Source organism: Comamonas faecalis (genome assembly GCF_039538025.1).
In the GTDB taxonomy this organism is placed as follows: domain Bacteria; phylum Pseudomonadota; class Gammaproteobacteria; order Burkholderiales; family Burkholderiaceae_C; genus Comamonas_C; species Comamonas_C faecalis.
The window spans coordinates 56,634-111,393 of the sequence record NZ_BAABBP010000010.1 but is presented as its reverse complement, the minus strand read 5'-3'; the positions used below and the strand labels follow the sequence as shown (position 1 = coordinate 111,393).

The following is a 54,760-nucleotide window of genomic DNA, read 5'->3' as shown; positions in this document are numbered from 1 at the left end:
GCGAGGAGACCGAGCGTTTGCTGGAGCAGGTGCGCCTGGCCGCGCGGCGTGACGCGATTGCCGGAGAGCTGTCGTACTCCGAGCAGCGCTCGATGGAAATCGCCATGGCGCTGGCCTCCGACCCCCAGGTCATCCTGCTGGACGAGCCCATGGCCGGCATGTCGCACGAGGAGACCGATTATGCGGTCGAGCTCATCAAGCAGGTGACCCAGGGCCGCTCGCTGCTCATCGTGGAGCACGACATGGACGTGGTGTTCTCGCTGTGCGACCGCATCAGCGTGCTGGTCTATGGCCAGGTGATCGCCACCGGCACGCCCGACGAGATCCGCAACAACCAAAAGGTCAAGGAAGCCTATCTGGGCGAGGAGGTGGCGGCATGAGCATCAACACACAAGCCTTGCTGCAGCTCAAGGGTGTGCATGCCCACTATGGCAAGAGCCACATCCTGCACGGGGTGGACTTTCACGTCGCACCGGGTGAGGTGGTGAGCCTGCTGGGGCGCAACGGCTCTGGCCGTTCCACCACCATGAAGACCATCATGGGGCTGGTCGAGCCCTCGGATGGCCAGATCACGTTGCAGGGCAAAAAGATAGCCGGTGCGCGCTCGTTCGAGATCTGCCGCGCCGGCGTGGCCTTCGTGCCCGAGGAGCGCGAGGTGTTCCACAACCTCACCGTGGACGAGAACCTGCGCATGGGCGAGCAAAAAGCGCCCGCCGGGCGCACGCGCTGGAGCGTGGAGCAGATGTTCGACTACTTCCCGCGCCTCAAGGAGCGGCGCAACACCCGGGCCGGCAGCCTGTCGGGCGGCGAGCAGCAGATGCTGACCATGTGCCGCTCGCTGCTGGGCAATCCGCTGGTGATGCTGATCGACGAGCCCACCGAGGGCCTGGCGCCCAAGATCGTGCAGGTGGTGGGCGAGGTCATCAAGGACATCCACAGCAAGGGCGTGTCGGTGGTGCTGGTCGAGCAGAAGCTGGCCATCGCGCTCAAGGTCTCCAGCCGCGTGTGCGTGATGGGCCATGGCCGCATCGTGTTCGAAGGCACGCCGCAAGAGCTCACCTCCAACCCACAACTCATGACCGATTGGCTTGCCGTATGACGACTCCTACCCCTATCCCCCTTGGCTACCCCGGCGCCCAGCCCTTTGCCACGGCCAGCTATCCTGGCCTGGCGGGCAGGGTGGTGCTCAACACCGGCGCGGGCAGCGGCATAGGCCGCGCCATGGCCCATGCCTTCGCCCGCCACGGCGCACGCCTGATGTTGCTCGACATTGACCAGGCGGCGCTGGAGCAGACGTGCGCGCAGCTGCAGCAAGCCTTTCCCGGCGTCGAGGTGGACATCGTGCAGGCCTCGATCGCCGACGACGAGGCGGTGGAGCGCGCCTGCGCCGCGACCGAGGCGCGCTTCGGCCGCATCGACATCCTGCTGAACAACGCTGGCATCTCGATGAACAAGCCCTCGCTGGAGCTCACGCCCGCCGAATGGCGCCGTGCCATCGACATCGACCTGTCCGGCGTCTTTTACTGCGCGCAGGCCGCCGGCCGGCGCATGGCAAGCCAGGGCGGCGGCGTGATCCTGAGCACGGCCTCGATCTGGGGGCTGTCCAGCTCGGCCAATCGCCTGGCCTATTGCGCGGCCAAGGCCGGCGTGGTCTCGCTCACCAAATGCCTGGCAGCCGAATGGGCGCAGCACCGCATCCGCGTCAACGCCATCTGCCCCGGCTACACGCACACGGCCCTGATGGACGACCTGATGGCGCGCGGCGTCATCAATGGTGCCGAGCTGTGCGGCAAGACGCCCATGAACCGCCTCGGGCGCCCCGAGGAAATGGCCGAGGCCGCGCTGTACCTGGCCTCGGACGCCGCCGCCTTCATCACCGGCCATGCCCTCGTCTCCGACGGCGGCTGGCTGGCGCAAGGCTATTGAATCCGCTCACGCAAAACAGACAGGAACACGATATGACGATACGTACACCGCTGACCCCCGCAAGCGACTGGGTCGAGATTGCCACCACCGCCGAGGACTGGGCGCAGGCCGATCCCGTCCTCCTGGGCACGCTGCTGACGCACATGCATGTCATCCGCGGCTTCGAGGAATGCGTGTTGGACCTGGCGGGCGAGGGCCTGGTGCACGGCCCCGCGCACTCCAGTATTGGTCAGGAGGGTGGCGCGGCTGGCTCCATCGTCGGCCTGACCACGGCCGACCAGATCAACGGCTCGCATCGTGGCCATCACCAGTTCCTCTCCAAGGCGCTGGGCCATATTGCACCGCAGGGGCTCGATCCCAAGGCAGGGTTTAGCGGCGAGGTGCAGAACCTGCTGCAGCGCACGCTGGCCGAGATCCTGGGGCTGGATCAGGGCTTCTGCCATGGCCGCGGCGGCTCCATGCACCTGCAGTGGGTGGAGGCCGGCGCCCTGGGCACCAACGCCATCGTGGGTGGAGGCGTGCCGCTGGCGGCCGGCGCGGCCTGGGCGCATAGGCATGCGGGCACGGATGCCGTGGCCGTGACCTATTTTGGCGACGGCGCGGTCAACATTGGGTCGGTGCTGGAGACCATGAACCTGGCGGCCGCCTGGAAGCTGCCGCTGTGCTTCTTCATCGAAAACAACCGCTACGCCGTCTCTACCAAGGTGGAGGAGTCCACGGCCGAGACGCGCCTGTCGGCACGCGGCCTGGCCTTCAACATCCAAAGCTGGAAGGTTGACGGCATGGACCCGCTGGCCGTGCACCTGGCCATGCAGGAGGCCCTGGCGCACATGCGCGCGGGCAAGGGTCCGACGGTGATCGAGGCCGATGTCTACCGCTTCTTCCACCAGAACGGCCCCTTCCCCGGCAGCGCCTTTGGCTACCGCAGCAAGGATGAGGAGCAGCAGTGGCGTGCGCGCGACCCGATCGCGCTGCTCGAAGCCCGGATGCAGGAGCGCGGCCTGCTCACCGAGGACGATGCCCAGGCGCTGCGCCAGCGCATCAAGGACGCCATGGCCCAGGCCAGCGCTGAGCTGCTGGAGATGGATCCCACGGGCAAGCCGGGCAAGCGCCGCATCCGCCCCGAACTCTGGCCCAGCCCGGACTTCCGCGACGTGGGCGTGCGTGGCGACCTGAGCGAGCTGCAGGGCCTGCGCGCCGAGGAAGCCGGCAGCTTTGCCGGCAAGACCGAGCAGCGCAAGTTCGTGGACGTGGTGGCCGACGTGATGAACCGCCGCATGGAGACCGACGCCTCCATCGTCGTCATGGGCGAGGACGTGCACCGCCTCAAGGGTGGCACCAACGGCGCCACGCGGGGCCTGCGCGACCGCTTCCCGGATCGTGTGCTGGGCACCCCCATCAGCGAGAACGCCTTCGCCGGTCTGGGCGGGGGCCTCGCCATGGACGGGCGCTACAAGCCGGTGATCGAATTCATGTACCCCGACTTCATGTGGGTGGCGGCCGACCAGGTGTTCAACCAGATCGGCAAGGCGCGCCACATGTTCGGCGGCGGCTTCGAGGTGCCTCTGGTGCTGCGCACCAAGGTGGCCATGGGCACGGGCTATGGCTCGCAGCATTCCATGGACCCGGCCGGCATCTTCGCCACCGCACCGGGCTGGCGCATCGTGGCCGCGTCCACGCCGTTCGACTATGTGGGGCTGATGAACGCTGCGCTGGCCTGCAAGGATCCGGTGCTGGTGATCGAGCATGTGGATCTGTACAACAGCCAGGGCGCGGCGCCGGTGGAGGACCTGGACTACATCATTCCCGTAGGCAAGGCCGCGGTGCGCCGTGGCGGCCAGGCCGTCACGGTGCTGACCTATTTGTCCATGGTGCAGCACACGCTGGAGGCCGTGGAGCAGACCGGCATAGATGCCGAGGTGGTGGATCTGCGCTGGCTCGATCGTGCCAGCCTGGACTGGGACACCATCGAGGCCAGCATCCGAAAGACCAACAACGTGCTCATCGTGGAGCAGGGCGCGCGTGGCACATCGTATGGCGGCTGGCTGGCCGACGAGATCCAGCGCCGCTGCTTCGACTGGCTGGACCAGCCGGTGCAGCGCGTGACCGGCGCCGAGGCCTCGCCCAGCATCTCCAAGGTGCTGGAGCGCGCCGCCGCGGCGCGCACCGAGGAGGTCGTCGCCGGGCTGCGGCTGGTCATGCGTGAGCAGGGCCGCGCCTGAGGGCAGGGGAGTACAGCATGAGCATGAACATGATGGCCCCCCTGGAAGTGGGCCTGGGCGTGCGGGATCTGCCGCGCATGCGGGCGTTTTATGAAAACGCGCTGGGTTGCCGCTTTGTCAGCGAGGTCTTCGTGCCCGCCGACAAGGCGCGCCAGGCGGCGCTGGCCGATGGCGGCTACACCGTGGTGCGCCTGCAGACCAGCCATGGCGAGCGCATCAAGCTGCTGGCCCCGGTGGATTCCGCGCCGGCTGCCCAGCAAGTGGGCCCCATCCTGGCCCAACCCAATGCCAGCTACCTGACGTTCATCGTCGAGGACATCAACGCCGCCATGGCGCGGCTGCGGGCCGAGGGGGTGGAGTTTTTGACCGGCCCCGAGCGCGTCGAGGTGCGCCCCGGCACCTACCTGGCGTTTTGCCGCGACCCCGAGGGCCATGTGCTGGAGCTCGTGCAGTACGCCGACATCGCCAGCTACCGCAATGATTTGAAGAACAGGAGCGTTTGACATGGCTACCTTGCTGCGCATGCCCGAAGTGGCAGCCAATTCCACTCATGCCACCTTGTCCGCCTGGACGCGGCAGGAGGGCGACACCGTGGCCGCGGGCGACTGCCTGGCCGAGATCGAAACCGACAAGGCCGTGGTCGAGTTCAACGCCGAAGCCGCCGGCGTGCTGGGGCGCCTGCTGGTGCAGGCGGGCCAGGAGGTCGAGGTGGGCGCGCCCATCGCCGTGCTGCTGGCCCAGGGGGAGACGGTTGCGGATGTGGACGCATTGCTGCAGGCCGCCGGCGCCGCAGCGCCTACGGCCGCACCGACCCAGCAGCAGTCCGCGGCACCCGCGCCTGCCGCCGTGACTGCCCCCGTGACCGCGGCCTCAAGCGATGCAGGCCAGCGCCTGCGCGCCAGCCCGCTGGCGCGGCGCCTGGCGGCGCAGCGCGGCATAGCGCTGGCGGGCCTGGCCGGCAGTGGCCCGAATGGCCGCATCGTGAAGATCGACATCGAGCGCGCAGCCAGCCAGCCTGCGGCCGCGGCCGCAGTGTCTGCGCCTGCGCCCGCCAGCGGCGCCGGCTATACCGAGGTGCCGCACAGCACTATGCGCCGCACCATCGCCCGGCGCCTGGCCGAGAGCAAGTCCACCATCCCGCATTTCTACCTCTCGGTCGATTGCCGCATGGAGCGCCTGCTGGCGCTGCGCGCCGAGATCAATGCCGGCGCGAGCCGCAAGATCTCGGTCAACGACTTCATCGTGCGCGCGGTGGCCGTGGCGCTGCGCGAGGTGCCGCAGGCCAACGTGGGCTGGACCGACGCAGCCATGCGCCAGTACCAGCAGGCCGACATCGCCGTGGCCGTGTCCACCGACGCCGGCCTGATCACCCCCATCGTGCGCGCGGCCGACGGCAAGACGCTGTCGCAGATCAGCGCCGAGATCGCCGACCTGGCCGCGCGCGCCCGTGCCGGCCAGCTGCGCCCCGACGAATACCAGGGCGGCAGCATGAGCGTGAGCAACCTGGGCATGTACGGCGTGGGCGAGTTCGCCGCCATCATCAACCCGCCGCAGGCCGCCATCCTGGCTGTGGGCGCGTCGCGGCAGCAGCCCGTGGTGGAGGGCGGGGAGCTCAAGGTGGGCACGGTGATGCGCTGCACGCTGTCGGTGGACCACCGCGCCATCGATGGCGCGCTGGCAGCGCAGTGGCTGGCGGCGTTCCAGCGCGCCATCGAGTCGCCGCTGTCCATGCTGGTCTGAGGAGGCGCGTCATGGCACAGGAAACATTCGATCTGCTGGTCATCGGCGGTGGCCCGGGCGGCTACGTGGCCGCCATCCGCGCCGCGCAGCTGGGCATGAAGACCGCGCTGGTGGAAAAGGCGCAGCTCGGCGGCATCTGCCTGAACTGGGGCTGCATACCGACCAAGGCGCTGCTGCGCTCGGCCGACGTGCTGCGCCTGGTGCGCAATGCCGCGCAGTTCGGCGTGCAGGCCGCCGCGCCCCAGGCCGATCTGGCGGCCATGGTGGCGCGCTCGCGCGCCGTCGCGGTGCAGCTCAACAAGGGCGTCGCGCACCTGATGAAGAAGAACGGCGTCAAGGTGTTTACCGGCCATGCCCGCCTGCAGGGCGCGGGCGCGGTGTCCGTCTCAGGCGCGGATGGCGTGTCCCCGGCACTCAGGGCCAAGCACATCGTGCTGGCCACGGGCGCCAGGGCGCGCCAGCTGCCGCAGCTGCCCAGCGACGGCCAGAGCGTGTGGACCTACCGCGAGGCGCTGACCCCGCCCGCCCTGCCCAAGCGCCTGCTGATCGTGGGCGCGGGGGCCATAGGCATAGAGTTCGCGAGCTTTTACCGCACGCTGGGCGCTGAGGTCACGGTGGTGGAAATGGCGGGGCGCATCCTGCCGGTGGAGGACGAGGAAGTCTCCGCCCAGGTGGCCGCCAGTCTGCAGCGCGAGGGCATCGCCATTCACACCGGCATGGCCGTGGCCCAGGCGCAGCGCGGCAAAAATGGCTGGGAGGTGACGCTGCAGGCCCAGGACGCCGCCAAGGCCCGGTTGCAGCTGCAGGCCGACGTGGTGCTGGTAGCCGCGGGCATCGTCGGCAACGTGGAAGACCTGGGCCTGGAAAAGACCCGCGTGCAGGTGGAGAAGACCCATATCGTCACCGATGCGCAATGCCGCACCGCCGAGCCGGGCGTGTACGCCATAGGCGATGTGGCGGGGCCGCCCTGGCTGGCGCACAAGGCCAGCCATGAGGGGGTGATGTGCGTGGAGCATATTGCCGGCCTGGCACCGCACGCGCTCGACCCCAGGCGCGTGCCCGCCTGCACCTACAGCCACCCGCAGGTGGCCAGTGTGGGCCTGACCGAGGCCCAGGCCAGGGCCGCGGGCCACAAGGTCAAGGTGGGCAAGTTCCCCTTTGGCGCCAACGGCAAGGCGATTGCCATGGGCGCCACCGCTGGCTTTGCCAAGGTGGTGTTCGACGCGGGCAGCGGCGAGCTGTTGGGCGCGCACATGGTGGGCGAGGAGGTCACCGAGATGATCCAGGGCTTTGCCATCGCGCAGACGCTGGAGACCACCGAGGCCGACCTGATGGCCACCATCATTCCTCACCCCACGATGTCCGAATCCATGCACGAGGCAGTGTTGGCTGCCTACGGCCGGGCCCTGCATATCTGACCAGGAGATTTTCTTATGTACGACTTTCAGGACAAGACGTTGCTGCTGACCGGTGCCAACGGCGGCATTGGCCGCGAGGTGGCCAGGCTGTTTTATGCCCATGGCGCCAACCTGGTGCTGACCGATATCGACCTGGCCGGGCTGGAGGGCTTTGCCCAGACCCTGGGCGGCGATGTAGCGCGGCGCGTGGCCTGCCTGCGCATGGATGCGGCCGACCCCGAGGATTCGCAGAAGGCCGTGGATGTGGCGCGTGAGCGCTTTGGCGGCATCGACTACCTCGTGCCCTCGGCCGGCCTGTACCTGGCGCAGCCGGTCAGGGAGATGACCGACGCGCAGTGGCGCCAGACCCTGTCCATCAACCTCGACGGCGTGTTCTATCTGTGCCAGCGCGCCATTGCCGTGCTGCGCGACGGCAGCTCCATCGTGCACCTGAGTTCGCTGGCCGCGCATCGGGGCGCCTATTACAACGCGCACTACAGCGCGTCCAAGGGGGCGATCCTGAGCCTGACCCGCTCGCTGGCGCGCGAGCTGGGCCCGAAGACGCGCGTGAACGCCGTCTCGCCCGGCGTCATCGCCACGCCAATGACCAATGAGCTGATCGCCAGGCGCGGCCAGGAGTCGATAGAGCAAACACCGCTCAAGCGCCTGGGACAACCCGAGGAAATCGCCAGCGTGATCGGCTTCCTGTGCAGCAGCGCCGCCAGCTTCATCACCGGCGAAGTCATCCATGTCAACGGCGGCCTGTACATGGCCGGCTGACGCATTCAAGGAGCAACACCATGTGGAATTTGAAAGACCCATCGCTGCTGCGCGAGCAGTGCTTCATCGACGGCCAGTGGCTGGGCGCGCAGCAGACCATTGCCGTGACGAATCCCGCCACGGGCGCGCATATCGCCAGCGTGCCCAAGCTCGGTGCCGCCCACGCGCGCCAGGCCATAGAGGCCGCGAACCGCGCCTGGCCCGCCTGGCGCGCGCGCACGGCCAAGGAGCGCGCGGCCCTGCTCAAGCGCTGGTTCGAGCTGATCATGGCGCACCAGGATGATCTGGCGACCATCATGACCCTGGAGCAGGGCAAGCCCCTGGCCGAGGCCAAGGGCGAGATCGCCTACGCCGCATCCTTCATCGAATGGTTTGCCGAGGAGGGCAAGCGTGTCTATGGCGACACCATTCCGGCGCCGGTGGCCAGCCAGCGCATCGTCGTCACCAAGGAGCCGATCGGCGTGTGCGCCGCCATCACGCCGTGGAACTTCCCAGCCGCGATGATCACGCGCAAGGCAGGGCCGGCACTGGCCGCAGGCTGCACCATGGTGGTCAAGCCGGCCTCGCAGACGCCGCTTACCGCCCTGGCGCTGGCCGTGCTGGCCGAGCGCGCCGGCATTCCGGCTGGCGTGCTGTCGGTGGTGACCGGCGCGGCGGGCGACATCGGCACCGAGCTGGCCACCAACCCGCTGGTGCGCAAGCTCACCTTCACGGGATCGACCGAGGTGGGGCGCACGCTGATGCAGCAGACGGCCGCGACCATCAAGAAGGTGTCGATGGAGCTGGGCGGCAACGCGCCCTTCATCGTTTTCGAGGACGCCGACCTGGACGCCGCCGTGGAGGGGGCTCTCGTCTCCAAGTACCGCAATGCCGGCCAGACCTGCGTATGCGCCAACCGCCTGTACGTGCACGCCAAGGTGTACGACGCGTTCGCGCAAAAGCTGGTCGCCGCCGTGCAGGCTATGCAGGTGGGCGATGGCCTGCAGGACGGCGTACGCATAGGTCCGCTGATCGATGCCAAGGCCGTGGCCAAGGTCGAGGAGCATATTGCCGACGCAACCGCCAAGGGCGCGCGCGTGCTCACGGGCGGCAAGCGCCACGCGTTGGGCCAGTCGTTCTTCGAGCCCACGGTGCTGGCCGATGTCACGCAGGGCATGGCGGTGGCCAAGGAGGAAACCTTTGGCCCGCTGGCGCCGCTGTTCCGCTTCGAGACCGAGGACGAGGTTGTGGCTCTGGCCAATGACACCGAGTTCGGCCTGGCGAGCTACTTCTACGCGCGCGACCTGGGCCGCGTCTGGCGCGTGGCCGAGCGTCTGGAGTACGGCATGGTGGGTGTGAACACCGGCCTGATCTCGAACGAGGTGGCGCCGTTTGGCGGCGTGAAGCAGTCGGGCATAGGCCGCGAGGGCTCGCGCTACGGCATCGAGGACTACCTCGTTGTCAAGTACATCAACATGGCCGGTATCTGAGCCATGGAGATCGACGGCAAGACCCGGGTGGTCGGCATCGTCGCCGACCCTATCGCCCATGTGCGCACGCCGCAGCTCTTCAACGCGGCCATGGCGCGCCAGGGCCACAACGCCGTGTGCGTGCCGCTGCATGTGGCGCCGCCGCAGCTGCCGGCGCTGCTGGCGGGACTGGCGGGCTGCCAGAACCTGGCCGGGCTGGTGGTCACCATCCCGCACAAGGAGGCGGTGGTCGCGCATTGCGGCGAGCTGACCCCGGCGGCACGCCTGGTCGGCGCCGCCAACGTGTTGCGCTGGGATGGCGCGCGCGGCCATTGGCTGGGCGGCAACCTCGATGGTGACGGCTTCGTCGCGGGCCTGAGGCAGCAGGGCCACGGCCTGGCCGGCAAGCGCGTGCTGCTGCTGGGCGCGGGCGGGGCGGGCAAGGCCATCGCCTACGCCGTGGGGCGCGAGCGCCCGGCCGAGCTGGTGCTCTACAACCGCTCCATGGCGCGGGCCGAGGAGGCGCTGGCGCGCATCGCCCCGGCGCTGCCGGGCGTCGCCATGCGCGGCGGGGCGGCCGATGCGAGGGGCTTTGACGTGGTCATCAACGCAACGGCCCTCGGGCTGCACGACGATGATCCCGCGCCGCTGCCGCTCGAGACACTGCGGCCGGGCATGCTGGTGTGCGAGGCCGTGATGCGCGACACCGCGCTGCTGGCCGCCGCGTGCGCATGCGGCGCCCAGGCCCATGCGGGGCAGCACATGCTGGATGGTCAATTAATGGCCATGGCGGATTTTTTCAACCTATCCTTGGGCGCGTAGCGTATGGCGGCTTCTTGGAGCGTGAGCGCGCTGTCGTGAAGCTGTATTCGTCAGGACTGCTGCGCCAGCCGTGCTTCGTCACGTTGGATCAGCCGCCAGGTGGCGTTTGCCAGCCAAGTGAGGCCCACAAAAGCGGCCAACGAGATCAGCCACTGGCCCAGCCGCTGCTGGTCGTCGAGCAGGTAGGCGTTGCACAGGCGCAGGGGCGAGTCGATGTAGAGCTGGCCGACGACGACCATCATCATCAGGAGGTTGCCCAGAAAAAAGCCCTGGATGATCAGTCCGGCGGGGCGCCAGGACAGGCGCAGGGCGACGCCGGCCAGCAGCAGCGCGGCGCACTTGGCCACTTCGATGTCGCTGCGGTACAGGGCCAGGTCGAGCACGCGGGGGATCATCAGCACGGCCAGCGCCGCGCTGATCCAGACCAGGCCGGCAATGCCGTGGGTGTTGCAGCTCATCACCCAGCGACGCAGCCGCTCGGGCAGGGCGACGGCCAGCAGCGCGCCGCTGGCCATCAGCAGGGGAAACTGCAGCACCATGTGGCGCCACATGCTCGCTTCCAGTGCGTGACGGGCGGCAGGCCATAGCAGCACCACGGCGAGGCACAGGCCGGCAAGCGCCTGACGCCGTGGCGTCAGCCAGGCGGTCAGGCGGGCCGCTTGCGGCCATGGTGGCCGCATCATGATTGCGGTGCGCCGGCGTGCTGCTGGCGTGCCAGGTGGCGGGCGTAGTTCAGCGCCAGCTGCTGCTCGGCCAGATCGAAGACGCGCACCATGCGGCCCTGGCCGTCAAAGACCAGCAGTGCGGCGTTGTGCTCGTAGTCGCCAAAGTCGTTGGGAATGACCACCACTCCCAGGCGTGCCAGCAATGCCTGTTGCTGCGCCGGGTCGGGCACGCGTGCGAAACGCCATAGCCGCGGGTCGGCCTGCAGCTTGTCAGCATAGGGGGCAAGCACTTGCGGTGCGTCGTGGGCGCCGTCAAAGCTGATCGACAGCAGGCGCACGCCAGGGTTGGGTTCTTGCTGCAGTGCCTGCTGCAGCTGCTGGAAGCTGCTGCCCAGCGACAGGCAGACGGTCTGGCAGCGGGTGTAGAAGAAGTCGGCGATCGTCACGCCCGCGTGTCCGTCCGTGCCGCTGCCACCGGCCAACAGTGCGGGCAGGGTGGTTGCGGGTACGTCCGCGCCGTCGACGGCCACGGACGGAGCGGGCACCGGGCGCAACGCCACCTCCAGGCGGCGTGCATCCTCGTCGGTCCAGGCCTGAAAGTCGTAGGTCAGCCAGGAGGCCGCCGCCCAGCCGGCCAGCAGGGTGAGCAGGCAGGCCAGGGCGGTGCGCAGCATGCTTACTTCAGCAAGGCCTTGAGCGCGTCTTCACCCTCGAAGGGTGTCGTGCGGTCGGCTCCGGCCTTGCGCTCCTCGGCAAACAGGTCGGCGTCCAGCGGGTCGTTCTTGTTGGACCAGCTGGTGCGGATGTAGGTGGCCACGCCCGCCAGCTCGGCGTCCGACAGCTGGGCAAAGCTGGGCATGGCGCCCTGGTACTTGTTGCCCTTGACTGTGATCTCGCCGGTGATGCCGTGCAGCAGGATGTTGGCCAGCACGCGGGGCTCGCCGTGCACCCATTCGGAGCCGTCCAGCGGCGGGAACACGCCCGGCAGGCCGGCGCCGTTGGCCTGGTGGCAGGCGGCGCACTGCGCGGCAAAAATGGCCTTGCCGTCGACGGCGGCGCCGGCAGCAGGTGCGGCCGGCCCCGAGAGCTCGGCCAGCGTGCGCTGGTCGCCATACTGCGACAGGCCCAGCGGTTCGGAGCGGATGATGTAGACCACGGCCCAGACCACCATCACCAGCGCGATCAGCAAGGCGCTGATCGGCATCGGGCGGATGGCCTCTTCGGGGTCTTCGTTTTCGCGTTTTTGTGCGTCGATATCTGGTTGTTGGCTCATCGTGACCCTCCTTTCAGACTGCAGGCGCAGCCGTGTCGCCCGCAGGCGCCGCGGAGCTCTTGGCACCTTCGGCCTCGCGTGGCTGCGGGGGCAGCACCGGGTAATTGCGTTTGAGCGCCTGCAGGTACTTCACCAGATCCAGTGTCTCAGGCTTGGGCACGACGACCTTGCCCGCAGGCGCCACGCCCGGCGGCAGGTTGACGACTTCCTCATCCTGCTCGGCCTTGTCCTTGATGTCGAACAGATAGGGGTAGGACGGCATGATGGACTCTTGCACATAGGCGCGCGGCTGGTACAGGTGGCCCAGTTGCCAGTCCTTGCTGGGCTGGCGCACGCCGATGTTCAGCAGGTCAGGCCCGGTGCGCATGCTGCCCAGCAGGTGGGGCCTGTCGTACACGTAGTCGCCCGGCACCGAGGCACGGCCCCAGCCGCGCTGGGAGTCGGCAGGCGCAAAGCTCTCCGAGCGCGGCTGCTGGCTGTGGCAGTACATGCAGCCGTTGGCGATGTAGCTGGCGCGTCCGCGCAGCTCGGCGCTGGTATAGGGCTTGACGCCCTCGGTCGGCTTGACGTCGTGCACCTGGATGTAGGGCAGGATGACCAGGGCGGAGACCGCGATGGCAAAAGTGGCCATCGCGCCTGCGGTCAGTTTGACTTCATTTTCCATGAACGATCTCCATGGCCTTGGGTTGGCTCGAGAACAGGGCTGCGCCCGTGCGATCCGGGCCAAAGCGCAGCGCCATGACCAGGAAGTGGTAGACGAAGACGATGTGGCTGGCCACCATCAGGGCACCGCCCAGGCTGCGCCACTTGAGATAGGGCATGGTGACCAGGACGGAGTCGATGAACGGACGCGCCGGATCGAGCATGGCCAGGCCCTGCAGCCAGCCGCCGTAGGACAGGAAGATGAAGTAGATCAGGATGCCGATGGCGGCCAGCCAGAAGTGCAGCGAGATCAGGCGCGGGTACGGCCATTCCCAGTGCACGATGCGCGGCATGATGAAGTAGATGGCGCCGAACAGCACCATGGTGACGAATCCATAGGCGCCCAGGTGGGCGTGGGCCACGGTGTAGTGCGTGAAGTGCGCCACCTGCTGCACCGAGCGCAGCGCCTCGAACGAGCCCTGCAGCGACGACATCATGTACATGAAGCCGCCGAACATCATGAAGCGCAGCACCGGCGAGTAGCGTGACAGGTGCATGCGCCCCTTCATCGTCAGCGCCATGTTGATCGCGAAGGCCAGGACCGGAATGATCATCATCATGCTCTGCACGATGGACAGCGTGATCAGCCAGCCCGGCACCGGGCCGCCCACCAGGTGGTGGCCACCGACCTGGGCGTAGAAGAAGGCCAGCGTCCAGAAGCCCAGGATGGACAGGTTGTACGAGCGAATCGGCCGCGCAATGATCTTGGGCAGGAAGTAGTAGATGGCGCCGACGGCCACGGGCGTGAACCACAGGCCGAGTACGTTGTGGCCATACCACCAGTTCATCGCGGCCTGTTGCACGCCGAATTGCACGCCGGGAATCTTGCCGACGATGAACAGCGAGGTGATCCACAGCAGCGCGGCCGTGTGGTACCAGGTGGTCACGTACAGCGACTCGACCTTGCGGTTGACCAGCGTGTACAGCACCGGGCCGATGATGCAGACCATGCCGGCGGCAAAGAAGATACCGATCTGCCAGGGCATTTCCAGGTACTCCAGGCCGTCGGTCCAGCCCGCGCCAATCGCGCCCACGCCCGCGGCAATGGCCACGTTGACCAGCGCGCCGCCCATCATGATCCACATCGAGCCGAACAGAGGCGTGCGCAGCAGGCGCGGCATCAGCCAGATGATGATGCCCAGCTCGGCGTTGGTGATCCAGCCGTAGAGCACGGCCGTCAGGTGCATGGTGCGCATGCGGCCAAAGGTCATCCAGGCTTCGCTGACCAGCCAGTCGGGCAGGTGCAGCTTGAGCGATGCCGTCAGTCCGGCGATGCCGCCGAACAGCAGCCACATGCAGGCGAACGCGATGAACATGAACACCGGAAACGCGCTGGAGCGGTCGGCGGCCAGGCGGTCCTGCAGCTCCTGGGCGTCCGGGACGTGTCGCTCGTCGCCCGGCTCGGCCGCCGCGTGCTGGAAGCGCTCCTGCTGCTGGGTGCCCAGTGCGGGATCGTCGATATGACCGATCTCTCCCTTGACGAAGATGGCCGATGCGGCCTTGGGATTTTCGACCAGCAGCCCCTTGCGCAACGACCATATGAAGACGAACAGTCCAATGATCGAGAGCAGGAAGGCAGCCAACAGGCTCAGGAGGGCGCTGTCCATCGCTGTGGTTCCTTTCGTTTTTTAACCCTGCAGGCGCATGCATGCGCCTGGTTTTGATCCACTGCAAATAACGGAGCAACAAAGCCTGTTACCGCATGGTGCCAGCGATTCTAAGATTGCGCCTCAATCGGCCTTGATGCAGTGCAACATGCCCATGTTGATGGCGCTGTCTCCATTGACTTATGCCAAGTACCGTTTGGCCGCAATGTGGTAGTGCTGCGGCGCAATATCGAGTGGAGTGGCCAGGCAAGCGCACGCGCCCGGCCGAGCGGGAAAGCGGGCCGGAGCGGGCGCGCGGCAAATCGCCTTGATTTTTGGCCGGGCGAGCGCCCTGCGGTGGAGGCGGGAAAAGCCCGCCGGGGTCAGCGCAGCAGTGCCGCCTGCTTCCAGGCGTGCACCGCCTCGTCGCCGTCGCCGCGCTGCTCGGCCAGCTCGGCCAGATGGCGCCAGGCGCTGGCGCGCAGGCGCTCGTCGCGCAGCTGTTGCACCGCGCGGGCAAAGCCCTGCTGGGCCTTGCCCCACAGCTGGCGGTGCATGCAGGCTGCCGCGGCCAGGTATTGCAGGTGGGGTTCGCGCGGGCGGGCGCGCTGCGCCGACTCGATGCGGGCGAGCCAGTCGTCCTCCAGATCCTGCATGTTGCGCTCCAGCGTGCGCACCAGACGCAGCCATTGCGCGTCGTTGAAGTCCGGCTCGCCCTGGCCGCTGAGCGCCTGCCAGACGGGGGTGAGCCACTGGCGCACCTGCGCCGGCTCGCCGCCCAGGCGCGAGAGCTGCTGCGCCGCGCGCGTGGCGATGTCGGGGTGGCTGCGCTCGGCGGCGTCCAGCTGCTGCCAGATGCGCAGGAGCTGGTGCGTGTCGCGTGTGCCGCGGATTTGTTCAAGCAGCAGCGAGCGCGTCAGCGTGTCGGCCACGGACGGGGCAAAGGCGCCATGCTTGGCCAGCAGCCGTGCGGTCTCCAGCGCCAGGTCGGTCTGCTGGGTGTGGCGCGCGGCCTTCAGGCGGGTGCGCAGCGCCAGCGTGCGCCGGGCCGTGCCGGCGGGCAGGCTGGCCAGCTGCTCCAGCGCGGACTCGGCGTCCCGGTCGTCCAGCGCCCAGCGCGCGGCGCGCAGCTGCAGGCCTTCGCCAAATTCGCGCTCGCTGTCGCTGGTGTGCTCGGCAATCGTCTGCTGCGCCTGCTCCAGGTGCGTCTGGCGGGTTTCGCGGTCTTGCAGCGCGTGCGACGACTCGGCCGCGATCAGGTGCGCCAGCGCGCGCATCTGGCGCGTGTGCGGGTCGCTCTCGCGCAGCTGCTCCAGCGCCTGTGATTGGCCTATGGCAGTGAGCGCGTCCTTGCGCGCGCGCAGGTAGCGCCCGGACAGCATGTAGGAGTAGGCGCCCAGCAGCGCGCCGTGCATGGTGCGCTCGCGCTGCATCACGCGCCAGCGCCGGGTCTGCTGGGGCAGCGCGCGCAGCACCGCCATGCCGCGCAGAGCCGAATGCACGACGATGAAGCCCACCAGCAGCGCGATCAGCACCAGGTTGAGCGCCAGGTCGATGCGCCAGGGCGGCCAGAACACGGTGACCACAGCCTGGTTGTTGCCGGCAAACAGCGCCACCGCGACGGCGGCGCCAAACAGGGCCAGAAACCAGAGAGCTGCGCGCATGGGGGTGTGTCCTGTCCGTGAAAGAGGTGGCGGGAGAGCGGGGGGGTCAGCGGCCGGCGGCGGCCGTGGCCAGCGCGGCAAAGGTGTCGTCCAGCGTGGGCGTGTCGGACGCGGTCATGTGCTCTTGCAGCTGCTGTAGCGCCTGCAGCGCGTTCTGGGTACGCCGCGACGTGGGGTCGAAGTACTTGACCATGACGCTGTAGGCGTAGGCCAGGTCGGCGCGCGCCGCGCCGGTGCGCCGGCCCAGCAGGCTCAGGCGGGCGTTGAGCAGCTGCATCTTCAGGTTTTCGCGCAGGAAGAAGGCCTGCTCGGGCGCCAGCAGCACCGCGTCGGGGTGCTCGATGCGCTGAATGCGCACCAGCGTCAGCGCTTCGTCGCGCACGCCGGTCCAGGCGCGCTGCAGCCAGGCCTGCCACGGCGGCGTGGCGGCAGCGTCGGCGGGCTTGTCCTGCGCGGGCGCCTCATCGGCAGCCTCGCCGCCCGGCCGCGCCGCCGGGCCGTGCAGTGCCTGGGCCGTGGTTGCGGCATTGCGCAGGGGCAGATCGCCCACCTGGCGCACCAGGTCGTCCAGGCGGCCGAGCAGCCCGGCGGTGTCGGTGACGTTGGCGCGCTCCAGGCGCTCGGTGTCCTGGGCCATGGCGCGCAGCACCGGCGTCAGCCGCGGCTGCGACGCGCGTTCGATGCGCTGGCTGGCGCTGTGCAGAGCGGCCAGCAGCGGCTGCAGGCTGCCGGTCAGCTGCGCCTGCTGCTGCGCCAGGCGAATGCCGGCCTCGATGTCGACGACCAGGTTCTCGTCGCGCGAGCGAGACAGGCTTTGCATCAGCTCTTCGAGCTGGCTGCGCTGCAGCGCCACCTCGCCCACGCGCGTCTCCAGCACGGTGAGCTTGGCGGAGCTGTCGCGCGCCAGATCCTGCGCCTCGCGCGCGACGGTACGCGCCTCGATGGCCTGGGCGCCGGTCTCGGCGCTCTGGCGCGCCAGCTGCTCCTGGATGGATGCCAGGCGCTGCCACAGCAGTGCCGACAGCGCCAGCGCGCCCACGGCCAGCAGGGAAATGATGGCCATCGCCAGCGCGGAGCCGCCACCACCATGCGTGGAGGAGGGCGCCGGTGGCGGCGGGGAGGGCAGGGGGTTATCGGCGCTCATGCTCGGATTTTATCGATGCGGCCACGTCGGCCAGGGTGGGACGGCATTGCAGCACCCGGCCAAAACCGTGGCCGGTGGCGCTTTGCGCAATGCGCGGGTGGGTGGCCAGCGCGCGGCAGGCGCTCCAGTCGTGCCTGGGCAGCGCGGCGACCAGGTGGCTCAGCGCCTCGGAGCTGCTCAGCAGCCACAGCGGGTCGCTGGCAAGCAGCGCACGCAGCTGCTGCAGGTCGGCGCTGCTCCAGGCGGGGGCGGCGCGCTCGTAGGCGGCGACGAAGTCGGCCTGGCCGCCAGCCGCGGCAATGCGAGCGGCCAGCCAGTCACGGCCGTTGCCGCCTTCGAGCGCCGGGGTGCTGGTGCCGCGCACGACGAGCACGCGCGTGCCCGTGCCCACTCGCGGGCCGACGGACTGCCACAGGGATTCGGAGTCGAACTGCCGTGCGTCGGCGGCGGGGCTGTCGATGCAGCCGGGCGGCAGGCCCAGCGCCTGCAGCTGGCCGGCCGTTCCGGGGCCGGGCGCCCAGATGCGGGTGCCGCCCCCGGGCTGTGCGGCCAGCGCCGCCACGAGTGCGGGCGTGAAGAAATGCGTCGCCGCGTTGCCGCTGACGACCATGATGGCCTGGTAGCGGCCGGCCTGTGCGTGCAACCGGGCCTGCACCAGCGCCTGCTGCAGCGGCGCGGTGCTGACCGCGTGGATGTCGATCAGCGGCAGCGCCAGCGCGTCTATGCCCAGCGCCTGCAGGTCGCCCACCCATTGCGCGGCGTCGCGCGCGGGCCGGGTGACGACGACCGGGCTCATGCCTTGCGCGCGCCGCCCGCCTGCAGGCGCGCGGCCACTTCAAGCCCCAGCGCGTCGGCCTGCGCCAGCGTGGCAACCGGCGCCTGGCCCTGGGCGCGCACCAGCGGCTGGCCGCCTTCCAGGTCGCCCCAGGCGGCGTGCAGCGCCAGCGTGTCGTCCTGCCATTGGCCGTGCGCGGCCAGCGGCATGGAGCAGCTGCCGCCCATGGCGCGGCTGACCGCGCGCTCGGCGGTCACAGTGAGCCAGGTGCGCTCGTCGGCCAGCGGTGCCAGCGTGTCGATCAGATCCTGGCGGTCGGCGCGAATCTCTATGCCCAACGCGCCCTGGCCGGCGGCGGGCAGCATCTCGGTGGGCTCGAACACGCTGCGGATGCGCTCGTGCAGGCCCAGGCGCTTCAAGCCCGCGGCCGCCAGAACGATGGCCGCGTACTGGCCCTCGTCGAGCTTGCGCAGGCGCGTCTGTACATTGCCGCGCAGCGGCTCTATCTTCAGGTCGGGGCGCAGCGCCTGCAGCAGCACCTGGCGGCGCAGGCTGGAGGTGCCGACCACCGCGCCCTGCGGCAAATCCTGCAGGCGCGCGTAGTGCGGCGAGACGAAAGCGTCGCGCGGGTCTTCGCGCAGCATCACGCAGGCCAGCGCAAAGCCGGCGGGCAGCTCCATGGGCACGTCCTTGAGCGAGTGCACCGCAATGTCGGCGTTGCCCTCTTGCAACGCCACCTCCAGCTCTTTGACGAACAGGCCCTTGCCGCCCACCTTGGACAGCGTGCGGTCCAGGATCTGGTCGCCGCGCGTGGTCATGCCCAGAATGCCGGCCTGGTGGCCGCGCGCGATCAACAGTGACTGCACGTGCTCGGCCTGCCACAGGGCCAGCTGGCTCTCGCGGGTGGCGATGGTGATGCGGGAAGGGGGAGTGGGGCTGGAGGTCATGGAACGGCTGCAAACAGACTGCGGCCTTCACGGGCGAGGGCCGCCGGGAATGCTAGCATGCTGCGCTGCAATATCGCGACACTGACCCGAGAGACCCGCCATGGCAGCACCCAACGACGCAGCACCGCAGGAGACGCCCGTCCGCAAGGCCGACAAGGACGCTCCGCTGATCCGCGACATCCGCCTGCTGGGGCGCATTCTGGGCGACGTGATCCGCCTGCAGGAGGGCGAGGCCGCCTATGCGCTGGTCGAGCAGGTGCGCCAGCTGTCGGTGGCGTTTCGCCGCGACCAGGACTTGGCGGCCGACCGCGCGCTCAAAAAACTGCTCAAGTCGCTCAGCGGCGACCAGACGGTGAGCGTGATACGCGCTTTCACCTATTTCAGCCACCTGGCCAACCTGGCCGAGGATCGCCACCACATCCGCCGCCGCGCGGTGCACGAGCGCGCCGGCAGCCAGCAGGAGGGCAGCATCGAGGTGGCGCTGTCGCGCCTGCGCTGGGCCGGCATCACGCCCGACGCGGTGGCGCGCACGCTGGCGACCAGCTATGTATCGCCCGTGCTCACCGCCCATCCCACCGAGGTGCAGCGCAAGAGCATCCTGGATTCGGAGCGCGACATCGCCCAGCTGCTGGCCGAGCGCGACGACATCCAGGCGCGCGCCCAGCTGTACAACGCTGCGCGTGACACGCTGACCCCGCGCCAGTTGCAGGCCAACGACGAGCAATTGCACACACGCGTGGCCCAGCTGTGGCAGACACGGCTGCTGCGCTACACGCGGCTGACGGTGGCCGACGAGATCGAGAACGCGCTGAGCTATTACGAATACACGTTCCTGCAGGAAATCCCCCGGCTGTACGCCGACCTGGAGGCGGCACTGGGCGCCGGCCAGCCCGTGGCCAGCTTCTTGCGCATGGGCCAGTGGATCGGCGGCGACCGCGACGGCAACCCCAACGTGGGCGCCGACACGCTGCGCCTGGCACTGGGGCGCCAGTGCGCCGTGGCGCTGCACCACTATCTGCAAGAGGTCAACCAGCTCGGGCGCGAGCTGTCGCTGTCGTCCAAGCTGGTGCAGGTCACGCCAGCGCTGGCCGCGCTGGCCGACGCCTCGGGCGACCTGAGCGCGCACCGCAGCGACGAGCCCTACCGCCGCGCGCTGTCGGGCATCTACGCGCGCCTGGCGGCCACGCTCACGCAGCTGACCGGGGGCGAATCGGCGCTGCATGCGCTGGCGCAGCGCCCGGCCTATGCCAGCGCGCAGGACTTTCTGGCCGACCTGCGTGTCATCGAGGCGTCGCTGGACTCGCACCAGGGCAGCGCGCTGGCGCTGCAGCGCCTGCACCCGCTGATCCGCGCGGCCGAGGTCTTCGGCTTTCACCTGGCGACGGTGGACCTGCGCCAAAGCTCGGACCAGCACGAGCGCGTGATCACCGAGCTGCTGGCCAGCGCGCGCATCACGCCCGACTACGGCGCGCTGGACGAGGACGCGCGCCAGCAGCTGCTGCAGCGCCTGCTGCGCGACGCACGGCCGCTGCGCGTCATCGGCCTGCAGTACTCGGAGCACACGGCGCACGAGATGGCCATCTTCGAGGCCGCGCGCGACCTGCTGCGCGCCCACGGGCGCGAGGCGATTCGCCACTACATCATCAGCCACACCGAGACGGTGAGCGACCTGCTGGAGGTGCTGCTGCTGCAAAAAGAGGTGGGCCTGATGCACGGCGCGCTGGGCGACGCCGACGCGCGCGCCGAGCTCATCGCCGTGCCGCTGTTCGAGACCATCGAAGACCTGCGCAACGCCGCCGGCATCATGCGGGGCTTTTACGCCATCGACGGCGTGCTTGACCTGCTGCGCGCCGGCGGCGCCGAGCAGGACATCATGCTGGGCTACAGCGACAGCAACAAGGACGGCGGCATCTTCACCAGCAATTGGGAGCTGTACCGCGCCGAGATCGCGCTGGTGGCGCTGTTCGACGAAGTGAACGCACGCAACAGCGGCCAGGACATCCGCCTGCGCATGTTCCATGGCCGCGGAGGCACCGTGGGGCGCGGCGGCGGCCCCAGCTACCAGGCCATCCTGGCGCAGCCGCCGGGCACGGTGCGCGGGCAGATCCGCCTGACCGAGCAGGGCGAGGTGATCGCCAGCAAATACGCCAACCCCGAGATCGGCCGGCGCAACCTGGAGACGCTGGTCGCCGCGACGCTGGAGGCCACGCTGCTGCAGCCCACCAAGCCCGCCACGCCCGCGTTTCTGGCGGCGGCCGAGCAGCTGTCGCGCGCCAGCATGGCCGCCTACCGCGCGCTGGTGTACGACACGCCGGGCTTTACCGACTACTTCTTCAGCGCCACGCCGATCCGCGAGATCGCCGAACTGAACATCGGCTCGCGCCCCGCGTCGCGCAAGGCCAGCCAGAAGATCGAGGATCTGCGCGCCATTCCCTGGGGCTTCAGCTGGGGCCAGTGCCGCCTGACGCTGCCCGGCTGGTACGGCTTTGGCTCGGCCGTACAGGCCTTCATCGACGCGCCCGGCAAAGACCCCAAGGCGCAGCTGGCGCTGCTGCGCAAGATGCACCGCCAGTGGCCATTCTTCAGCACGCTGCTGTCCAACATGGACATGGTGCTGGCCAAGAGCGACCTGGCACTGGCCAAGCGCTACAGCGAGCTGGTCGGCAACGCGCGCCTGCGCAAGCAGGTGTTTGGCGCCATCGAGCAGGAATGGCAGCGCACCACCGAGGCGCTGGAACGCATCACCGGCAACAAGGTGCGCCTGGCGCACAACAGCGCGCTGGCGCGCTCGATACGCCACCGCTTTCCCTACATCGACCCGCTACACCACTTGCAGGTCGAGCTGATCCGCCGCTGGCGCGCCGGCCAGGGCGACGAGCGCGTGCGCACCGGTATTCACATCTGCATCAATGGGATTGCGGCGGGGTTGCGCAATACGGGTTGATTTGCGCCGCTGCGCCAAAAACCAAGGCCGCTGTCCTCTCCGAGGAAGCGGCCTTGCCGTCTTTTGTACTCGCCCCCGCCAATTCTCAGGCGGCAGCGGTCTGATCGTCCACCACCGCGCCCGGCGCGTTGTTGATGCAGGATTGGATGCCGTTGTCGCGCGCTGCTTCGCCGGAGTACATCTGGCTTTGGCCGATGACCTGGCCGTTGGTGGCCTTGAGCACGAAGTAGGGCGAGCCGTCCTTGGCGGTGAGCTTTTCGTAGCGGGCGGCTTCGGCGCCGTTCTTTTTGACCGACTCGATGCCGTTGAGCGCGCTGGCCTTGGCCTCGTACATCTCGCTGGTCAGGATGACCTGGCCATTGCCGGCGTGCAGGTTGAAGTGGAATTTGTCGTTCTTGGATTTCTTGAGTTCGAACTTGCCAGCCATGTTTTCTCCTGGGTTGTGCTGCGCCGCGCCCCATGGCGCGGCTGCAAGCGCGCATTGTTGCAGCAAGGCACGGGCGGACATGGTCAACGATTGCCAACCTGCTGCCGTGTCCACGCGGCGTCTTGCCTTGGGATGCCGGCGCGCGGCGTGGCGCCGCCCTTGGCTGCGTACATGGCCTGGTCGGCGTGCGCCAGCAGGGCCTGGGCGGTATTGCCGTCGTGCGGGTAGGTGGCCAGGCCCACGCTGGCGTGGACTTGCAGTTGCCCATGGCGATGGGCGATGGGTTGGGCAATGCTGTGTTGCAGCCGCTGGAGCAGGGCGTGCGCGTCGAGCGCGGGGTCGGTTTCGCCGCCGCTCAGCACGATGACGAATTCATCGCCGCCCAGCCGCGCGACCATGTCGGTGGGGCGCACCATGGCCTGCAGGCGAGCGGCAATGGTTTGCAGCACCAGGTCGCCCGCCTGGTGGCCGTGGCGGTCGTTGATGGGCTTGAAGTCGTCCAGGTCCAGCACCAGGACGTGCAGCGCATTTTCGCGGCGTTGCACGCGCCGCAGGCAGCGCTGCAGGTGGGAGTCGAACAGGGTGCGGTTGGCCAGGCCGGTCAGCGCGTCGTAGTGCGCCAGGCGCTGCAGTTCGTTGACCTGGGTGTTGTAGGTCTGTGCGACTTCGGTGATCTCGGCGGCCCAATGCGCGGGCACGGATTCGAGCGTGCGGTGGCTGCGCATGGCCTGGCGCAGCAGGTGCAGGGGCTGGCCGATGATGCGCTCAAGCGCCCAGGCGGCGCTGGTGATGACCGCTTGCAGCATGGCGATGAAGATCACCAGTTGCAGGGCCAGGGTTTCGAAGGCGGAGTCGATGAACGACACGGGTGCAAAGCCGATGCGCAGCTCGCCGACCGGGTGCCGGGCGCCCGCCTCGTCCACGTAGTGCAGGGGGGCATGCAGCAGGTCGGACGAGGGCGCTCGCGTTGCGGCGCCGGTCTGGATGAGGCTTTGCGCGCACTGGTCTTCGACGGTGACGCTGCGCACCTGGGGCTGCAGCAGCATGGCCTGGGCAATACTGGTGGCGGTGGCGCTGTCGCAGTCCCGCAGCGGTTTGGACAGTGCGGTGCCAAAGACCTGCAGCGTCTGCTGGCGCTGGTTTTCTGCGTCGCTGCGCTGGTGGCGCAGGTTGACCCACGCGGTGCCCAGCGCCGCCAGCACGAAGGCCAGCGTCAGCACGGGCAGCAGCTGGCGCACGAAGCGGGCGTGGAGCGTTCGGGACGAATGGGGCACGGCGCAGGGCTTTCTGCCGCTCACCCGACCGGCTGCAGCAGCAGGTGGCGTGTGGGCCGCTTGCGGCGGTATTCCCAGGTGCGGACGAATTGCCCGTCGCGCCTAATCTGGTCGAAGCCCGCCTGCAGCGCTGCGTGCACCAGGGCGTTGGCATGGGCCAGCGAGGCTTCCGTGCGCGCCACGAAGTGCCAGGGTGAGTGGGCGGCCCGCGCGCCCAGGCCGCACGCTTCGGCGACGCAGCCGACGAAGCGTCGGCGCATGGCGGTAGTGGCGGTGGACAGGGGCATGGGCGGCGTAAGTGTAGAAGTGCGTGCGCCCGGTGGCTGCCCATTTTTGTCAAACAAGGTCATTCGCTGCGGCTTGCCGCGCATCGGGGGATGCGCCCGTGCGCGGTGCATGGCACACGCCTTGCCGCTGGCGGGGCCGGCTTGTCATGATAATGACCACCCATGTTGGCCTATATCGTCAAACGCCTGCTGCTGATGCTGCCCACGCTGCTTGGCGTGCTGTTGCTCACCTTTGTGGTGATTCAGTTTGTACCCGGCGGGCCGGTGGAGCAGTACCTGGCCGAGGCCAAGGCTGGCGCTGCGGGCCACGGCGGTGCCGAGGGGGCGGGCATGGCCTACCGCGGCGCTCAGGGGGTGGACACGCAGCGCCTCGCGCAGATCAAGAAGCTTTACGGCTTCGACAAGCCGGCGCACGAGCGTTTCGTGCAGATGCTGGGGCAGTTCGCCCGCTTCGACCTGGGGCGCAGCTTCTTTCAGAACAAGGACGTGTGGCAGCTGGTCAAGGAGAAGATGCCGGTCTCGATCAGCTTGGGGCTGTGGACCTTCTTCATCAGCTACCTGGTGGCCGTGCCGCTGGGCGTGGCCAAGGCGGTGCGCGCGGGTTCGCGCTTCGACCTGGTGACGACGCTGATCATCCTCGTGGGCTATGCCATTCCGGGTTTTGTGCTGGGCGTGGCGCTGCTGGTGGTGTTTGGCGGGCAATTGCAGTGGTTTCCGCTGCGCGGGCTCACCTCCAGCAACTGGGACGAGCTGGCCTGGGGCGCGCGCATCGTCGACTATCTGTGGCACATCACGCTGCCGGTCACAGCCATGGTGGCGGGCAGTTTTGCAGTGACGGCCATGCTGACCAAGAACGCGTTTCTCGAAGAAATCCGCAAGCAATATGTGCTGACCGCGCGCGCCAAGGGGCTGAGCGAGCGCCAGGTGCTGTGGGGCCATGTGTTTCGCAATGCCTTGATTCCCATCGTCACCGGCTTTCCGTCGGCCTTCATCGGCGCGTTCTTCACCGGCTCGCTGCTGATCGAGACGCTGTTCTCGCTCGACGGCCTGGGATTGCTGAGCTATGAGAGCGTGATCCGCCGCGACTATCCGGTGGTGCTGGGCACGCTCTATTTGTTCACGCTGATCGGCCTGGTGACCAAGCTGATCAGCGACCTGTGCTACGTGTGGGTCGATCCGCGCGTGAAATTCGACTGAGTTCGTCATACAATGCATGACAAACATCTTTCCGGGAAGTCGGCCATGCGGGTCAATGCGCGTTTCGAGGGCGAAGCCGAGCAGCAGCTCAATTACCTGGCCGAAGCCACTGGTCTGGGCGTGAGCGAGGTGCTGCGCACCAGCGTGCAGTACTACTATGAACAGGTGCGGGCGCGACGCGGGGGCCTGGCGCACTTCGCGGCGTTCGTCGGCAAGGGCCGCAGCGGCCGGACCGACGTGGCCGGCAGTTACAAGACGCGTCTGGCCGAGGGATGGGGCAACAAGCACCACGACCGCGCGCCAGCTGTGCATGAGCCGGTGACGCCCTATGCAGCCCAGCCGCCTGCCGCCTCCAAACCTGAAAAACCGTCCCGGGCGGGCGACGCGTGATCATCGTCGACGCTGGCTTCTTCTACGCGCTGGCAGACTCCGACGACGCTTGGCACAGCCGCGCCACCGGGGTACTGCACACGCAGGGCGAGGGCTGGATTACCACCTGGCCGGTGCTGACCAAAGCCACGCACCTGCTTACGCGCTGGATTGGCACCGACGCCGCGCAGGCCCTGCTGCGCGATGTGGCGGCCGGCGGCATTGCCGTCTGGCAGTGGGACGCGCCGCAAACCGAGCGACTGGCGCACCTGATGCAGCGTTACGCCAGTCTGCCGATGGACCTGGCCGACGGCTCGCTGGTGCTGCTGGCCGAGCACCTGGGCCACGGTCGCATCCTGACCACTGACGAGCGCGGCCTCGGCGCCTATCGCTTCAAGAGCCGTGAGCCTTTTCACAACCTGCTGGCGGACGCGAGCCATGGCTGACGACGCGCCGACGCCCAGCCTGTCTCCCGCGCGCCGCGCCTGGCTGCGTTTCAAGCGCAACCGCCTGGGTTACTGGAGCCTGTTGCTGTTTTGCGCACTGGTGCTGCTCAGCCTGTGCGCCGAGCTGGTGAGCAACGATCGCCCGCTCGTCGTGCGCTACCAGGGGCAGACTTACTTTCCGATGCTGCACGACTACCCGGAGACGACGTTTGGCGGCGACTTCAGCACACCCGCCGACTACCTCGACCCCTATGTCCGGCAAAAAATCACCGAGGGCGACAACTGGGCGCTCTACACGGTCAACCCCTACGGCAGCAACACGCTGAACTACTTTGCCAAGGCGCCCAACCCGTCGGGCCCGTCGCGCGACAACTGGCTGGGCACCGATGACCGCGGGCGCGACCTGCTGGCGCAGCTGATCTACGGCTTTCGCGTCAGCGTGCTGTTCGGCCTGGCGCTGACCACCGTTGGCGTGGTGCTGGGCATTGCGGCCGGCGCGGTGCAGGGTTTTTTTGGCGGCAAGGTCGACCTGGCCTTTCAGCGCTTCATCGAGATCTGGGGCTCGATGCCCGAGCTGTACCTGCTCATCATCTTCAGCGCGGTGTTCGCGCCCAGCGTGGCGCTGCTGCTGGCGCTGCTGTCGCTGTTCGGCTGGATGGGGCTGTCGGACTATGTGCGCGCCGAGTTTCTGCGCAATCGCCAGCTCGATTACGTCAAGGCGGCGCGGGCGCTGGGCGTGCCCAACCGGCACATTATCTGGCGCCACATCCTGCCCAACTCGATGGTGCCGGTGGTCACCTTTTTGCCGTTTCGCATGAGCGCGGCCATTCTGGCGCTGACCTCGCTGGACTTCCTCGGCCTGGGCGTTCCGCCCGGCACGCCCAGCCTGGGCGAGCTGCTCAGCCAGGGCAAGAACAACATCGACGCGTGGTGGATCTCCATCTTCACCTTTGCGGTGTTGGTCATCACACTGCTGCTGCTGACCTTCATGGGCGACGCGCTGCGCGACGCGCTCGATCCGCGAAAGGCCGACCGATGAGCGCCGCCGCACAGCCGGTCCAGGGCGCGGGCGCGCCGCTGCTGCAGGTGCGCGATTTGCGCGTGCGCTTTGGTGCCAAGGAGGTGGTGCACGGTGTGGACTTCGACATAGCCGCTGGCGAAAAACTTGCGCTGGTGGGCGAGTCCGGCTCGGGCAAGACCATCTCCGCGCTGGCGCTGCTGCGCCTGGTGGCCGACGCGCAGATCAGCGGCAAGGCCGTGTTTGAAGGGCGCGACCTGCTGCAGCTGAGCGAGCGCGAATTGCGCGGCGTGCGCGGCAGCGACGTGGCCATGGTGTTCCAGGAGCCGATGACCGCGCTCAACCCCTTGATGAGCGTGGGCGCGCAGATCGTCGAGGTGCTGGTGCTCAAGCAGGCGCTCACGCGCGCGCAGGCACTGCAATCAGCCATCGAGCTGCTGGCGCGCACCGGCCTGCCCGAGCCCGCGCGGCGCGCCGGCAGCTACCCGCACCAGCTGTCGGGAGGGCAGCGCCAGCGCGCAGTGATCGCCATGGCACTGGCCAGTGCGCCTAAGCTGCTGCTGGCCGACGAGCCCACGACCGCGCTGGACGTGAGCCTGCGCGGGCAGATTCTTGATTTGCTGACCGACCTGCAGCGCCAGACCGGCATGGCGGTGCTGCTCATCACCCACGATCTGCTGCTGGTGCGCCGTTTTGCCGACCGCGTCGCGGTGATGGAGGCCGGCCATCTGGTGGAAACCGCGCCGTGCAGCACATTGTTCGAGCAGCCCCGGCACGCCTATACCCGGCGGCTCATCAGCAGCACACCGAGGCGCGACGTGGTCGAGGCGGCCGGCCTGCCCGGCGGCAGCGATGCGCCGGCCGCGCAGGCACAGGGGCTGCGCGTGGCCTATCCGGTACTGATCGCTGGCCTGCGCGGGTGGTTTTCCAAGGGCGAGTTCATCGCGGTCAAGGGCGCGGGCTTTCGCATCGACGCAGGGCAGACCCTGGGCGTGGTGGGCGAGTCGGGCTCGGGCAAGTCCACGCTGGCGCAGGCGCTGCTGGGGCTGCTGCCCAGCAGCGGCCAGCTGCAGGTGGCGGGCCAGCAGTGGCACCAGCCGGCGCAGCACAACGGCACGCACAACCAGGCGCTGCGTCGGCGGGTGCAGGTGGTGTTCCAGGACCCGTTTTCGTCGCTGTCGCCGCGCCTCACGGTCGAGGAAATCGTCGGCGAGGGCCTGCGCGTGCACCAGCGTCATCTGAGTGTGAACGAGCGCCGCGAGCGCGTGCGCGCGCTGCTGGCCGAGGTGGGACTCGCCGAGGCGCAGTTCCCGGCGCTGCTGTCGCGCTACCCGCATGAATTCTCGGGCGGGCAGCGCCAGCGCCTGGCGATCGCGCGCGCGCTGGTGCTGGATCCGCACCTGCTGGTGCTCGACGAGCCCACCAGCGCGCTGGACGTGACCATCCAGCAGCAGGTGCTGCAGCTCTTGCAGCGCCTGCAAAAAGAGCGCGGCCTGGCCTATCTGCTCATCACCCACGACGTGGCCGTGGTGCGCGCCATGGCGCACCAGGTCATCGTGATGAAGGACGGCGAAGTGGTGGAAGCGGGCCCCTGGCGCCAGGTGCTGGACGCGCCGCGCCACCCCTATACGCGCACGCTGGTGGAGGCGGCGCGGGCGCCTTGACCGGGCGCCCGACTGTGGACGGGGGGAAGGTGGATCAGCGCAACACCAGCACCGGAGCACTGGACAGGCGCAGCAGCGCCGTCGTGGTGCTGCCGACGATCAGGTGGCGGATGCGCGAGTGGCCGTAGGCGCCGAGCACCAGCAGCGCATCGCCCATGTCCTGCAGCAGCGCGGGAATGACCTCCTCGGGCAGGCCGGGGAGTATGCGCGTGCCGACCTCGAAGCCCGCTGCCTTCAGGTGCGCCTGCGCGTCTTCCAGGCGCTGCAGCATCTCGGGCGTGGCCTCGCCCACCATGACCAGCATGCCCGGCATGCCGCGCAGCAATGGGCTGCGCGCCAGCACCTCGACCGCGCGCTGCGCGGTGGCGCTGGCGTCGTAGGCGATGACGAAGTGCCCGGGCGCGATGAAGCCGGGCTCGGTCACCACCATGACCGGCTGGCGCACGTTGCGCACCACGCTCTCGACGTTGTGGTCCAGCCGCAGCTTGCGCGCCTTGCCCGGGCGGCGGTTGCTGCCCAGCACGAACAGGCGCGCCGCGGCTTCGTTTTCCAGCAGCACCTCGGTCAGCTCGCCCTGGCGCAGCAGCGTCTGCACCGGCGCGGGCAGGGGCTCGTCGGCAATGCGGGCGCTGGCGCTGTCGAGCATGCGCTCGGCCGCTTCCTGCGCCAGCTTGACGCGTTCTTCGTCCAGCGTGTTCAGGCGCTGCATCAATATGTCCTGCGCGCCCATGCCGATCACGCCGCTGTAGTCGCCCACCGGCGGCAGCGGCTCGGGGCGCGCCAGGGTGTGCAGCAGCGTCAGCGGCGCCTGCAGGCGCCGGGCGGCCCACAGTGCGCCGTCGACGATGGCGTCGGTCGTGTCCAGGCCATCGAGGCAGGCAAAAACGGTGTCGGCGGTGCTCATGGTGCGCTCTCCTGTCGGTTCATGGCTGGCGTCGAGTGTGGCACCACCGGCGGCGCGGCGCAAAGCGGGGTGGGCAATGGCACTCATGTGGGGCATTTGTCCATGGCCCGCGCCAGGCGGCTGTCCAGCGGCAGCGGCTCGCCGTGCAGGCGCGCGGCCAGCAGCTGGGCGCACAGCGGTGCCAGCGTCAGGCCGCGCGCGCCCATGGCGGTGCAGGCCCACAGGCTGGCGCTCTCATCGAGTGGCGTGACGACGGGCAGGTGGTTGGGCGCGGCGCAGCGCACGCCGGCCCAGCCTTGGGCCTGGCCGAACGCGGCGGCCAGTGCCGCGCCCTGCTGCGGCGCGAGGGCGAGAAGGCGTTCGTGGTTGGCGCCGTGGGCCTGTTCGACTTCCCGAGCGGTGAGCGGCAGGCGGTCTTCGTCGCGCTCGAAGGTCGACCCGACGGCCCAGCCGCTGCTGCCGTCGGGCAGTGCAATGGTGGGCAGAAAGTTGCCATGGCCGTTGATCGGGTGCTGCGGGCGCGGCGCCGCGCTTGCCGCTGGCCAGGCGCCAAAGCTCATCAGCCCGCGCAACGGCTGCAGATGCCAGCCCAGCAGCGCGTTGCTGCCGGCGCCGGCGCACAGCACGGCCAGGTCGGCCTCGGCCAGCACCGTGCCTTGCGCATCGCGTGCCTGCCACAGGCCGTGTGCGCTGCGCTGCAACTGCTGCACGGCGGCGCCGGTGTGCAGCGTGATGCCGGGCTGCGCCAGCAGGCGCCGTACCAGCGCGTGCGGCGCAATCCAGCCGCCGCGTGCGTGCCAGCAGCCGGGCGCGTCAAGGGGCAGGCCGCTGGCGGCAAGCTGCTCTGGCGTGGCCGGGGCGCTCCACTCCAGCCCCTCACCGTCGCTCCAGGCCAGACGCGGCGGCGCCTCGACGCCGTGCTCCAGCACGCCGCTGTCCAGCCAGGCCTGGCCGCACAGGTCGCCCGCCCATTGCTGCAGCGTGGCCAGCGTGGCGCGCACGCCGGCGCGCGTCAGGCGCGACAGCAGGCTGTCGTCGGGCGAGACGTGCGGCGAGAAAACGCCGGCCGGAATGCCCGACGCGCCTTGCGCCGCAGCGGCGCGGGCGTCCAGCACCTGCACCTGCCAGCCGCGCTGCGCCAGCTGCGCGGCCACGCAGGCGCCGCTGATGCCGGCGCCCACGACCAGCGCGCGCCGCCCGGCGGGCAGCGTGACCGCCGGCAGTGGCGGGTGGCCAGTTTTAGGTTCCCAGCGCGGGTTGTAGCTGGCCTGCAGGTTGGCGCGCTTGGGCGGCGTGCCATCCACCTTGCGCACCTCGAAGCCGCATTGCGTGAGCGATTCGCGCACGCTGCGCGCCACGCACCAGGTGGCCGCGCGCGTGCCGCGGTGGCAGCAGCGCGCAACGGCTTTGAGGGTGTGCATGCTCCACAGCTCGGGGTTGTGTGCCGGGGCAAAGCCGTCCAGGTAGACGCTGTCGGCCGGGGGCTGCTGCTGGCGCAGCAGCGCCTGCGCGTCGCCGACCAGCAGCGTCAGCTGCACCCGCCCGCGGTCGAACTGCAGGTGGTGCACGCCCGGCAGCAGTCCCCACCACTGCGCGGCCAGTTGCTGCGCCAGCGCGGTGATCTCGGGGTCGGGCGGCGCGGCGCGCAGCAGGTCGGCCGCGGCCACCGGCCAGGCCTCGCAGGCGCTGTAATGCAGCAGGGCAGGGCGCGCGGGGTCGGCGCGCCAGACGGCCCAGGTGGCCAGGAAGTTCAGGCCCAGGCCAAAGCCGGTCTCCAGCACGCGCCACTGCGCCTGGCCGGCCCAGGCCGCGGGCAGGCCGCAGCCGGCCACAAAGGTCTGGCGCGCCTGATTGAGCCCGTGGTGGGCGCTGCTGCGGTAGCGGTCGGAAAAGCGCGGGCTGTAGGGCGTGCCGTCGGGCAGCCAGGAGAGGGGTTCGCTCATGCGAAGGGGCGTTGTGCGCCTTTGCGGGAATCAGAGGCTGAGAGTAAATTGGCCGAGCCCGAGAGACGCGTCAAAATGCCGCCAATCGAGGCGCAAAACGCAGCCATAGCTCGGGCTATGGCGAGTATTTGCAACGCAGAGTGGCGGTGTTTTGGCGTGTAAAGCGGGCACGGGGAATTTCCTCTCAGCCTCTCAGGCCTCGGGTGGGGTGTAGCCGGCCACTGCGTCGGCGCCGTCGCCGAAGAAGTGCCGCTCCATCTGCGCGGCCAGGTATTTGCGGTCGCTGGCGTCGGCCATGTTCAGGCGGTTTTCGTTGACCAGCATGGTCTGGTGGCGCAGCCAGTCCTGCCAGGCCTCTTTGCTCACCTGCAGCCAGATGCGTTTGCCCAGCTCGCCGGGGTAGGGCGGGGCGGCCAGGCCTTCGGCCTCGCGGCCGAGCTTGATGCAGTGAACCATGCGTGCCATGGGAATCCTTTGTCGTGGAGCGGTTTCAGGGTTTGCGCCGATTGTCGCATTGCGCCCGCGGTGCTTGGTGCCGCATGCCGTGGCAGGTGTCTTGGCGGTGACCTGGCTAAAATAGCCGGCTTTTCCACGACGGGCGGCAGCTGCATTGCCGGCGCTTTGTCGATGGCCCGTCTTTCCTCTGCCCCGGCCGCGCGGGCCGTCCTGCGCGCCGCGGCATTGTCACCATCCATGATCGATCTCAAGGGTATTACCCAGATTTACCAGGGCCCGCAAGGCCCGGTCGAGGCTTTGCGCGGCGTCGACCTGCACATCGCGCCGGGCGAGGTGTTCGGCATCATCGGGCGCTCGGGTGCGGGCAAGAGCTCGCTGGTGCGTGTGATCAACCTGCTCAACCGGCCCACGCGCGGCACCGTGACGGTGCACGGGCGCGAGCTGACGCAGCTGCAGGGCGCCCAGCTGCGCCAGGCGCGGCGCGAGATCGGCATGGTGTTCCAGCACTTCAACCTGTTGTCGTCGCGCACCGTCTACGACAACGCGGCGCTGCCGCTGGAGCTGGCCGGCATGAGCGCGGCGCAGATCCGCGAGCGCATCTCACCGCTGCTCGACCTGGTGGGCCTGGCGCATCTGGCAGACCGCTATCCGGCGCAGATCAGCGGCGGGCAGAAACAGCGCGTGGGCATTGCCCGAGCGTTGGCCAGCCGCCCCAAGGTGCTGCTATCCGACGAGGCGACCAGTGCGCTCGACCCCGAGACGACGCGCTCCATCCTGGATCTGCTGCGGCAGGTGAACCGCGACCTGGGCGTGACCGTGGTCTTGATCACGCACCAGATGCAGGTGGTCAAGCAGATTGCCGACCGCGTGGCGGTGATGGAGGCCGGGCGCATCGTCGAGATGGGCTCGGTCATCGACGTGTTCACCCGCCCGCGCGAGGACATCACCAAGAGCCTGATCGACGAGATCGTGCCGCAGGAACTGCCCGCCAGCGTGCTGGCGCGCGTGCGCCAGCTGGCCGCGCGGCTGGCGCCGGGGCAGTCGGGGCAGCTGCTGCGCCTGTCGTATGCGGGCGAGCAGGCGTACGAGCCCATCCTGTCGCACCTGATCCGCGAGCTGGGGCTGGATCTGTCCATCCTGCACGGGCAGATCGACGAGATCCAGGAGCAGACGTTTGGCTCGCTGGCGGTCTACGCCAGCGGCGCAATGGCGCATATCGGCGCGGCAATCGACTACCTGCGCATCCAGGGCGTGCAGGTTCGCACGGTCGAAGTGGGTGCATAGGGGGAGCGGCAGATGTTCGAGAATTTTTCCGCAATGATGCTGGAGCTGTTTGCCGTCTCGCTGTGGGAGACGGTGCTGATGGTCGGCCTGTCGGGCGTGATCGGCGGCCTGGTCGGCATTCCGCTGGGCGTGTTTCTGCGGCTCACCGACGCGGGCGGAATTCTGGCCCACCGGCCGTTCAACGCGGTCGTCGGCGGCATCGTCAACGCGGTGCGCTCCACGCCCTTCATCATTCTGCTGGTGGCCATCATTCCGTTCACGCGGTTGATCACCGGCACCTCGATCGGCACCTGGGCTGCCGTCGTGCCGCTGACGCTGGCGGCTGCGCCCTTCATCGCGCGTTTGGTCGAGACCGCGTTGCGCGAGGTGGACAACGGCCTGGTCGAGGCAGCGCAGTCGATGGGCGCGAGTACCTGGCAGATCGTCTGGAAGGTGCTGCTGCCCGAGGCGCTGCCGGGCATCGTCGCGGGCCTGACCATCAGCTTCGTCAGCCTGACCGGCTACTCGGCCATGGCCGGCGCCGTGGGCGGCGGCGGCCTGGGCGACCTGGGCATCCGTTACGGCTACCAGCGCTTTCTGCCCGACGTGATGCTGGCCGTCGTCGTGATCCTGATCGTCTTCGTGCAGATCATCCAGAGCTTTGGCGATTGGGCGGTGCGCCGGCTGTCGCACCGCTGAGGCGGCTGCCTCCACATTTGCTTATCACCAAACGGTCTGATCCTGGCACGGTTTCGGGCCGGCGCGGCGCCTATCATGGGCGTCGTTTTGGTTGTGATTGAACGAGAAAGGCACAGACGTGATTTCCAAACGAACCCTGCTGCAGTCGGGCCTGGCGCTGGCCCTGGCTTCGGGCCTGTCCCTGGGCGCCGTGGCGTAGGACAGGACGCTCAAGATCGGCGTGACCGCCGGCCCGCACGCGCAGATCATGGAGCAGGTCAAGAAGGTGGCCGCCGGCGAGGGGCTGAACATCCAGATCATCGAGTTCAGCGACTACGTGCAGCCCAACGCCGCGCTGGCCGCCGGAGACCTGGATGCCAACAGCTACCAGCACAAGCCCTATCTGGACGCGCAGGTCAAGGATCGCGGCTACCCGTTCGCCGTCGCGTTCAATACGGTCAACTTCCCGATCGGGCTGTACTCCAAGAAGATCAAGAAGCTCGCCGACCTGAAGGAAGGCGCGCGCTTTGGCATCCCCAACGACCCGACCAACGGCGGGCGCGTTTTGCTGCTGCTGCAGGCGCAGGGGCTGATCAAGCTCAAGGACGGCGCGGGGCTGAAGGCCACGCCGCTGGACGTGGTGAGCAACCCCAGGAAGCTCAAGTTCATCGAGCTGGACGCCGCCCAGCTGCCGCGCTCGCTCGACGACCTGGACGCCTCGGCGATCAACACCAACTTTGCGATCTCGGCCGGGCTCAACCCCAAGACCGACGCGATCGCGATGGAAGCGGCCGACAGCCCCTACGTCAACATCATGGTGGTGCGCCAGGCCGACCTGGACAAGCCCTGGGTGGCGCAACTGCGCAAGGCCTACCAGAACGACACGATTGCGAAGTTCATCAACGAGCAGTTCAAGGGCTCGGTGCTGGCGGGGTGGTGAGACGCCGACGGATGTAGCGCTGACTACGGACGTGATGTGGGGTCGCGCGATGCGGCCCTTTGTTTTTTAACCCATCTACCACGCGCCATGGTGCTCCGGAATGCGGCGTATCAGCGGCAGGCAGACCAGCAGCAGCGCCGCGACGCCCGCGTAGACCCAGGCCTGGCCGCTGCCCGGGGTGGCGGAGTGGGCCAGCACGGCGGTGGCCAGCGAGATCACGACGATGGTGCCGGCCTGAAAGCACAGAGAGCGCAGGCCGGCGATCGATGAGGATTGCTCCGGCGCCAGTTGCAGCCCGGCGTTGCGGCTGGCCGGGTTGACCACGCCGGCGCCGACGCCGACGATCAGCGCCGCCGCGGTGAGCCAGCCGTGCGCGCCCAGGCCCCAGGGTGGCGCCAGCGCCACCAGCACCATGCCCAGCGCGCTGAGCGTGCCGCCCAGGTACAGCGGCGCGCGGTAGCCGGTGCGCCGCAGTACCGCAGTGGCCAGCGTCGACATGGTGATGGAGGCGGCGCCCTGCGCCATCAGCAGCGTGCCCGCGTCCAGCGCGTCCATGCCGTAGCGGTTGGTGGCGTACAGCGGCAGCAGCACCATGGAGCCGATGGTGATGCCGCCGTAAATCATGTTGACCAGGTTGACCGCGCCAAAGCCCGTGCCGTGCACCAGGCGCGGCGCGATGAAGGGCTCGGGCGTGCGGTCGATATGGCGCAAAAACCACCAGCCGCAGGCCAGCGCCACGGCGGCCAGCGCCAGCAGCTGCAGAGGCGATAGCGGCATATGGTGCTCGCCCAGAAAGCTGGTGACCAGCATGCCGGCCAGCAGCGCCACGGCCAGCAGCACCATGCCCAGGCGATCCAGCGGCGGCGCGGCCTTGAGTTGCAGTGGCGGGTCGCGCGGGATGTAGCGCAGCGACAGCGCCAGCACCGCCAGGCCCAGTGGCAGATTGACGAAGAACACGCCGCGCCAGCTCCAGTAGTTGACGAACAGGCCGCCAAAAATCGGGCCGATCATCGCGCCGATCGGGAAGATGCTGCCGAACAGCCCGACCGCGCGGTCGCGCGCGTCGCCAAAGTGGTCGACCACGATGCCTGTGGCCGACGGCGTGAAGCCGGCGCCGCCGGCGGCCTGCAGCGCGCGCAGCGCCACCAGCACCACGATGTTGCTGGTCAGCCCGCACAGCAGCGATGCGATGGTGAAGACGACGACCGACCCCAGGAATACCCGCCGGCGACCGTAGCGCTCGCTCATGCGCCCGCTGATGGGCAGCATCAGCACGAAGCCGAAGGCATAGGCGGTGATGGTCCAGCCGGCCCAGTTGACGCTGGTGTCCAGATCCTGCTGCAGCGCGTGCAAGGCGGTTGCCACGATGGTCGAATCCACCGACATCATCAACAGCGCCAGCGAGACGATGCAAAACACCAGTACCCGGCGCACCGGGGGCTGACCGCCTGCCGCAGGGGCGCCGTCTGTCGGGCTGGGTCCGGGCATTTCGCTGTCGTTCATAGGCTGATGGTAAGCACGCGGCATGGGCCGTGCCGTCCTGCGGTCTTTGCGCTGCCGCGCCCATGAAAAAGCCAGCCCGGCGGGCTGGCTTGCTGGCGGGTAAGGCCAATGATTTTTACGCGACCTCGGCCATCTGCTCCTGGTTGGCGGCCTGCGGCTTGACGAGTTGATCGACCGTGCCCAGCGCCTTGGCAATCGCCTGCTCGCGCTCCTGCGCGCCCAGAGCCGTGCCTTCGATACGCACGATGCGCACGTCGGTCACGCCGAAGAAACCCAGAATGGTCTGCAGATAGGTTTCCTGGTGCTCGCGTGCGCGGCCCTCCTCGGTGGTCGAGTAGATGCCGCCGCGGCTGAGCGCCACGATCACGGTCTTGCCGCCGGCCAGGCCTTCGGGGCCGTTGGCGGTGTAGCGGAAGGTGCGTCCCGGCTGGGCGATGCGGTCGATCCAGGCCTTGAGCTGCGTCGGGATGCTGAAGTTGTACAGCGGCGCGCCGATCACCACGACGTCGGCGGCCAGGAACTGCGACACCAGCTGCTCGGACAGGGCGTTCTCGCGCAGCTGCGCTTCGGTGAAGCCATCGGTCTGGCCGGTGCGCGGCGACATGGCGTCCATGGTCAGGTGCGCCGGCGCATCTTTCACCAGATCCAGGTGCTCGACCTGTCCCGTCGGGTGGGTCTTGTGCCATGCGTTGGCGATGGCCTGGGTGATTTGACGGGAGACCGATTGTTCGCCGGTGATGGCCGAGTCGATGTGCAGCAGTTTCATGAAAGCTCCTGAAAAACAAGACGCCCCGAAGGGCGGGAGGATGTTGCGATGCAGCAATTATCGATTGGCTTTGAATTGGTGATAAGCACGTGAAATTGTGATTGATTGTTCTGCAGGTAGGACAATAATGCGGCCATGCAGGATCTCAACGACATGTATTACTTTGCCGAGGTGGCCGAGCGCGGAGGCTTTGCCGCTGCCGGGCGCGCGCTGGGCATCCCGAAGTCGCGGTTGTCGCGCCGCATCTCCGAGCTGGAGTCGCGCCTGGGCGCACGGCTGCTGCAGCGCACCACGCGCCAGCTGTCGCTGACCGACGCCGGGCGGCTGTTTCTGCAGCACTGCCTGACGGTGCGCGAGGCGGCGCAGGCCGGCCACGACGCGGTGACGCAGGTGCAGTCAGAGCCCCGCGGGCTGCTGCGCGTGACCTGCCCGGTCACGCTGGCGCAGACGGTGCTGGGCGAGCTGATGCCGCTGTATCTGCAGCGTTGCCCCGAGGTGCGCGTGCAGATGGAGGTGAACAACCGCCCGGTCAACGTCGTCGAGGAGGGCGTTGACATTGCACTGCGCGTGCGCAGCTCGTTGGACGACAGCGCCAGCCTGGTCGTCAAGCGGCTTGACGTTGCGCGCCAGGTGCTGGTGGCCAGCCCGCAGCTGCTGGAGCGCCAGGGCACGCCCATCACGCTGCAGGAGCTGGCGCAGATGGACAGCATTGCCTCCTCCAGCCAGGACGGCCAGGCCAGTTGGGAGCTGGTGGGCCCGCATGGCGCGCCGCAGACGGTGCGCCACAGCCCGCGTTACGTGGTCGACGACCTGCTGACGCTCAAGTTTGCCGCGCTGGCGGGCACCGGCGTGGGCATGCTGCCCGACTACATGTGTCACGAGGAGATGGCCGACGGTCGCCTGCTGCGCGTGTTGCCGCTGTGGTCGCCGCCCCAGGGCATCGTGCACGCGGTGTTCGCCACGCGCCGCGGGTTGGCGCCGTCGGTGCGCTCCTTTCTGGACTTTCTGGGCGAGACCATGCCCGGGCGCAACAGCCTGGCTGCATCCGCTGGGTGATGGCGCGGCCAGGGTTTCATATTCGAATCGAACATAAACAAACAAAAATACAGTCGTTTGAGTTTTGAAGCGCGCTTCGCACAATCGCTGCATTCCTTTTGACTGCATGCGATCTGTGATGAAAAAACACCTTCTCTCCACCGCCGTTGCCGCCTTTGCGCTCACCCTGGCCGGCTCCGTCCTGGCGCAGGACAAGCTGCTCAACGTCTCCTACGACGTGGCGCGCGAGTTCTACAAGGACTACAACCAGGCCTTCGTCGCCCACTACAAGAAGACGACCGGCAAGGACGTGAAGATCGACCAGTCGCACGCCGGCTCCAGCGCCCAGGCGCGCGCGGTCAACGACGGCCTGGAGGCCGACGTCGTGACCTTCAACACCACGACCGATGTGCAGTTCCTGGCCGACAAGGGAGTCGTTGCCAAGGACTGGGCCAGCAAGTTCCCGCACGACGCGGCGCCCACCGCGTCGACCATGCTGTTCCTGGTGCGCCATGGCAACCCCAAGAACATCCAGGACTGGAAGGATCTGGTGCGCCCGGATGTGAAGGTCGTCGTGGTCAACCCCAAGACCGGCGGCAACGGCCGCTACGCCTACCTGGCTGCCTGGGGCAGCGTGCGTGAGCAAGGCGGCGACGACACCCAGGCCAGGGACTTCGTGACCCAGGTATTCAAGAACGTGCAGGTGCTGGCCAAGGGCGGGCGCGACGCGACGGCCACCTTTTTGCAGCGCGGCGTGGGCGACGTGCTGATCACCTTCGAGTCCGAGGTGGTGTCGGTCGAGCGTGAATTCGGCAAGGGCAAGGTCGACGCGATCTACCCGTCGGTGAGCATCACCGCCGAGAACCCGGTGGCCGTCGTCGAGCGCACGGTCGCCAAGCGCGGCTCGGGCGAGCTGGCAAAGGCCTATTTGGACTATCTGTACTCGGACGAAGCGCAGGAGATTGCCGCCAAGCACGCCGTGCGCCCGCGCTCCGAGGCCATCCTCAAGAAGCACCAGGACCAGTTCAAGCCGATCACGCAGTTCGCGGTCTCCAAGTACTTCGGCAGCCTGAGCGAGGCGCAGAAGGTGCACTTCAACGACGGCGGCTTGTTCGACCAGATCTACCAGGCGCAATAAGGCCGCGCGCGGCTGATACGGCTTGATTACAGGTTTTTTGCCATGGGTACTTTGACATGGGGCGGCGGCCGTGCCGTGGGCGCGCGCCCGCGGGGGCGGCGCGCCTTGCCCGGTTTCGGGCTCACGCTGGGCTACACGGTGTTCATGCTCAGCGTCGTCGTGCTGGTGCCGCTGGTCGCGCTGGTGGCGCTGTCCTCCAGCCTGACCTGGCAGGAGTTCTGGCAGGCGGTGAGCGCACCGCGCGTGCTGGCGGCCTATCGGCTGACGTTTGGCGCGTCTCTGCTGGCGGCGGGCATCAACCTGGTCGTCGGCCTGCTGCTGGCCTGGGTGCTGGTGCGCTATGACTTTCCGGGCAGGAAGCTGGTCGACGCGCTGGTCGACCTGCCTTTTGCCCTGCCCACGGCGGTGGCCGGCATTGCCCTGACCACGCTGCTGGCGGGCAACGGCTGGGTGGGCCAGTACCTGGAGCCGCTGGGCATCAAGCTGGCGTTCGAGCCGGCGGGCGTTGTCGTGGCGCTGGTCTTCATCAGCCTGCCCTTCGTCGTGCGCACGGTGCAGCCGGTGCTGCAGGACAGCGAGGCCGAGCTGGAAGAGGCCGCCACCAGCCTGGGCGCGTCGCGCTTGCAGGTCTTCGTGCACGTGCTGCTGCCGGGCATTGCGCCGGCGCTGCTCACCGGTTTTGCGATGGCGTTTGCGCGTGCTTTGGGTGAGTACGGCTCGGTCATCTTCATCGCGGGCAACGTGCCCATGGTCTCGGAAATCGTGCCTCTCATCATCATAGGCAAGCTGGAGCAGTACGACATTGCCGGCGCCACCGCGGTGGCCTGCGTGATGCTGGTGATCTCGTTCGCCATGCTGTTGGTGATCAACGCGCTGCAGTCCTGGCAGCGCAAACGCACGGGGATGACCGCATGAGCCGCGCCGCCGCTTCTTCGCCGGGCGCGCGCGCCACGACCGAGCCGCGCTGGGTGCGCTGGCTGTTGATTGCGCTGGCGCTGACCTTTGTGTTGCTGTTCCTGGTGCTGCCGCTGGCCGCAGTGTTCGCCGAGGCGCTGCGCCAGGGCTGGGCCGCCTACCTGGCCGGCCTGGCCGATCCGGACGCGCTGGCCGCCATCCGCCTGACGCTCATCACCGCGGCAATTGCCGTGCCGCTGAACCTGGTGTTCGGCGTGGCCGCCGCCTGGTGCGTGGCCAAGTTCGAGTTCCGCGGCAAGTCCCTGCTGGTGACGCTGATCGACCTGCCGTTCTCCATCTCGCCGGTCGTCGCCGGCCTGATGTACGTGCTGGTCTTTGGCGCCAACGGCTGGTTCGGCCCCTGGCTGGCCGCGCACGACCTGAAGGTGATTTTTGCGGTGCCCGGCATCGTGCTGGCAACGCTGTTCGTCACCTTCCCCTTCGTCGCGCGCGAGCTGATCCCGCTGATGCAGGCCCAGGGCAACGACGAGGAATTGGCCGCCACCGTGCTGGGCGCCAGCGGCTGGCAGACCTTCTGGCACGTCACGCTGCCCAACATCAAGTGGGGGCTGCTGTACGGCGTCATCCTGTGCAATGCGCGGGCCATGGGCGAGTTCGGTGCGGTGTCGGTGGTCTCGGGCCACATCCGCGGCCAGACCAACACCATTCCGCTGCACGTGGAGATTCTCTACAACGAATACCAGTCGGTGGCAGCCTTTGCTGCGGCCTCGCTGCTGGCGCTGCTGGCGCTGGTAACGCTGGCGATCAAGACCGTGGCCGAGTTCAAGGCTGCGCAGCAGCTGGCGGCCGTCGACCTGCCGCCGGAAAACCCCCATGCACAGGCGCAGCCCGACACGGCAGCGCCCCAGAACGGCGCCGCGCGCTGGGTGGCTGCTGCCTGAGTGGCGGCCACGCATACCCATTGAAAGGCTCAAGAGCATGAGCATCGAAATTCGCCATATCGACAAGCACTTCGGGCGCTTTCACGCGCTCAAGGACGTGAACCTGGACATCGCCTCGGGCGAGCTGGTGGCGTTGCTGGGGCCGTCGGGCTGCGGCAAGACCACGCTGCTGCGCATCATTGCGGGACTGGAGCAGCCGGACGCCGGCAGCATCCACTTCAGCGGGCGCGACCAGACGCCGGTGCATGTGCGCGAGCGCGGCGTGGGCTTTGTGTTCCAGCACTACGCGCTGTTCAAGCACATGAGCGTGTTCGAGAACGTCGCGTTCGGCCTGCGCATGAAGCCGCGGCGCGAGCGCCCGAGTGAAGCGCAGATCCGCGCCCGCGTGATGGAGCTGCTCACGCTGGTGCAGCTGGACTGGGTGGCCGACCGCTTTCCCTCGCAGCTGTCGGGCGGCCAGCGCCAGCGCATTGCGCTCGCGCGGGCGCTGGCCGTCGAGCCGCAGGTGCTGCTGCTGGACGAGCCCTTTGGCGCGCTGGACGCCAAGGTGCGCAAGGACCTGCGCCGCTGGCTGCGCCGCCTGCACGACGAGCTGCACGTGACCAGCATCTTCGTGACGCACGACCAGGAGGAGGCCATGGAGGTGGCCGACCGCGTCGTCGTGATCAACCAGGGCCGCATCGAGCAGCAGGGCACGCCGCAGGAGGTGTGGAACCACCCGGCCAGCCCCTTCGTCTACGGCTTTCTCGGTGACGTCAACCTGTTCCGGGGCCGCGCCCAGGACGGACGCATGGTGCTGGACGACGGCCACACGCTGGCCGGCACGCAGCTGGCAATGCCAACTTCGGGCGAAGGGGCGCAGCAGGGCGAGGTACTGGACGCGCTGGCCTATGTGCGCCCGCACGAGCTGGACGTGGCGCGGCCCGCCGCCCAGGGCGCCGAGGCGGCGGCCGGCGGCGGCCGGGGCATCCTCGCGCAGCTGGATCGTGCCATCGTCGTCGGCGGCATGGCGCGGTTGGAACTCATTGCGCAAAGCGCGTACAAAGACGAGGACAATACGCAGGCTGGCACGCTGATCGAGGCGCAGATCCCGGCGCAGCAGTTCCACGACATGGAGCTGCGCGAGGGCGAGACCCTGGTCGTGACCCCCAGGCGTGCCACTGTCTTTCTCGATTACGGCGCGGGCATCTGACACGGGTGAAGCCTTCATCCCCAGGGGCCCGCAGCCGGTCCCTGCCAAGGATTTTCTGTGTTGAACTGGATCTTGAACGCGCCGCGGCGCACGCTGGCGCTGATCAGCCTGGCCTGCTTCGCCATGCTGGGCTTTGCGCTGTACCTGCAGCATGTGGTGGGGCTTGAGCCCTGCCCGATGTGCATCGTGCAGCGCTATGCGCTGGTGCTGCTGGCGGTGCTGGCGCTGCTGGGCAGCCTGCGGCCGTCGCGCGCGTGGTGGATGGGTGCCAGCGTGCTGGCCATCGCGGCGTGCGGGCTGGGCGCCTTCACCGCCGCGCGCCAAAGCTGGCTGCAGTGGTTTCCGCCCGAGATCGTCACCTGCGGGCGCGACTTCTACGGACTGGTCGAGCGCTACCCGATCAGCCGCGCCATCCCGATGATCTTCCGCGGCTCGGGCGACTGCTCGGCGATTGATTGGACCTTTCTGGGTGGCTCGATCGCCAACTGGTCGTTCCTGTGGTTCGTCGCGTTCGCGCTGGTGCTGGTGGCGTTGCTCGTGCGCGGCCTGCGCCGCGCCTGATACGGTTTCGCCTTCAAACGTATAACTGCGTTGGTTCGCCTTGTTCTGCGCTTGAATACAAAACCGTATGAGAGCTACAGCAGCCGGGTGCCCAGCGGCACTTCGCCGTCGGGCACGCACAGCACGACGGCGCCTTGCGCGTCGTGAAAGCCGGTCACCAGGCATTCGGACATGATGGGTCCGATTTGCTTGGGCGCAAAGTTGACCACGGCCACCACCAGCCGTCCGACCAGGTCTTCGGGCTGGTACAGCGCGGTGATCTGCGCGCTCGATTTCTTCACGCCCAGCTCCGGGCCGAAGTCCACGTGCAGGATGTAGGCGGGTTTGCGCGCCTGGGCGAATACCTCGGCCGAGACCACACGGCCCACGCGCAACTGCACGCGGGTGAAGTCGTCCCAGGCGATCGTCGGCGGCGCGGTGTCGGTCATGCCACTCACAGCCTGCGCAGCCGCTCGATGGCCGCGCGCAGCGTCTCGTCCTTCTTGGCGTAGCAAAAACGGACCACGCGCTGGTCGAACCCGTCGCCGTAGAAGGCCGACAGTGGAATCGCGGCCACGCCCACCTCGCGGGTCAGCCATTGGCAGAAGTCGGCCTCGCCCAGGTCGCTGACGGCCGAGATGTCCACGCACTGGAAATAGCTGCCCTGGCTGGGCAGCAGGCGCAGGCGCGAGCCTTCCAGCCCCTGGCGGAACAGGTCGCGCTTGGCCTGGTAGAACGCGGGCAGCTGCAGATAGGGCGTGGGGTCGGCCAGGTAGCGCGCCAGGCCATGCTGCATCGGCGTGTTCACGGTGAACACGTTGAACTGGTGCACCTTGCGAAATTCCACCGTCAGGGCGGCGGGCGCGGCCACCGTGCCCACCTTCCAGCCGGTGACGTGAAAGGTCTTGCCGAAGCTGGAGACGATGAAGGCGCGCTCGGCCAGGCCCGGGTAGCGCGCCGCGCTGCAATGCGGCGCGCCGTCGTACACCATGTGCTCGTACACCTCGTCGCTGATGAGCAGCACGTCGGTGGGCGCCAGCAGCGCCTCGAGCTGGCGCATCTCGGCGTCGCTCCAGACGGTGGCGCTGGGGTTGTGCGGGCTGTTGACGATGATGAGGCGTGTGCGCGGCGTGATGGCCGCGGCGATGCGCGCAAAGTCGGGGCGGAAGGTTCCGGGCGTCAGCGGCACGCGCACTACGCGACCGCCGGCCAGCTCGATGTTGGGCACGTAGCTGTCGTAGCAGGGATCGAGCACGATGACCTCGTCGCCCGGCTGCACGCAGCACAGCACCGCGGTCAGGATGGCCTGGGTCGCGCCGGCGGTGATGGTGATCTCGTGCTCGGCGTCATAGCTGCGCCCGTACAGCGCCGCCGTCTTGTCCGCCACCGCCTGGCGCAGTGCAGGAATGCCGGCCATCGGCGGGTACTGGTTGTGGCCCTCGCGCATGGCCTGGGTGACCGCGTCGACCAGCGCCGGGGCGCAGGCGAAGTCCGGAAAGCCCTGGCCCAGGTTGACGGCCTGGTGCTCGGCGGCGAGCGCCGACATGACGGTGAAGATGGTGGTGCCCACGTCGGGCAGGCGGCTGGGGAAGGCGGGGGTGGTCATGTTTACAGCTCGTAGTCGTTGACGTGGCCGTCCATTGCGCGGTCGATCAGGTCGCGGTTCAGGCGGTCGCTGATCAGCTCGGCAAACTTGTAGACGAAGTTGCGCAGGTAGGCGCCGCGCTTGAGCGCCACGCGCGCCACGTTGGTGCCGAACAAATGGCTCAACGGGCGCATCACCAGGTCGCCTGCGGGCGCCTCGCGCATCGCCATCTCGGCAATGATGCCCACGCCCAGGCCCAGGCGCACATAGGTCTTGATGACGTCCGAGTCGATGGCTTCGAGCACCACGTTGGGTTGCAGCTTGCGCGTTGCGAACGCCTGGTCGATCTTGCTGCGCCCGGTGAACGAGGGGTGGTAGGTGATCAAGGCCTCGTGCGCCAGGTCGTCCAGGCTCACGCGCTCCTTGGCCGCCAGCGGGTGCGCGGCCGGCACGATCAGCACGTGCTGCCACTCGTAGCAGGGCAGCGTCACCAGGTCGGGGTAGTCGGCCAGCGACTCGGTGGCCATGCCGATCTCGGCGGCCTCGTCCAGCACCATGCGCGCCACCTCGTGCGGCGTGGCCTGGTGCAGGCTGATGTTGACCTTGGGGTAGATCTCGCGCAGGCGCGCCACCGCTGGCGGCAGCACGTAGCGCGCCTGGGTGTGCGTGGTGGCGATCGACAGCGTGCCGCTGTCCTGCGCGCTGTACTGCTCGCCGATGCGCCGCAGGTTGCCTACCTCGCGCATGATCAGTTCGATGCTGCGCAGCACATGCTGGCCCGGCTCGGTGATGCGCTTGAGCCGCTTGCCGTGGCGCGCGAAGATGTCGATGCCCAGCTCGTCTTCCAGCTCGATGATGGCCTTGGAGACGCCCGGCTGCGAGGTGTGCAGCGCCTTGGCGGCTTCGGTCAGATTGAGGTTGCGCCGCGCGGCTTCCTGGACAAAGCGGAATTGGTGAAGGTTCATAACCAAACAAAAATAACGATTGCTTTAATTATGCGTTATCCATCTAACGAATGCAGCATGCAGCCATACGCCGCTATCGTCGCAGCACCAGCCAGCCAAAGGCCGCCAGCGACAGCGCGGTGTAGATCAACCCCGGCGCGGCCGCGGTCAGCCAGGGCGACCAGTTCTGCAGGTTGCCGGCAAAGCCGAAGACGTTGTTGAGCAAGAAGAAGCTGATGCCGGCCATCACGCCGCCGAACACATAGCCGGCAATACCGCCCGAGCGAAAGTGCAGATAGGCGAACGGCAGCGCCAGCACCACCATGACCAGGCAGCTCAAGGGGTAGAACACCTTGCGCCAGAACTCGATCTCGTAGCGCTGCGCCGCCTGGCCGTTGGCCTGCAGGTGGCGGATGAAGCCGTACAACTCGATGGTGGCCATCTTGTCGGGCTTGACCACGGCGGCCGCCACCATGCCGGCCGAGATGCGGCTGGGCCAGTCCCACTGCGCGTCCTGGCTGCGCTGCACCCGCAGCTGGTCGCCGCCGGCGGGTACCAGGGTGGTGCGCGTGACCTGCTTGAGCTGCCAGTGGTCGCTGGCCACGTCGCCCTCGGCGGCCTTCAGCGTCTGCGCCAGGCGGCCCTGGCCGTCGAACTCGAACACCTGGATGCCGCGCATGTGGCCCTCGGCCGTGATGCTGCGTACGTTCACGGCCAGCGAATGCTCGCCCTGGCGCTCCTTGAGCCAGGCGCCGGTGGCGCCGCTGCTCAGCGGCCCCGAGCTGCTGGACTGCACCAGCTGCGCGGCGCGCTCGGTGGCCGGCGCCACGTAGTCGCCCACGACGAAGGTCAGCACCGTGAAGCCAAGGCCCAGCAGCAAGAGCGTGCCAAGCGCCCGCCCCGGGCCCAGGCCGCTGGTGCGCAGGATGGTGAATTCCGAGCTTTGCGCCAGCCGCGCCATCACGAAGATGGTGCCGATCAGCACCGTGATGGGCAGCAGCTCGTAGACATGCTGTGCCTGGCGCATCGCCACGTAGAGCAGGGCGTGCGAGACCGGGTAGACCTGCGCGCCCAGGCGGGCCACGCGGCGCATCTCGTCGACCATGTCGAAAAAGAAGAACAGCGCGATGAAGGCCAGCGTGGCAAAACCCACGCCGACGAGCACTTCGCGAAAAATCCAGCGGCGTACCGTCTTCATGCGGCGCTCCTGCGGCGCCACGGCATGCGCGGCGACCAGCGGTTGTGGCGCGCTGCCAGCACCAGAAGGCCCAGCGCCAGCACGCCACCGTGCAGCAGCGCCATGAACGACGCAAGGCTCAGGCGCCCCGCGCCCACCCAGCTCTGGCCCACGGTCATCAGGTTGTAGTAGACGACGAAGGTCAGCAGTGCAAACATCAGGCCGGTGCTGCGCCCGGCGCGCGGGTTGGCGCTGGCCACGGCCAGGCCCAGCACGACGAAGTTGAGCACCGCGGCCATCAGCCCCAGGCGCCAGCCCAGCTCGGCGCGCAGCACTGGCTGGTCGGCGTGCAGCAGTTGCAGCGAGTCGATGGTGCGCACGCCGCCGTCGCTGCGGCTGGCGCTGCCGCCCGGGTCGATGCGTGTGCGGTATTCGTCAAACGTGCTCACGCGCAGCTGGGAGCCGTCGTTGGCGGCCTGCATGCGTTCGCCGTTGTAGAGCACGACCGTGCGCTCGCCGTCGATCATGCGCAGGCGCGCGCTCTGCGCCGAGGTCACGGTCTCGCTGCCGGCGTCGCGCGTGGCGATGAAGACGTTGTTGGCCGCGTCGGCGCCGGGCGTCTCGCGGTCGATGAAGAACACGCGCGAGCCGTCCGACGACTCCTGGAACTCGCCCGGCGCAATGCGGTCGATGTCGCCGCGCTGCTCGTACTGCTGGCGCAGCTCGTCGATCTGACGGTTGGACCAGGGCCACACGCCCAGCGCCAGCACGCCCACGGCCAGCATGATGGGCGCGGCAAAGCGCAGCATGGGCGCGAGCAGCCGCGCCAGGCCCTGGCCGGCGGCAAACCAGATCGCCATCTCGCTGTCGCGGTACATGCGCGACAGCGTGCCGACGACGGCGATGAAAAGGCTCAGGCTCAAGATGGTCGGCAACTGCCCGAGCACGGTGTAACCCATGATCAGGATCACATCCGAGGGGCCGACGTTGCCGCGCGCGGCCTGGCCCAGCGTGCGGATCAGCATCATGGTCATCACCACGGTGACGAGCACGACCAGGGTGGCGCCAAAGCCGCGCGAGAGCTCCTTGCGCAAGGATGAATCGAATAACATTGACTGGCTCGACACGGCTGCGCGCGTCCTGCGTCAGGGCAGCGCCCGCAACCGCCGGGGCACTGCCGCACGCCTTGCGGCAGCGTTTTTTGTACGGAATTCAAAAGGAAAGCGCCGATTATGAACTTTGAACTCAAGCCCATGGCGCTTGCCGATGCCGCGGCCCACCCATGCGACGCGCTGCTGGTGCTGGTCAGCGATGACTTCGCCGCGCAGATGGATCCTCTGTCGTCGCTGGCGGCGCTGGCGCTCAAGCACAAGGACTGGAAAACCCAGGCCGGCAAGCAGCTGGCGCTGTACGCGCCGCCGGGCATCGCGGCGCGCCGCGTGCTGCTGCTGGGCTGCGGCAGCGGCGACGCGCGCGGCGTGCAGCAGGCGCTGCAGGGCTGCGCCGGCGTGTTGCAGGACGGCGCCGTCGCGCGCGCAGCCGTCGTCTTTGCCTGGGAGCCCGCGCCGCAGGCCGTGGCCGCCGCGGTGCGCGAGGCGGCAGCTGCCAGCTACATCTACACCGCCACGACCACCAAGACCGAGCCGCGGGCGCTCTCGCGCGTGAGCGTGGGCGCTTCCAACGCCAGGACTGCCGCGGTGCGCACCGCGTTCGACGCGGCGGTCGCAGTCGCCCAAGGCGTGGAGTTCGCTCGCGAATGGGCCAACCGCCCGGCCAACCACGCCACGCCCACCGCACTGGGCAAGGCCGCCAGGGCGCTGGCCAAGGCGCCGGGCCTGCGCTGCCGCGTGCACGGGCCAGCCGAGGTGGCCAAGCTGGGCATGGGCGCGTTCCAGGCGGTGGCGCAAGGCTCGGCCGAGCCGCTGCAGTTCATCGAGCTGCACTACAGCGGCGCCGATGCCAAGGACGCGCCCGTCGTGTTGGTGGGCAAGGGCATCACGTTCGACACCGGCGGCATCTCGCTCAAGCCCGCCGCCGAGATGGACGAGATGAAATACGACATGGGCGGCGCCGCCAGCGTGCTGGGCACCTTCCAGGCGCTGGCGCTGCTGCGCCCGCGCATCAACGTCGTCGGCCTGATTGCCGCCTGCGAGAACATGCCCGACGGCCGCGCGGTCAAGCCCGGCGACGTGGTCACCAGCATGGACGGCCAGACCATCGAAATTCTCAACACCGACGCCGAAGGCCGCCTGGTGCTGTGTGACGCGCTGGCCTATGCCAAGCGCTTCAAGCCAGCAGCGGTGGTCGACATCGCCACGCTCACCGGCGCCTGCGTGATCGCGCTGGGCGCTCTGCGCAGCGGCATGTACGCCAGCGACGACGCGCTGGCGCGGCAGCTGGCCGACGCCGGCGACGAGGCGCTGGATCTGTGCTGGCGCATGCCGCTGGACGAGGACTACGCCCAGGGCTTGAAGAGCCGGTTTGCCGACGTGGCCAACGTCGCGGGCCGTCCGGCGGGCTCGATCACCGCGGCCAAGTTTTTGCAGCGCTTCGTCGGCGACGCGCCGTGGGCGCACCTGGACATTGCCGGCTCGGCCTGGAAGAGCGGCGCCGCCAAGGGCGCGACGGGCCGCCCGGTCGGCCTGCTGGTGCACTACCTGCTGGGTCTGGCGGGACAGGAGGGCACTCGGGCCAAGAAGGCGCCCGCCAAGCCCACGGCCAAAGCCGCCGCCAAAAAGACCGCCGCCGACAAGGCCAAGGCCGCGCCGGCCAAGGCCACGCGCCGCCCGCGCAAGACCGTCTGAAGCGCGCGCAAGCCATGACCGAGGTGGTGTTCCATTTCAACGTGCCTGACCGGCGCATCTACGCCTGCCGTTACGCGCGCAAGTCGCTGCGCAACGGCGCGGGCCTGGCCATCACTGGCAGCGAGGCCGACCTGCAGTGGCTGGAGCGCACGCTGTGGGAGATGGCGCCCACCGACTTCGTCGCCCACTGCCTGGACGACGCGCCGCCCGACGTGGTGCGCGCCTCGCCCATCGTGCTGGTGCGCGACCCGAGCGCCTGGGGTGAGCGTGGCCAGCTGCTCAACCTGGGCCAGCAGATCCCGGACGGTTTTACGCAGTACGAGCGGCTGGTCGAGGTCGTGAGCCAGGGTGACGCCGAAGACCGCACCGGCGCGCGCCAGCGCTGGCGCCAGTACCAGGAGCAGGGCCACACCATCACCACCTACGACGTGGCGCCGCGGCGCGATCCGGCATGACCATGGTCGGCAGCAACCCTCCGCCGCCGCGCTTCATCCCGACGCTGACCGAGGTCGTACAGCTGCCGGACGACGCCGTGCTGGCTGTGCCCGTGGTGCCGGATGCGGTTGGCGACGAGCACGGCGACCCGCCGCACGAAGCGCTGCTGGACGAGACCGATATACCCGGCCGTGCGCCGGAACCTGCCTGGGAGTTGGAGTACGAGGCGCCGGCCACCGAGGAGCCGCCATTCGCCGCACCCGCGCAGCAGACCGGCGAGCCACCCGCGCTGCCGGCGCTGAACGAAGAGGCGCTGATCCACCGCGTGATGCAGCGCGTGGACGTACAGCTGCAAGAGCGCATGCAGGCCTCGCTGAACCGGGTGGTGGCCGAGCAGATGCGCCCGCTGCTGGGCCTGCTGCACCAGGAGGTGGAGGCGCTGGTGCGCGAATGCGTCTCGCAGGCCGTTGCCCAGGAGCTGGACGCCGCGCTCAGCGGCGCACCTGCAGCGCCCCCGGATTGACGATGTTGGTCGGCCGCCCCTTGATGAAATTGACCACGTTGTCGAAGGCAGCGCCAAAGTACAGCTCGTAGTTGTCGCGCTCCACATAGCCGATGTGCGGCGTGCAGATGCAGTTTTCCAGCCGCAGCAGCGCGTGGCCCTGCAGGATGGGCTCGCTCTCGAACACGTCGATTGCCGCCATGCCCGGGCGCCCTCGGTTGAGCGCGGTGATCAGGGCATCGTTCTCCAGCAGCTCGGCGCGCGAGGTGTTGACCAGCAGCGCGGTCGGCTTCATGCACGACAGGTCTTCCAGTGTGACCATGCCGCGCGTCGTGTCGGTCAGGCGCAGGTGCAGCGAGATCACGTCGCAGTTGGAAAAAAAATCGCCGCGGTTGCTCGCCGCCTGCAGCCCGTCGGCCAGCGCCCGGGCGCGCGAGGCCTCGCTGCCCCACACGCACACGTTCATGCCGAACGCCCGGCCGTAGCCGGCCACGATCTGGCCAATGCGGCCATAGCCCCAGATGCCCAGCGTCTTGCCGCGCAGCACCATGCCCAGGCCGAAGTTGGGCGGCATTGACGCGGCGCGCAGCCCCGACTGCTGCCACGCGCCGTGCTTGAGGTTGGTGATGTACTGCGGCAGGCGGCGCATCGCCGCCATGATCAGCGCCCAGGTCAGCTCGGCGGGCGCCACCGGAGAGCCCACACCCTCGGCCACCGCAATGCCGCGCTCGGTGCACGTCGCCAGGTCGATGTGGCCGCCCACGCGGCCGGTCTGGGCGATGAGCTTGAGGCGCGGCAGCTTTTCCAGCAGTTGGCGGGGCAGGTGGGTCCGCTCGCGGATCAGCACGATGATGTCCGCGTCGCGCAAGCGCACCGCCAGCTGCCCCAGACCCTTGACGGTGTTGGTATACACCTTGGCCGGGTAGTTCTGCAGGCGCTCGGCGCACTGCAGCTTGCGCACGCTGTCCTGGTAATCGTCGAGGATGATGATGTTCATGCCACTGCCCTACGTGCCGGGCGCCCGTGGGCGCCGCCGTTGCAGCGCCTGGGGGCCGGGCGGCAACGTGAATCAAAAACGCGCATTGTCGTCCATCGTGCGCAAGCAGCCGGCTTCGCGCCGTTGCGCGGACACTCGCTTACAAAAAATGCAGTCCGCATGCCGCCCCGCGGCGCCCGTCGGCCCGTCACATGCGGGACTGCGCACTGGGACTGTTCCCGATGCCCGTCGGCGAACCTGCTCCTACGCTGGGTGCCGGTTTTTGTTCCCTGTCCTGGAGTCTGTCTTGACCCGCCCCCATTACGCCTTCTGGCCCGCGCGCCTGCCCCACGCCATCACTACCCCCGCCACCTCGCTGTGGTTCAACGTCGCCGTCAACGCCTGGCGCTACCCGGACAAGGCAGCGCTGGTGTTCATGGGGCGCGAGACCAGCTACCGCCAGCTGCACGACGAGGCCGAGCGCCTGGCCGCGCAGCTGGCCGCCTGGGGCGTGGGCAAGGGTGACCGGGTGCTGCTGTACATGCAGAACTGCCCGCAATGGGTGGTGGCGCACTTCGCCATCCTGCGCACCAACGCGGTGGTCGTGCCGGTCAACCCAATGAACCGGGCGCAGGAGCTGCGGCACTACATTGAGGACAGCGAGGCGCGCGTGGCCATCACCACCGCCGACCTGGCCGGCGAGATGGCCAAGGCCAGCGATGCACTGCCGGCCGACCAGCGGCTCACCCACCTGCTGGCCAGCCAGTACACAGACGCCTTCGACCCGCAGGCGCTCGAGGCGGGCGACATGCCCGCCGCCTGGCAGGACTGGCTGTGCACCCAGCACCCGCTGCCGGCATTACAGGGTGGCCAGGCCCATGCCTGGGCCGACGCGCTGGCATTCAGTGGCGCCGCGCCGGCACACGATGCAGGCCCCGACGACCTGGCCGTACTGCCCTACACCAGCGGCACCACCGGCCTGCCCAAGGGCTGCATGCACCCGCACCGCAGCCTGATGCACAACGCGGTGGCCAGCAGCCTGTGGGGCACGGGCTCGTCCGACGGCGTGGCGCTATGCGTAGTGCCGATGTTCCACATCACCGGCATGGTCAGCGTGATGCACGCCACGCTGTACAGCGGCTCCACGCTGGTGCTGATGCCGCGCTGGGATCGCGAACTGGCCGGGCGCCTGATCTCGCGCCACAAGGTGACCGCCTGGACCAACATCCCGACGATGATCATCGACCTGATGGCCAGCCCGAATTTCTCCCAGTTCGACCTGTCCAGCCTGAGGAGCATCGGCGGCGGCGGCGCGGCCATGCCCCAGGCCGTTGCCCAGCGCCTGCAGGATCAGTACGGCCTGCGCTACGCCGAGGGCTACGGCCTGACCGAGACCGCCGCGCCATCGCACAGCAACCCGCCCGACCGTCCCAAGCAGCAGTGCCTGGGCATTCCGTTCATGAGCACCGACGCGCGCGTCGTCGATCCCGAGACGCTCAAGGAGGTGGCCCAGGGCGAGCAGGGCGAGATCGTCGTCTGCGGCCCCGAGGTGTTCGACGGCTACTGGAAGCACCCCGAGGCCACGGCCGCCGCGTTCTTCGAAATGGACGGCAAGCGGTTCTTCCGTACCGGCGACCTGGGCCGCGTGGACGAGGAGGGCTATTTCTTCATCACCGACCGCCTGAAACGCATGATCAACGCCAGCGGCTTCAAGGTCTGGCCGGCCGAGGTCGAGGCACTGATGTTCAAACACCCGGCGGTGCAGGAGGCCTGCGTCATCTCGGCCAGTGACGACTACCGCGGCGAGACCGTCAAGGCCGTCGTCGTGCTGCGAGCGGATCACAAGGGCAAGGTCAGCGAGGAAGACCTCGTCGCCTGGTGCCGCGAGCACATGGCCGTCTACAAGGTGCCGCGCCAGATCCACTTTGCCGACGCGCTGCCCAAGAGCGGCAGCGGCAAGGTGATGTGGCGCACGCTGCAGGAGGCGCAGAACCAGGGCCAACTGTAGGGTGCAGGCGCAGGGTAGGGCGCCGGCGGCGCGCAGCGGCGCTAAGCTCGGCACCCATGGCCTATCCCACTTTTGCCCCTCCTTATGTGCAGCCTGAAGAGGCTGTCGCCCAATTGCGCGAGCGCGGCTTTGCCGTGCTGCAGCCGCACGACACGGCCGCCTGGGCCGGTGTCGCGCTGACCGAACTGCAGCAACTCGCCCCCGACTGGGACGACCTGCCACCTGACGAGCATCTCAAGGACGGCGGGCGCTACCGGCGCCGGCGCCATGCCTGCTTCATCGCCGACGGCACTCAGATCACCCAGGCGCCGGCGCGCGCGCACTGGCAGCCGCTGGAATACAACGCGCTGCACGGCGGCATGCAGCGCTGGTTTGCGCCCATGCAGGCAGCCACGCTGGCGCAGCCGGCCTGGCAGCGGCTGGTGCAGGCCGTGGCTGGCGTGGCGCAGCAGGCGCTGGCCACCCAGCCCGAGCGCTGGTTCATCGAAGCGCACCAGTTCCGCATCGACACCGCCGGCGGCATCGGCCGACCCACGCCCGAAGGCGCGCATCGCGATGGAGTCGACCTTGTGGCCGTCTTCATGGTCGGGCGCCACGGCATCAAAGGCGGCGAGACACGCATCTTCGAGGCCGCCCGCCCCGCCGGCCAGCGCTTCACGCTGACCGACCCCTGGTCGCTGCTGCTGCTGGACGACGCGCGCATGGTGCACGAGACCACGCCCATCCAGCCGCTGCACGAGGGCGGTTGGCGCGACACCCTGGTGCTGACCTGCCGGCGCGGCACTTTTTTGGGCGACGATGGCTGAAAATCAAGGCGGCCACTACGGTGGTCGTGCTAGGGTTGTCACTGTCTCTTCCTCACCCACCACTCTTTCAAGGAGTATTCATGTTCAAGCACATCCTGGTTCCGGTCGACGGCTCTGAAACCGCCATGAAGGCTGTCGCCCGCGCGGCCGCGCTGGCCAAGACCTTTGGCAGCGCCGTCACCGTGCTGTACGTCATTGATCCGTACCCATTCACCGGCGTCGGCGCCGACTTTGCCTATGGCCAGGCGCAGTACCTGAGCGCCGCTACTGCCGAGGCCAATGCGGCGCTGGACACTGCCAAGGAGGCGATCACCCAGGCCGGCGTCGCGCAGGTGGAGACCATGGTGGGCGAGGGCCACGCGGTGCACGACGGCGTGGTGCGTGCCGTCGACAGCGTGGGCGCCGACCTGATCGTCATGGGCTCGCACGGCCGCCGCGGCCTGGAAAAGCTGGTGCTCGGCAGTGTCACCCAGCGCGTGCTGGGCGTCGTGCGCGTGCCCGTGCTGGTCGTGCGCGACTGATCTGCACACCTCCCATGGCCCGCTGTGGCCATGGGAGAATCGACCCATGAGCGAAACCGTCAACGTCGACC

General features: G+C 68.6%; 54 protein-coding genes and 1 pseudogene (2 of these 55 only partly in view). 32 read left to right on the top strand and 23 right to left on the bottom strand.

Annotation, left to right across the window (positions count from 1 at the left end):
• The 10 genes in view from ABD767_RS07720 to ABD767_RS07675 are tightly spaced (at most 32 nt apart) and all read left to right on the top strand, a layout consistent with a single transcriptional unit that may run on beyond the window.
• On the top strand, positions 1 to 380 hold the 3' portion of the coding sequence (locus ABD767_RS07720; protein WP_103043750.1) for an ATP-binding cassette domain-containing protein. The gene continues 373 nt to the left of window position 1, outside the view; only the last 380 of its 753 coding nucleotides appear in the window; the start codon falls outside the window, past its left edge; the stop codon is at positions 378 to 380.
• Entirely contained in the window at positions 377 to 1,099 is a 723-nt protein-coding gene (locus ABD767_RS07715; protein ID WP_344869091.1) for an ABC transporter ATP-binding protein, read from the top strand. Before ABD767_RS07720 ends, ABD767_RS07715 begins: the two co-directional genes overlap by 4 nt.
• A complete protein-coding gene (locus ABD767_RS07710) occupies positions 1,096 to 1,926 on the top strand; it encodes a glucose 1-dehydrogenase (RefSeq protein WP_103043749.1) in 831 nt (276 codons plus the stop codon). The genes ABD767_RS07715 and ABD767_RS07710 overlap by 4 nt, the downstream gene beginning before the upstream one ends.
• A gap of 32 nt (positions 1,927 to 1,958) precedes the next feature.
• Positions 1,959 to 4,148, top strand: coding sequence for a thiamine pyrophosphate-dependent enzyme (locus ABD767_RS07705; RefSeq protein ID WP_103043748.1), 2,190 nt, complete (start codon positions 1,959 to 1,961; stop codon positions 4,146 to 4,148).
• Positions 4,149 to 4,165: 17 nt separating this feature from the next.
• The gene (locus ABD767_RS07700) at positions 4,166 to 4,651 is read left to right on the top strand and encodes a VOC family protein (RefSeq protein WP_103043747.1); all 486 of its coding nucleotides are present in this window, start codon (positions 4,166 to 4,168) and stop codon (positions 4,649 to 4,651) included.
• Position 4,652: 1 nt separating this feature from the next.
• Positions 4,653 to 5,888, top strand: a complete 1,236-nt coding sequence (locus tag ABD767_RS07695) for a pyruvate dehydrogenase complex dihydrolipoamide acetyltransferase (protein WP_103043746.1) — start codon at positions 4,653 to 4,655, stop codon at positions 5,886 to 5,888.
• Positions 5,889 to 5,899: 11 nt separating this feature from the next.
• Entirely contained in the window at positions 5,900 to 7,306 is a 1,407-nt protein-coding gene (lpdA, locus tag ABD767_RS07690) for a dihydrolipoyl dehydrogenase (protein WP_103043745.1), read from the top strand.
• A gap of 15 nt (positions 7,307 to 7,321) precedes the next feature.
• Positions 7,322 to 8,065: an SDR family oxidoreductase gene (locus ABD767_RS07685; RefSeq protein WP_103043744.1), complete on the top strand. Its 744-nt coding sequence runs from the start codon at positions 7,322 to 7,324 to the stop codon at positions 8,063 to 8,065.
• Between the two features lie 20 nt (positions 8,066 to 8,085).
• Positions 8,086 to 9,534, top strand: a complete 1,449-nt coding sequence (gene gabD, locus ABD767_RS07680) for an NADP-dependent succinate-semialdehyde dehydrogenase (protein ID WP_103043743.1) — start codon at positions 8,086 to 8,088, stop codon at positions 9,532 to 9,534.
• Positions 9,535 to 9,537: 3 nt separating this feature from the next.
• A complete protein-coding gene (locus tag ABD767_RS07675; RefSeq protein ID WP_103043742.1) occupies positions 9,538 to 10,335 on the top strand; it encodes a shikimate dehydrogenase in 798 nt (265 codons plus the stop codon).
• 50 nt (positions 10,336 to 10,385) lie between these two features.
• Here the strand turns inward: ABD767_RS07675 and ABD767_RS07670 are convergent, their stop codons facing one another.
• The 9 genes from ABD767_RS07670 to hemC form a co-directional block, all read right to left on the bottom strand.
• Complete coding sequence (locus ABD767_RS07670) at positions 10,386 to 10,886, bottom strand: hypothetical protein (RefSeq protein ID WP_344869084.1); 501 nt, start codon at positions 10,884 to 10,886, stop codon at positions 10,386 to 10,388.
• 128 nt (positions 10,887 to 11,014) lie between these two features.
• A complete protein-coding gene (locus ABD767_RS07665; RefSeq protein WP_103043740.1) occupies positions 11,015 to 11,674 on the bottom strand; it encodes an SCO family protein in 660 nt (219 codons plus the stop codon).
• 2 nt (positions 11,675 to 11,676) lie between these two features.
• Positions 11,677 to 12,273 carry a c-type cytochrome gene (locus tag ABD767_RS07660; RefSeq protein WP_103043739.1) on the bottom strand — a complete coding sequence of 199 codons (597 nt, stop codon included), beginning with the start codon at positions 12,271 to 12,273 and terminating at the stop codon, positions 11,677 to 11,679.
• Between the two features lie 13 nt (positions 12,274 to 12,286).
• Positions 12,287 to 12,937: a cbb3-type cytochrome c oxidase subunit II gene (locus tag ABD767_RS07655; protein ID WP_103043738.1), complete on the bottom strand. Its 651-nt coding sequence runs from the start codon at positions 12,935 to 12,937 to the stop codon at positions 12,287 to 12,289.
• Positions 12,927 to 14,582 carry a cbb3-type cytochrome c oxidase subunit I gene (locus tag ABD767_RS07650; RefSeq protein ID WP_103043737.1) on the bottom strand — a complete coding sequence of 552 codons (1,656 nt, stop codon included), beginning with the start codon at positions 14,580 to 14,582 and terminating at the stop codon, positions 12,927 to 12,929. Before ABD767_RS07650 ends, ABD767_RS07655 begins: the two co-directional genes overlap by 11 nt.
• 362 nt (positions 14,583 to 14,944) lie before the next feature.
• Entirely contained in the window at positions 14,945 to 16,225 is a 1,281-nt protein-coding gene (locus ABD767_RS07645) for a heme biosynthesis HemY N-terminal domain-containing protein (RefSeq protein ID WP_103043736.1), read from the bottom strand.
• Between the two features lie 46 nt (positions 16,226 to 16,271).
• Positions 16,272 to 17,369, bottom strand: a complete 1,098-nt coding sequence (locus ABD767_RS07640; RefSeq protein ID WP_103043735.1) for a uroporphyrinogen-III C-methyltransferase — start codon at positions 17,367 to 17,369, stop codon at positions 16,272 to 16,274.
• Entirely contained in the window at positions 17,356 to 18,165 is an 810-nt protein-coding gene (locus ABD767_RS07635) for a uroporphyrinogen-III synthase (RefSeq protein ID WP_103043734.1), read from the bottom strand. Before ABD767_RS07635 ends, ABD767_RS07640 begins: the two co-directional genes overlap by 14 nt.
• Positions 18,162 to 19,091, bottom strand: a complete 930-nt coding sequence (gene hemC, locus ABD767_RS07630) for a hydroxymethylbilane synthase (protein ID WP_103043733.1) — start codon at positions 19,089 to 19,091, stop codon at positions 18,162 to 18,164. Before hemC ends, ABD767_RS07635 begins: the two co-directional genes overlap by 4 nt.
• 100 nt (positions 19,092 to 19,191) lie before the next feature.
• Here hemC and ppc point away from each other — a divergent pair, with 100 nt between their 5' ends.
• The gene (gene ppc / locus ABD767_RS07625; protein ID WP_103043732.1) at positions 19,192 to 22,035 is read left to right on the top strand and encodes a phosphoenolpyruvate carboxylase; all 2,844 of its coding nucleotides are present in this window, start codon (positions 19,192 to 19,194) and stop codon (positions 22,033 to 22,035) included.
• Positions 22,036 to 22,120: 85 nt separating this feature from the next.
• Here ppc and ABD767_RS07620 read toward each other — a convergent pair whose 3' ends face one another.
• The 3 genes from ABD767_RS07620 to ABD767_RS07610 all read right to left on the bottom strand — a co-directional run bounded on the left by ABD767_RS07620 (position 22,121) and on the right by ABD767_RS07610 (position 24,023).
• Positions 22,121 to 22,462, bottom strand: coding sequence for a DUF1508 domain-containing protein (locus ABD767_RS07620; protein ID WP_103043762.1), 342 nt, complete (start codon positions 22,460 to 22,462; stop codon positions 22,121 to 22,123).
• 83 nt (positions 22,463 to 22,545) lie between these two features.
• Positions 22,546 to 23,736 carry a diguanylate cyclase domain-containing protein gene (locus ABD767_RS07615; RefSeq protein ID WP_146031432.1) on the bottom strand — a complete coding sequence of 397 codons (1,191 nt, stop codon included), beginning with the start codon at positions 23,734 to 23,736 and terminating at the stop codon, positions 22,546 to 22,548.
• 20 nt (positions 23,737 to 23,756) lie between these two features.
• Positions 23,757 to 24,023: a hypothetical protein gene (locus ABD767_RS07610; protein ID WP_103043730.1), complete on the bottom strand. Its 267-nt coding sequence runs from the start codon at positions 24,021 to 24,023 to the stop codon at positions 23,757 to 23,759.
• Between the two features lie 162 nt (positions 24,024 to 24,185).
• On the opposite strand from ABD767_RS07610, the gene ABD767_RS07605 reads away from it, so the two are divergent.
• The 5 genes from ABD767_RS07605 to ABD767_RS07585 are packed head-to-tail and all read left to right on the top strand — an operon-like array spanning position 24,186 to position 28,717.
• Entirely contained in the window at positions 24,186 to 25,220 is a 1,035-nt protein-coding gene (locus ABD767_RS07605) for an ABC transporter permease subunit (RefSeq protein WP_103043729.1), read from the top strand.
• A gap of 12 nt (positions 25,221 to 25,232) precedes the next feature.
• On the top strand, positions 25,233 to 25,610 hold the full coding sequence (locus tag ABD767_RS07600) for a hypothetical protein (RefSeq protein ID WP_344869072.1): 378 nt from the start codon (positions 25,233 to 25,235) through the stop codon (positions 25,608 to 25,610).
• On the top strand, positions 25,607 to 26,035 hold the full coding sequence (locus ABD767_RS07595) for a PIN domain-containing protein (RefSeq protein WP_103043727.1): 429 nt from the start codon (positions 25,607 to 25,609) through the stop codon (positions 26,033 to 26,035). The genes ABD767_RS07600 and ABD767_RS07595 overlap by 4 nt, the downstream gene beginning before the upstream one ends.
• Positions 26,028 to 27,074 (top strand): ABC transporter permease subunit, encoded by a 1,047-nt coding sequence (locus ABD767_RS07590; protein WP_103043726.1) that lies wholly within the window; start codon positions 26,028 to 26,030, stop codon positions 27,072 to 27,074. Before ABD767_RS07595 ends, ABD767_RS07590 begins: the two co-directional genes overlap by 8 nt.
• A complete protein-coding gene (locus ABD767_RS07585; protein ID WP_103043725.1) occupies positions 27,071 to 28,717 on the top strand; it encodes a dipeptide ABC transporter ATP-binding protein in 1,647 nt (548 codons plus the stop codon). Before ABD767_RS07590 ends, ABD767_RS07585 begins: the two co-directional genes overlap by 4 nt.
• A 34-nt stretch (positions 28,718 to 28,751) precedes the next feature.
• Here the strand turns inward: ABD767_RS07585 and ABD767_RS07580 are convergent, their stop codons facing one another.
• The 3 genes from ABD767_RS07580 to ABD767_RS07570 all read right to left on the bottom strand — a co-directional run bounded on the left by ABD767_RS07580 (position 28,752) and on the right by ABD767_RS07570 (position 32,029).
• Positions 28,752 to 29,621, bottom strand: coding sequence for a universal stress protein (locus ABD767_RS07580; protein ID WP_103043724.1), 870 nt, complete (start codon positions 29,619 to 29,621; stop codon positions 28,752 to 28,754).
• A gap of 83 nt (positions 29,622 to 29,704) precedes the next feature.
• The gene (gene mnmC, locus ABD767_RS07575) at positions 29,705 to 31,564 is read right to left on the bottom strand and encodes a bifunctional tRNA (5-methylaminomethyl-2-thiouridine)(34)-methyltransferase MnmC2/FAD-dependent 5-carboxymethylaminomethyl-2-thiouridine(34) oxidoreductase MnmC1 (protein WP_103043723.1); all 1,860 of its coding nucleotides are present in this window, start codon (positions 31,562 to 31,564) and stop codon (positions 29,705 to 29,707) included.
• 192 nt (positions 31,565 to 31,756) lie between these two features.
• Positions 31,757 to 32,029 (bottom strand): oxidative damage protection protein, encoded by a 273-nt coding sequence (locus ABD767_RS07570; protein WP_103043722.1) that lies wholly within the window; start codon positions 32,027 to 32,029, stop codon positions 31,757 to 31,759.
• A gap of 228 nt (positions 32,030 to 32,257) precedes the next feature.
• Between ABD767_RS07570 and ABD767_RS07565 the strand changes: the two genes are divergently transcribed.
• The 3 genes and pseudogenes from ABD767_RS07565 (at position 32,258) to ABD767_RS07555 (ending at position 34,901) form a co-directional block, all read left to right on the top strand.
• Entirely contained in the window at positions 32,258 to 33,304 is a 1,047-nt protein-coding gene (locus ABD767_RS07565) for an ATP-binding cassette domain-containing protein (RefSeq protein ID WP_103043721.1), read from the top strand.
• A gap of 12 nt (positions 33,305 to 33,316) precedes the next feature.
• Positions 33,317 to 33,982 (top strand): methionine ABC transporter permease MetI, encoded by a 666-nt coding sequence (locus tag ABD767_RS07560; RefSeq protein WP_103043720.1) that lies wholly within the window; start codon positions 33,317 to 33,319, stop codon positions 33,980 to 33,982.
• A 118-nt stretch (positions 33,983 to 34,100) separates the two neighbouring features.
• Positions 34,101 to 34,901, top strand: a pseudogene (locus tag ABD767_RS07555) (MetQ/NlpA family ABC transporter substrate-binding protein).
• A gap of 75 nt (positions 34,902 to 34,976) precedes the next feature.
• On the opposite strand, the gene ABD767_RS07550 reads toward ABD767_RS07555, so the two are convergent.
• Together ABD767_RS07550 and ABD767_RS07545 are read right to left on the bottom strand one after the other, a co-directional pair.
• Positions 34,977 to 36,404 carry an MFS transporter gene (locus ABD767_RS07550; protein WP_344869066.1) on the bottom strand — a complete coding sequence of 476 codons (1,428 nt, stop codon included), beginning with the start codon at positions 36,402 to 36,404 and terminating at the stop codon, positions 34,977 to 34,979.
• A 115-nt stretch (positions 36,405 to 36,519) separates the two neighbouring features.
• Positions 36,520 to 37,170, bottom strand: a complete 651-nt coding sequence (locus tag ABD767_RS07545) for an NAD(P)H-dependent oxidoreductase (RefSeq protein ID WP_103043718.1) — start codon at positions 37,168 to 37,170, stop codon at positions 36,520 to 36,522.
• Positions 37,171 to 37,305: 135 nt separating this feature from the next.
• Between ABD767_RS07545 and ABD767_RS07540 the strand changes: the two genes are divergently transcribed.
• The 6 genes from ABD767_RS07540 to ABD767_RS07515 all read left to right on the top strand — a co-directional run bounded on the left by ABD767_RS07540 (position 37,306) and on the right by ABD767_RS07515 (position 42,952).
• Positions 37,306 to 38,226: a LysR substrate-binding domain-containing protein gene (locus tag ABD767_RS07540; protein WP_103043717.1), complete on the top strand. Its 921-nt coding sequence runs from the start codon at positions 37,306 to 37,308 to the stop codon at positions 38,224 to 38,226.
• A 118-nt stretch (positions 38,227 to 38,344) separates the two neighbouring features.
• Positions 38,345 to 39,343, top strand: a complete 999-nt coding sequence (locus ABD767_RS07535; protein WP_103043716.1) for a sulfate ABC transporter substrate-binding protein — start codon at positions 38,345 to 38,347, stop codon at positions 39,341 to 39,343.
• A 42-nt stretch (positions 39,344 to 39,385) separates the two neighbouring features.
• Positions 39,386 to 40,258 carry a sulfate ABC transporter permease subunit CysT gene (gene cysT / locus ABD767_RS07530; protein WP_103043715.1) on the top strand — a complete coding sequence of 291 codons (873 nt, stop codon included), beginning with the start codon at positions 39,386 to 39,388 and terminating at the stop codon, positions 40,256 to 40,258.
• Positions 40,255 to 41,199: a sulfate ABC transporter permease subunit CysW gene (gene cysW, locus ABD767_RS07525; RefSeq protein WP_103043714.1), complete on the top strand. Its 945-nt coding sequence runs from the start codon at positions 40,255 to 40,257 to the stop codon at positions 41,197 to 41,199. The genes cysT and cysW overlap by 4 nt, the downstream gene beginning before the upstream one ends.
• 37 nt (positions 41,200 to 41,236) lie before the next feature.
• Positions 41,237 to 42,391 carry a TOBE-like domain-containing protein gene (locus tag ABD767_RS07520; protein WP_103043713.1) on the top strand — a complete coding sequence of 385 codons (1,155 nt, stop codon included), beginning with the start codon at positions 41,237 to 41,239 and terminating at the stop codon, positions 42,389 to 42,391.
• A gap of 57 nt (positions 42,392 to 42,448) precedes the next feature.
• A complete protein-coding gene (locus tag ABD767_RS07515; protein WP_103043712.1) occupies positions 42,449 to 42,952 on the top strand; it encodes a disulfide bond formation protein B in 504 nt (167 codons plus the stop codon).
• Between the two features lie 74 nt (positions 42,953 to 43,026).
• On the opposite strand, the gene ABD767_RS07510 is transcribed toward ABD767_RS07515, so the two are convergent.
• The 5 genes from ABD767_RS07510 to lptF form a co-directional block, all read right to left on the bottom strand.
• Complete coding sequence (locus ABD767_RS07510) at positions 43,027 to 43,380, bottom strand: tRNA-binding protein (RefSeq protein WP_103043711.1); 354 nt, start codon at positions 43,378 to 43,380, stop codon at positions 43,027 to 43,029.
• A 5-nt stretch (positions 43,381 to 43,385) separates the two neighbouring features.
• Positions 43,386 to 44,537 carry a methionine aminotransferase gene (locus ABD767_RS07505; RefSeq protein WP_103043710.1) on the bottom strand — a complete coding sequence of 384 codons (1,152 nt, stop codon included), beginning with the start codon at positions 44,535 to 44,537 and terminating at the stop codon, positions 43,386 to 43,388.
• 2 nt (positions 44,538 to 44,539) lie between these two features.
• Entirely contained in the window at positions 44,540 to 45,481 is a 942-nt protein-coding gene (locus ABD767_RS07500) for a CysB family HTH-type transcriptional regulator (protein ID WP_103043709.1), read from the bottom strand.
• Between the two features lie 73 nt (positions 45,482 to 45,554).
• Positions 45,555 to 46,658, bottom strand: coding sequence for an LPS export ABC transporter permease LptG (gene lptG / locus ABD767_RS07495; protein ID WP_103043760.1), 1,104 nt, complete (start codon positions 46,656 to 46,658; stop codon positions 45,555 to 45,557).
• Positions 46,655 to 47,749, bottom strand: coding sequence for an LPS export ABC transporter permease LptF (gene lptF / locus ABD767_RS07490; protein ID WP_103043708.1), 1,095 nt, complete (start codon positions 47,747 to 47,749; stop codon positions 46,655 to 46,657). The genes lptG and lptF overlap by 4 nt, the downstream gene beginning before the upstream one ends.
• Before the next feature lie 120 nt (positions 47,750 to 47,869).
• On the opposite strand from lptF, the gene ABD767_RS07485 reads away from it, so the two are divergent.
• Genes ABD767_RS07485 through ABD767_RS07475 form a run of 3 tightly spaced genes read left to right on the top strand, consistent with a single transcriptional unit; the run spans position 47,870 to position 50,399 of the window.
• On the top strand, positions 47,870 to 49,441 hold the full coding sequence (locus tag ABD767_RS07485; protein ID WP_103043707.1) for a leucyl aminopeptidase: 1,572 nt from the start codon (positions 47,870 to 47,872) through the stop codon (positions 49,439 to 49,441).
• A gap of 14 nt (positions 49,442 to 49,455) precedes the next feature.
• A complete protein-coding gene (locus ABD767_RS07480; RefSeq protein WP_103043706.1) occupies positions 49,456 to 49,896 on the top strand; it encodes a DNA polymerase III subunit chi in 441 nt (146 codons plus the stop codon).
• Positions 49,893 to 50,399, top strand: coding sequence for a hypothetical protein (locus ABD767_RS07475; protein WP_344869055.1), 507 nt, complete (start codon positions 49,893 to 49,895; stop codon positions 50,397 to 50,399). The genes ABD767_RS07480 and ABD767_RS07475 overlap by 4 nt, the downstream gene beginning before the upstream one ends.
• Here the strand turns inward: ABD767_RS07475 and ABD767_RS07470 are convergent.
• A complete protein-coding gene (locus ABD767_RS07470) occupies positions 50,368 to 51,375 on the bottom strand; it encodes an NAD(P)-dependent oxidoreductase (RefSeq protein WP_103043704.1) in 1,008 nt (335 codons plus the stop codon). The two genes, ABD767_RS07475 and ABD767_RS07470, sit on opposite strands and share 32 nt — an antisense overlap.
• A gap of 286 nt (positions 51,376 to 51,661) precedes the next feature.
• On the opposite strand from ABD767_RS07470, the gene ABD767_RS07465 reads away from it, so the two are divergent.
• From ABD767_RS07465 to ubiG, 4 genes are all read left to right on the top strand, one after another.
• Positions 51,662 to 53,362, top strand: coding sequence for a long-chain fatty acid--CoA ligase (locus ABD767_RS07465; protein WP_344869052.1), 1,701 nt, complete (start codon positions 51,662 to 51,664; stop codon positions 53,360 to 53,362).
• Positions 53,363 to 53,418: 56 nt separating this feature from the next.
• Positions 53,419 to 54,168 carry a 2OG-Fe dioxygenase family protein gene (locus ABD767_RS07460; RefSeq protein ID WP_103043702.1) on the top strand — a complete coding sequence of 250 codons (750 nt, stop codon included), beginning with the start codon at positions 53,419 to 53,421 and terminating at the stop codon, positions 54,166 to 54,168.
• A gap of 80 nt (positions 54,169 to 54,248) precedes the next feature.
• Entirely contained in the window at positions 54,249 to 54,689 is a 441-nt protein-coding gene (locus ABD767_RS07455; protein ID WP_103043701.1) for a universal stress protein, read from the top strand.
• 46 nt (positions 54,690 to 54,735) lie between these two features.
• Positions 54,736 to 54,760, top strand: the start of a protein-coding gene (gene ubiG, locus ABD767_RS07450; RefSeq protein ID WP_103043700.1) for a bifunctional 2-polyprenyl-6-hydroxyphenol methylase/3-demethylubiquinol 3-O-methyltransferase UbiG. Its footprint extends 689 nt past the window's final position; only the first 25 of its 714 coding nucleotides appear in the window; its start codon is at positions 54,736 to 54,738; its stop codon lies off the right edge, out of view.

Bases quoted from the DNA above. Each gene is read 5' to 3' on its own strand.
- ABD767_RS07685 (WP_103043744.1), top strand. From the start codon at position 7,322: ATGTACGACTTTCAGGACAAGACGTTGCTGCTGACCGGTGCCAACGGC.
- ABD767_RS07695 (WP_103043746.1), top strand. From the start codon at position 4,653: ATGGCTACCTTGCTGCGCATGCCCGAAGTGGCAGCCAATTCCACTCAT.
- ABD767_RS07605 (WP_103043729.1), top strand. From the start codon at position 24,186: ATGTTGGCCTATATCGTCAAACGCCTGCTGCTGATGCTGCCCACGCTG.
- ppc (WP_103043732.1), top strand. From the start codon at position 19,192: ATGGCAGCACCCAACGACGCAGCACCGCAGGAGACGCCCGTCCGCAAG.
- ABD767_RS07550 (WP_344869066.1), bottom strand. From the start codon at position 36,404: ATGAACGACAGCGAAATGCCCGGACCCAGCCCGACAGACGGCGCCCCT.
- lptF (WP_103043708.1), bottom strand. From the start codon at position 47,749: ATGTTATTCGATTCATCCTTGCGCAAGGAGCTCTCGCGCGGCTTTGGC.
- ABD767_RS07655 (WP_103043738.1), bottom strand. From the start codon at position 12,937: ATGGAAAATGAAGTCAAACTGACCGCAGGCGCGATGGCCACTTTTGCC.
- ABD767_RS07705 (WP_103043748.1), top strand. From the start codon at position 1,959: ATGACGATACGTACACCGCTGACCCCCGCAAGCGACTGGGTCGAGATT.
- ABD767_RS07700 (WP_103043747.1), top strand. From the start codon at position 4,166: ATGAGCATGAACATGATGGCCCCCCTGGAAGTGGGCCTGGGCGTGCGG.
- ABD767_RS07485 (WP_103043707.1), top strand. From the start codon at position 47,870: ATGAACTTTGAACTCAAGCCCATGGCGCTTGCCGATGCCGCGGCCCAC.
- ABD767_RS07600 (WP_344869072.1), top strand. From the start codon at position 25,233: ATGCATGACAAACATCTTTCCGGGAAGTCGGCCATGCGGGTCAATGCG.
- ABD767_RS07620 (WP_103043762.1), bottom strand. From the start codon at position 22,462: ATGGCTGGCAAGTTCGAACTCAAGAAATCCAAGAACGACAAATTCCAC.
- lpdA (WP_103043745.1), top strand. From the start codon at position 5,900: ATGGCACAGGAAACATTCGATCTGCTGGTCATCGGCGGTGGCCCGGGC.
- ABD767_RS07645 (WP_103043736.1), bottom strand. From the start codon at position 16,225: ATGCGCGCAGCTCTCTGGTTTCTGGCCCTGTTTGGCGCCGCCGTCGCG.
- ABD767_RS07475 (WP_344869055.1), top strand. From the start codon at position 49,893: ATGACCATGGTCGGCAGCAACCCTCCGCCGCCGCGCTTCATCCCGACG.
- ABD767_RS07540 (WP_103043717.1), top strand. From the start codon at position 37,306: ATGCAGGATCTCAACGACATGTATTACTTTGCCGAGGTGGCCGAGCGC.
- ABD767_RS07670 (WP_344869084.1), bottom strand. From the start codon at position 10,886: ATGTGGCGCCACATGGTGCTGCAGTTTCCCCTGCTGATGGCCAGCGGC.
- ABD767_RS07650 (WP_103043737.1), bottom strand. From the start codon at position 14,582: ATGGACAGCGCCCTCCTGAGCCTGTTGGCTGCCTTCCTGCTCTCGATC.
- ABD767_RS07560 (WP_103043720.1), top strand. From the start codon at position 33,317: ATGTTCGAGAATTTTTCCGCAATGATGCTGGAGCTGTTTGCCGTCTCG.
- ABD767_RS07480 (WP_103043706.1), top strand. From the start codon at position 49,456: ATGACCGAGGTGGTGTTCCATTTCAACGTGCCTGACCGGCGCATCTAC.
- ABD767_RS07510 (WP_103043711.1), bottom strand. From the start codon at position 43,380: ATGACCGACACCGCGCCGCCGACGATCGCCTGGGACGACTTCACCCGC.
- ABD767_RS07585 (WP_103043725.1), top strand. From the start codon at position 27,071: ATGAGCGCCGCCGCACAGCCGGTCCAGGGCGCGGGCGCGCCGCTGCTG.
- ABD767_RS07665 (WP_103043740.1), bottom strand. From the start codon at position 11,674: ATGCTGCGCACCGCCCTGGCCTGCCTGCTCACCCTGCTGGCCGGCTGG.
- hemC (WP_103043733.1), bottom strand. From the start codon at position 19,091: ATGACCTCCAGCCCCACTCCCCCTTCCCGCATCACCATCGCCACCCGC.
- ABD767_RS07500 (WP_103043709.1), bottom strand. From the start codon at position 45,481: ATGAACCTTCACCAATTCCGCTTTGTCCAGGAAGCCGCGCGGCGCAAC.
- ABD767_RS07590 (WP_103043726.1), top strand. From the start codon at position 26,028: ATGGCTGACGACGCGCCGACGCCCAGCCTGTCTCCCGCGCGCCGCGCC.
- ABD767_RS07640 (WP_103043735.1), bottom strand. From the start codon at position 17,369: ATGAGCGCCGATAACCCCCTGCCCTCCCCGCCGCCACCGGCGCCCTCC.
- ABD767_RS07460 (WP_103043702.1), top strand. From the start codon at position 53,419: ATGGCCTATCCCACTTTTGCCCCTCCTTATGTGCAGCCTGAAGAGGCT.
- ABD767_RS07470 (WP_103043704.1), bottom strand. From the start codon at position 51,375: ATGAACATCATCATCCTCGACGATTACCAGGACAGCGTGCGCAAGCTG.
- ABD767_RS07545 (WP_103043718.1), bottom strand. From the start codon at position 37,170: ATGAAACTGCTGCACATCGACTCGGCCATCACCGGCGAACAATCGGTC.
- ABD767_RS07660 (WP_103043739.1), bottom strand. From the start codon at position 12,273: ATGAGCCAACAACCAGATATCGACGCACAAAAACGCGAAAACGAAGAC.
- ABD767_RS07535 (WP_103043716.1), top strand. From the start codon at position 38,345: ATGAAAAAACACCTTCTCTCCACCGCCGTTGCCGCCTTTGCGCTCACC.
- ABD767_RS07520 (WP_103043713.1), top strand. From the start codon at position 41,237: ATGAGCATCGAAATTCGCCATATCGACAAGCACTTCGGGCGCTTTCAC.
- ABD767_RS07565 (WP_103043721.1), top strand. From the start codon at position 32,258: ATGATCGATCTCAAGGGTATTACCCAGATTTACCAGGGCCCGCAAGGC.
- cysW (WP_103043714.1), top strand. From the start codon at position 40,255: ATGAGCCGCGCCGCCGCTTCTTCGCCGGGCGCGCGCGCCACGACCGAG.
- ABD767_RS07570 (WP_103043722.1), bottom strand. From the start codon at position 32,029: ATGGCACGCATGGTTCACTGCATCAAGCTCGGCCGCGAGGCCGAAGGC.
- gabD (WP_103043743.1), top strand. From the start codon at position 8,086: ATGTGGAATTTGAAAGACCCATCGCTGCTGCGCGAGCAGTGCTTCATC.
- mnmC (WP_103043723.1), bottom strand. From the start codon at position 31,564: ATGAGCGAACCCCTCTCCTGGCTGCCCGACGGCACGCCCTACAGCCCG.
- ABD767_RS07635 (WP_103043734.1), bottom strand. From the start codon at position 18,165: ATGAGCCCGGTCGTCGTCACCCGGCCCGCGCGCGACGCCGCGCAATGG.
- cysT (WP_103043715.1), top strand. From the start codon at position 39,386: ATGGGTACTTTGACATGGGGCGGCGGCCGTGCCGTGGGCGCGCGCCCG.
- lptG (WP_103043760.1), bottom strand. From the start codon at position 46,658: ATGAAGACGGTACGCCGCTGGATTTTTCGCGAAGTGCTCGTCGGCGTG.
- ABD767_RS07675 (WP_103043742.1), top strand. From the start codon at position 9,538: ATGGAGATCGACGGCAAGACCCGGGTGGTCGGCATCGTCGCCGACCCT.
- ABD767_RS07715 (WP_344869091.1), top strand. From the start codon at position 377: ATGAGCATCAACACACAAGCCTTGCTGCAGCTCAAGGGTGTGCATGCC.
- ABD767_RS07580 (WP_103043724.1), bottom strand. From the start codon at position 29,621: ATGAGCACCGCCGACACCGTTTTTGCCTGCCTCGATGGCCTGGACACG.
- ABD767_RS07505 (WP_103043710.1), bottom strand. From the start codon at position 44,537: ATGACCACCCCCGCCTTCCCCAGCCGCCTGCCCGACGTGGGCACCACC.
- ABD767_RS07710 (WP_103043749.1), top strand. From the start codon at position 1,096: ATGACGACTCCTACCCCTATCCCCCTTGGCTACCCCGGCGCCCAGCCC.
- ABD767_RS07455 (WP_103043701.1), top strand. From the start codon at position 54,249: ATGTTCAAGCACATCCTGGTTCCGGTCGACGGCTCTGAAACCGCCATG.
- ABD767_RS07610 (WP_103043730.1), bottom strand. From the start codon at position 24,023: ATGCCCCTGTCCACCGCCACTACCGCCATGCGCCGACGCTTCGTCGGC.